The following is a 53731-nucleotide window of genomic DNA, read 5'->3' on the forward strand; positions in this document are numbered from 1 at the left end:
CCCGGCTCCTCGCCGTTGCTGGTCACGCCATGGCTGTGCGCGTACAGGCCGGTCAGGTAGGAGGCGCGGCTGGGCGCGCACACCGAAGTGGTGACGAAACTCTTGTCGAAGCGGATGCCCTCGTTGCCGATGCGGTCCATGTTCGGCGTCTTCAGGATCTTGTTGCCGTAGATGCCCAGCGCGTGCTGCGACTGGTCGTCGGTCATGATGAAGATGATGTTGGGCGCGCCCTCGCGCGCCTTGGCCGGCGCCTTGCCGGCCCCGGGTTTCGCCTGTGCGTGGACGCCGCCGACGCCCAGGCCCAGCGCCCCCGCGCCCAGCAGCTTGATGAGGTTGCGACGGCCGGTGTCGGTGGTCATGCCGGTGTCCTCCAGGTGGTGGCGTGCCGGGCACGGAACCGCCGCCCGGGCGACCACCCTAGCCGTTCGTGAAAACGTTTTCATTGCGCGCTGCAATAAGCCGCGCGTGGCGGGGCTGGGGGGTCACTCCAGCGCTTCGAGCAGCGCCGCGTTGAAGCGCTCCGGCGCCTCCACCTGCGGCGAGTGGCCGAGGTCGTCGAATTCCACCAGCCGCGAGTTGCGGATCAGTCGCGCCGCGCGCTTGCCGAGTTCGGGATAGTCGCCCAGGCGCTCGGCCAGTTCCGGTGAAGCGAGGTCGCGGCCGATCGCGGTGCGGTCGCGCTGGCCGATCATCAGCGTGGTCGGCACGCGGATGCGCGGGAATTCGTACACCACCGGCTGGTTGAAGATCATGTCCGAGGCCAGCGCCTGGTCCCAGGCGACCGCTTCCTTGCCGGGGCCGGCGTACATGCCGGCGAGCATCTGTACCCAGCGGTCGTACTCCGGCTTCCACTTGCCGCCGTAGTAGAACTTCCGCTGGTAGGCCTTGATGCCTTCAGGGCTGGTCTTCAACTCGCCCGCGTACCACGCGTCGACGTTGCGCCATGGCACGCCTTCGGCGCGCCAGTCCTCCAGGCCGATCGGGTTGACCAGCACCAGGTGCCCGGTGGCCAGCGGATACTGCAGCGCGTAGCGCGCGGCCAGCATGCCGCCCATCGAGTGGCCGGCCACCACCGCGCGCGTGATCCCCAGCGACCGCAGCAGCGCGTGCGTGTTGTCGGCCAGCTGTCCGAGCGAGAACTGGTAGCGCCGCGGCTTGCTCGACTTGCAGAACCCGATCTGGTCGACGGCAACCACGCGATAGCCCGCGCCGGCGAGCGCGGCGATCGTCGACTCCCAGGTCGCGGCGCAGAAATTCTTGCCGTGCAGCAGCAGCACCGTGCGCCCGTTGGGTTCGCCGGCGGGTGCGACGTCCATGTAGGCCATCGACAGCTTCTGCCGCTGCGAATCGAATTCGAAGCGCTTGACCGGGTGCGGGTAGGCGAAACCTTCGAGCTGCGGGCCGTAGAAGGGCGGCTCTTCGGCGATCGCGGGAGCGGCGACCAGCGCGATCGCGAGGGCAAGCAGGGCGTGGAACGTGCAGCGCATGGCGGAATCCGGTGACAGACCGCGCCAAGGATAGGAATGGCGGTGCCGTCGATTCGTGAACGGGGCCCTCGTGGATGCGGCTGAAGCCGGAGCTTTTGCTCCCTCCCCTGCGAAGGCAGGGGAGGGCTGGGGAGGGGTGCCTTCCGGGTCAGCGCGAACCGTGACCACCCCCTCCCAGCCTTCGCGGGGGAGGTGCCAGAAGACGCCCGCGTCATTCGAGATGCCCGGCCCCCGACGCCACGAATCCGGAGACCACGCCGCCAGGAACCGTCGGGGGATGTAACCCCGACCTACGTCAACACTCGATGACGTTCACCGCCAGGCCGCCGCGCGAGGTTTCCTTGTACTTGTCCTGCATGTCGCGGCCGGTGTCGCGCATGGTCTTGATGACCTTGTCCAGGCTGACCTTGTGCTTGCCGTCGCCGCGCAGAGCCATGCGCGAGGCATTGATCGCCTTCACCGCGCCCATCGCGTTGCGCTCGATGCAGGGGATCTGCACCAGCCCGCCGATCGGGTCGCAGGTGAGTCCCAGGTTGTGCTCCATGCCGATCTCGGCGGCGTTCTCGATCTGGCTCGGGTTGCCGCCCAGCGCCGCGGTCAATCCCGCCGCGGCCATCGAACAGGCCACGCCCACCTCGCCCTGGCAGCCGACCTCGGCACCGGAGATGCTGGCGTTTTCCTTGTAGAGGATGCCAACGGCCGATGCGGTCAGCAGGAAATCGAACACGCCCTGTTCGTTCGACCCGGGGATGAAGCGGTCGTAGTAGCGCAGCACCGCGGGCAGGATGCCGGCTGCGCCGTTGGTCGGCGCGGTCACCACGCGCCCGCCGGCGGCGTTCTCCTCGTTGACCGCCAGCGCGTAGAGGTTGACCCAGTCGAGCGTGGTCAGCGGGTCGCGCATCGCCGCTTCCGGCCGCGACGACAGCTCTTCGTACAGCGCCGGCGCGCGCCGCGAAACGTGCAGGCCGCCAGGCAGGGTGCCGGTCTGGCGGATGCCGCGCTGGATGCACGACTGCATCGCCTCCCAGATCTCGCGCAGCCCGGCTTTCACCTCGTCTTCGCTGCGCCAGGACTTTTCGTTCTCCAGCATCAGCTGCGCGATCGTCAGCCCGTTGTCGCGCGCCTGCGCCAGCAGCTCGTTGCCGCTGCTGAAGGGGTAGGGCACCGGCGTGGTGTCGGCGACGATGCGGTCCTCGGCCGCCTCGTCCTGGTTGACGACGAAGCCGCCGCCCACCGAGTAGTAATCGCGCGTGGCCACCACCGCGTCGTCGGCATCGAAGGCGGTGAAGCGCATGCCGTTGGTGTGGTAGGGCAGCTTCTGGCGCTTGTTCATCACCAGGTCGCGCTTCTCGTCGAAGGCGACGGCGTGCTTGCCGCCGAGCTGCACGCGCTTCTCGCCGCGGATGCGCTCGAGCGCGGCGGGGATGACATCGGGGTCGATCAGGTTGGGCCACTGGCCTTCCAGGCCCATCAGCACGGCCTTGTCGGTGCCGTGGCCGCGGCCGGTCAGGGCCAGCGAGCCGAACACCTCCGCGCGGATGCGGGCCACGTCCTGCAGCCGGCCGGATTCTTCCAGCCAGTGCTCGACGAAACGCGCCGCGGCGCGCATCGGGCCTACGGTATGCGAGGAGCTCGGACCGATGCCGATCTTGTAGAGGTCGAAGGTGCTGACGGCCATGGGGCTATTCTATGCCGCCGCCACGTTCCACGCCGCGCCCCCCGACATGAATGTGACTACGACCTTGCAGTTGTTCCAGCGCGACGATTGCCCGCTGTGCGACCAGGCCCTTGCCGTGCTGGCCGCGGCGCGCGCGCCGGAGTTCGACAGCGTCTGGATCGACGACGTGGATGAACTGGAAGCCGCGTACGGGATGCGGGTTCCGGTGCTGCGTGATACGGTCAGCGGCGCAGAGTTGGACTGGCCATTCGATGCGGACCGCGTCCGCGCCTGGTTGTCGCAGGCGCAATAGGGTCCGCCCTAGTCCCGGTCTTCAGGCCAGGGCGACGATACTGGTCCCGTTCGCGGCCGCGCATCGCCGCGCCAGGAACTCGACCAATGCGAAAACTCCTTCCCGCCATCCTATTGGGCATGATCCTCATGAACAGCAGCCACGCCGACGACGGCATCCACACCCCCGAAAAGGGCAGCCCCGAGCGCGAACAGCTCCTCGACGCGGCGCGCGCGCCGGTGCAGAAAAAGCTGGGGCGCGACGACGTGCGCTTCGAAGTCGAACAGCTCCGCGCCGGTGACGGCTGGGCGTTCGTGTACGTGCGCATGCTCAATGCCGACGGCAGCGTCATCGACTACGCCGGCACGCCGCTGGCGGACGCCGCGAAGCAGGGCTACGTCTCCCCCGACTACGTCGCCCTGCTGCAGAAGGCGGACGGCCAGTGGCAGCTGCGCGCGGACGCCATCGGCCCCACCGACATGGTGTGGCTGGCGTGGCCCGACAAGTACGGCGTCGCGCACGAGCTGTTCGAGGAGTAAGCGCGCGCGAAACACCCCGGCAATCCCGGGGAGGGCCGTAGGTCGGGGCTACGCCCCCGACGCCGCGCGTGCCCGCAAGTTGCCAAGGGGCTACGCCCCCGATGCCGCGAATCCGGATGTCACGCCAAAAGCCGTCGGGGATGTAACCCCGATCTGCGCCCCCACACACAAAAAAACGGACGGCCGCTGGTGCGACCGTCCGCAGGTGGCCCGGGGGGCCGGGCCGGCAGGCAGTGGCGATTGGGGTTCGCCGCTGCCTGTCATCACACGAAGGCTCAGGGCGGCGTCAGGTAGTAGGCGTTGCCGTACGGGTTGCCGTAGCTCACCTGCTGCGAGCCGTCGGGGTTGATGTTGTTCGACCCGATCAGCTGGATGTCGCCATTGTTGTTGCTGGCCACCAGCTCGACGTGGCCGCCGTAGTTGAGGATGCACACGTCGCCGGGCTTGGCCTGCGATGCGGGCACCACGGTCCAGCCCTCGGCCTGCAGCCTGCTGGACGTGCCGGCCACGGTGTTGTCGTGCCAGTTGATCAGGCCCGCCTCCTGCAGCACGGCGGTGACGAAGTTGGCGCAGTTGACGTCGTTGGGGACCCACGATTCCATCGGCAGCTCGCCGCTGCCCTTCAGGTCGCCGGCGTTGCGGCCGAGGAACTGCTCGGCGATGCCCACCACGTCGCCATTGCCGGCGCCCGATGTGCCCGAGGTCCCGGACGTGCCTGAAGTCCCGGAGGTGCCGGATGTCCCGGAAGTATCCGAAGTCCCCGGCGTGCCGCTGCTGCCAGGCAGGTTCAGCTGCTGGCCCGGATAGATCAGGTTCGGGTTGCTGACCTGCGGATTGGCCGCGATCAGTGAGTCGAGCGACATGTTGTTGGCCGCGGCGATGCCGGACATGGTGTCGCCGCTGCGCACGCTGTAGCTGCCGCCGCCGTTGCCGGACAGGTTGATCGACTGGCCCGGATAGATCAGGTTGGGGTTGCTGATCTGCGGGTTGGCCGCGATGAGCGCGTCGAGCGACATGTTGTTGGCCGCGGCGATGCCGGACAGGGTGTCGCCGGAGCGCACGGTGTAGCTGGCGCCGGTGCCGGGGCTGCTGCCGGTGTCGCCGCCATCGCCAGGATCGGAGGGGTCGCTGGGTTGGCTGGGGACGGTCGAGCCGCCCTCGTCGATGTCGCCGTCCACGCGTCCGCGCACCGCGTTGGAGGCCTCGCCCGCGGTGATGCGGCCGTCACCGTTGCTGTCCAGGCCGCTGTTCCACTTGTATTCGACGCTGCCGCTGGACCACAGGGTCGAGTTGGGATCGGACTTCGGCGAGCCGTACAGCACGGAGGTGTACACGCCTTCGAGCGTGGACAGGTCGCCGCTGCCCGAGGCGCGCTCATTGAAGTACTGCTCGACGTACTGCAGCTGCTCCACCGAGCTCATCTGCGCCAGCGCGGCGGTGCTCGTCCCCAGTCCTTCGGCCGTGCTCGGCATGAACTGGATCAGGCCGGTCGCGCCGCTGCCGGCGTTGTTGGCCTGCGCCGGCGAGAAGCTGCCGCCGGTCTCGAAGCTCATCACCGCCATCAGGTACTCGGGCTTGGTGCCGAGCCGGGCGGCCATGGCCTCGACCTCGTTGATGAATTCCGGGGTGACGTTGGGGTTGCCCTCCACGCCGGAAATCCGGTTGTAGTCGAACTCGCCGTTGGCCGCCGCCACGTCGGCCGCCGGGGACGTGGAGCCGCCGGCCGCCGCGGCCGGTGCGGCATTGCCGCCGCCGGGGATGTCGATGCGGTCGCCGGGGTAGATGAGGTTGGGATTGCTGATCTGCGGATTGGCCGCAAGCAGCGCGTCGACGGAAACGCCGTTCTGCCTGGCGATGGCCGCCAGCGTATCGCCGTGCTGCACGGCATGGCTGTTCTGCGGGGTATTGGCGGCAACGTTGCTGTTGGAATTGACGGCTGAGACGCTCATCGGGGCTCCTTGGCATTCGCGGGATTTAGAAGCCGAGCTCCCCCCGGGGCTCGAGTCGCCGACGATTTCAGCATCGGCCCGACGCACGGGCCATCCGGGGCGTGCCCTACCTAGGGTCGGTCCCGGGTTGAGGATGGGTGTGGGCGGGAAAGGGGCGGCGGGCGTCACGGAATGCGTGTCGACCACGGCGAGCCCTTCTCCCGCTGTGTCGGAGAAGGGCTGGGTTGGGGAGGGGTGCCTTTCGGATCAGTGCGAACCGTGGGCACCCCCTCCCAACCTCCCCCTGCCTTCGCAGGGGGACGGGCCAAAGCTCGCGGCCTGAAGCCGCTTTCCCGTCGCGCGGCCTACCCGGCCGGCTTCAGCACCACCCGCGTGCTCACCGCCACTTCGTCCGGGATCGTGTCGGTGTCGGCCCAGTCGCCGCCGCCGACGCCGAAGTCGAGGCGCTTGAGCGTCGCCTTGCCCGCCAGCACCGGCGCGGCGCCCGGGGTCCAGGTGAAGGTCAGCGTCACCGGCTTGCTCACGCCGCGCAGCTCCAGCGTGCCGTCGGCGGCATAGCGGTCGTCGCCGAGGCTGCGGAACTTCGTCGCGCTGTAGCGCGCCTGTGCGAACTTCGCCACGTTGAAGAAATCCGCGCTGCGCAGCGTGTCGTCGCGGTCGCCGTTGCCGGTGTCCGTGCCGGCCAGCGGGATGGTGACGTCGAGTTTCGAGTTGGACAGGTCGGCCGGGTCGAAGCTGAGCCTGGTCGAGAACCCCGGGAAGGTGCCGGTGAACACCTCGCCGTCGTATTTGGTCGCGAATGCCAGCGTGGAGCCGGCGGCCTGCACGTAGTCGGCAGCGAGGGCGGGGGCGGCGACCATCAGGGCGACGAGGCTGGCCGCGACGGCGGCGGGGGTGGTGAGCTTGCGGGACATGGGGGGCTCCTGCGTGTGGGGTCTGCTGGTTCGCGGGGCGTCGGGGGCGTAGCCCCGACCTGGGTCATTCCGGAGTGCGGCGGCGGCCGGGCAGCATCCGGGTCAGCGTGGCGTCGTTCTGGAACAGGTGGTGGTAGAACGCCGCCGCCGCATGCATCACCACCAGCGCCACCAGCACCCAGAACAGCAGCTCGTGCGCATCATGGGACAACTCGCTCAAGCCTTCGTTCGGCGCCGACAGCTTCGGCATCTCCGCCAGGCCGTACCAGCGGAACGGGCGCAGGCCGCTGGCCGAGTCATACAGCCAGCCCGACAGCGGCATCGCCAGCAGCAGCGCGTACAGCGCGAAGTGGGTCAACGAAGCAATCCGCGCCTGCCACGTCGGCGTGCCCGGCACCGGCTTCGGCGCGCCCGCGTACAGCCGCCAGGCGATGCGCACCAGCACCAGCACCAGCACCGTGATGCCGGTCGACTTGTGCATCGTGTACACCCAGAAATACTTCGGCGTCTTCGGCAGCTCGCCCATGGTCAGGCCCACGATGGCCAGCACCAGCACCAGCAGCACGATCAGCCAGTGCAGCAGCTGGCTTACCGGGCCCCAGCGGTCGGCGGTGTTCTTCCAGGTCATGGCGTCGGATCCTGCGTCGTTGCGGGAGTGTCTTCGGGAGTCGTTTCGTCGGTGGCCGGTGCAGCGGGGGCCGGCTTTTCGCGCGGAGCTTCTCCGGAAGGCGGATCGGAAGCCTCCGCTTCCTCCACGACATCCCCGCCGCGCACGCGCCGCGCCTCTGCCTCGATCCGCAGCGCGACCGCATCGCCGATCACCCCCGGCCAGGCATCGATGCCGAACGCCTCGCGGCTGATCGTCGTCGTCGCCGAAAACCCCACCGTGCGCGCGAACGGCGGCAGCGGATAGCGTTCGAGCTGGTTGAACACCACGTCCAGCTTCACCTCGCGCGACACCCCGCGCAGGGTCAGCGTGCCGAACACCGACGCATGCGTCCCATCGATGCCTTCCACCCGCGTCGACACGAACGTGGCCGCCGGATGGTCGTTGCCGTCGAGCAGGTTGCGTCCGAGCGCCGCGCGGTTCCACTTCGCATCGCCCAGGTCCAGCCGCAGCAGCGGCACGCTGACATCCACCCGCGCGACGCTCCAGTCGTCGGGATCGAACACCAGCGTCCCCGTGCTGCCCGACACCGTGCCGATCGCCTGCGAATAGCCCGCGTGCGAGAGTTCGAACATCACCCGCGTGTGCACCGGGTCGAGCGCATAGCGCGCAGCCTCCGCGAATGCCGCTCCCGGCCACGCCAGCGCCGCCAGCAGCAATGCTGCGCACGCACCCGCGCCGTGCGGCGAAGGCGTGGTCAGGCGGGCCGGAGTGGCGGTGGAAGGGCGCATGGGGCCGATTCTAGGGGCATTGCGCGTGACATTGCGTCCACTTGCCGCCGTGCGCGCCCTTGCACGTGCAACGCTGCGTTGCGAGGATTCCCGGGCGCCCGGGGAGGGCGCGTCGGGGAGGGAACCATGCTGCGCACATTGATCGTGCTGCTGCTCGCACTGCTGGGCGCCGCAACCACCGCCGGCGCAGCCGTGCCGGAAACACCGCGCCTGCGCATCATCGGCGCCGCGCAGGGGTTGCCGTCCACCGACTTCTTCGGCATCGCCCGCGACCGCGACGGCTACATCTGGATCGCCACCGGCGACGGCCTGGCGCGCTACGACGGCCTGGCCATGCGTGTGTGGCGGCACGAGCCGGACGACCCGCGCTCGCTGCCCGGCAACAACGTCCAGTTCGTCCACGTCGATGCGCGCGACCGGGTCTGGGTGGCCACCGAGAACGGCGGCCTGAGCATGCTCGACCGCGACCGCAGTGGCTTCCGCCACTACCGCAAGGCCGACCACCCGCAGATGGGCAGCGACGACGTGTTCGCGATCACCAGCCGTGGCGACGACATCTGGTTCGGCAACTACGCCGGTGGCCTGCACCACCTCGCGCCCGACGGCAGCATCACCCACTACGGGCACGACCCCGGCGATCCCGACAGCCTGCCCACCGATACCGTCATGTCGCTCGCGTTCGACGGTGCCGGCACCCTGTGGATCGGCGCGCGTACGGGTCTGGCGAAGTTCCAGGACGGGCGCGTCCAGCGCGTGCCGATGCCCATCGACGGCACTCCGCAGCTGTACTCCACCACGATGGTCGGCGACGACCTGTGGGTCGGCACCGCGCAGGGCGTGTACGTGCGCGCGCCCGACGGCCGCTGGTCGCAGCCCGAGTGGACGCCGATGTTCGAGCGCCCCAACGCACTGCTGCAGATCGCGCGCGACGACGATGGCGCCTATTGGCTGGGCAGCCAGCGCGGCCTGTGGCGCGTGCAGCCGGGGCAGATCCCCGTGCCGGTGCCGCTGGGCGGGCCCGGCATCGTCAAGCCGATGTCCGCCCTGCTGCGCACCGACGACGGTGCGCTGTGGGTGCCGGTCGTCGGCGCTGGCCTGGGCTACCTGCGCTCGGACTGGCGCGACGTCGCCCAGTTCTCGCGCAGCGGCGGCGTGCTCGAAGGCGACTTCTACCGCGCCCTCGCGCCGGCCAACGGTGGCGGCGTCTGGTTCGGCGCCTACAACGGCGTGATCGAACACATCGACGCTGCCGGCGAGATCGCCGCCTTCGACGACGACGTGCGCGACCGCCTGCGCGACGTGAGGATGTTCTCGCTCACCCAGGACACGCACGGCAACGTCTGGGTCGGCGGCGCGGCCGCGCGCCTGGTGCGCGTGTCGGCCGACGGCGCCATCGACGAGTGGAACCACCGCCGCGACGCCGACCAGGTCCTGCCCGGTTTCATCGACATCCTGCGGGTCGCGCCCGACGGCAGCCTGTGGCTGTCCAGCCAGGGCGGCGGCATCCAGCAGCGCGACCCCGTCAGCGGCGCCGCGCTGCAGACCTGGCCGGCCGGCGATGGCAGCGCCGTGGGCAACGGCGAAACCGAGGCGATGGCCTTCGACGCCGACGGCCAGCCGTGGATCGCCACCGCCGCCGGCCTGGCGCGCCTGGACGCGGCCAGCGGCAAGTTCGTTGCAGTGGCCGCCACCGCGGGCACGCGCGTGTTCGCGTTCGACTTCGACGGCCCCGACGCCCTGTGGCTGCAGCGCCTGTCGGGCCTGGAGCGCTACGAGCGCAGCGGCGGCCAGTGGCGGCGCACCGACGCGGCCGGCGCCGCCGACGGCCTGCCCTCGGTCGGCGCCGGCGGCCTGCGCGTGGACGGCCAGCACCGGGTGTGGATGTCCACCTCGCGCGGCCTGTTCCGCTGGACCCCGTCGTCGCGGCTGCTGCGCCGCTACGGCGTGCAGCAGGGCATCGGCAGCCAGGAATTCCTCGACCGCGCCATCGTCCTCACCGAGGAAGGCATGCTCGCCGCCGGCACCGCCGACGGCGGCATCGTGCTGGTCGACACCACCACCGTCGAGTCCGCGCCCGCCGTGCCAACACTGCGCCTGGACTCGTTCGCCGTGCGCCGCGACGGCCGCTGGCAAGACGTGCCGCTGCAGCCACGGATGACCCTGTCGCCCGACGAGCACGAGTTCATCGTGCGCGCGCGCCTGCTCGCCTACGACGACCCCGGCTCCAACCGCTACTGGTCGAAGCTCGAAGGCTTCGACACCGACTGGGTGCAGCAGGGCGCCGTCGGCGAGCGCAGCTTCACCGGCCTGCCCGCCGGCAGGTACACGCTGCGCCTGCGCGCCGCCGACGCCGCCGGCGGCGCCGCGCACGAGCAGGTGTTGCGGCTCGTCGTGCGGCCGCCGTGGTGGCGCACCGGCTGGGCGCTCACGGCGTTCGCGCTGGCCGCGCTGCTGCTGCTGTGGAAGGCTGCCACCGACTACCGTCGCCGCCTGCGCCGCCGCCACGCCTGGCAGATGACCGAACACCAGCGCGAAGTCGCCGAACAGGCCTCGCTGGCCAAGAGCCGCTTCCTCGCCACCCTCGGCCACGAAGTGCGCACCCCGATGACCGGCGTGCTGGGCATGAGCGAACTGCTGCTGGGCACCGACCTGGACGCCCGCCAGCGCGGCTATGCCGAATCGATCAGCAACGCCGGCAACCACCTGATGCGGCTGGTCAACGACGCCCTGGACCTTGCCCGCATCGAAGCCGGCAAGCTCGAACTCGACGCCCGCCCGTTCGACCTGCACGCCCTGGTGCGCGAAGTGGTGGCGCTGATGGAACCGGTCGCCCGCAAGCGCGGCCTGCGCTTCGAACAGTCGCTGGCCGCCGACACGCCGCGTTGGGTGCGCGGCGACGCCGTGCGCCTGCGGCAGATCCTGCTCAACCTGCTGGGCAACGCCATCAAGTTCACCGACCAGGGCGAAGTTTCGCTGCGCGTGGAACCGCACGGCGATGGCGTGCGCGCGGTGGTCGGCGACACCGGCCCCGGGCTCAACGACGAGCAGAAACAGCGCCTGTTCCGCCGTTTCGAACAGGCCGAAGGCGCCCGCACCGCCGCCCGCTACGGCGGCAGCGGCCTGGGCCTGGCGATCTGCCAGGAACTGGCCGACGCCATGGGCGGCCGCATCGAAGTCGATAGCGCGCCGGGGCAGGGCACCCGCTTCAGCGTCGCCCTGCCGCTGCCCGCCGCGCAGGCCCCCGCCGGCCGGCCCGCCCACGGCGTCACCGGCGGCCGTGCCGCCGGCCCGCTGCAGCTGCTGCTGGTCGAGGACGACCCCACCGTGGCCGAAGTGGTCACCGGCCTGCTGCGCGCCCAGGGCCACGCGGTCGTCCACGCCGCGCACGGCCTGGCCGCGCTGTCCGAAGCCGCCGCCCGCCGCTTCGACCTGGCCCTGCTCGACCTCGACCTGCCCGGCCTCGACGGCTTCGCGATCGCCCGCCAGCTGCGCGCCCGCGGCTTCACCGCCCCGTTGCTCGCCGTCACCGCCCGCGCCGACCCCGACGCCGAACCCCAGGCCACCGCCGCCGGCTTCGACGGCTTCCTGCGCAAGCCCGTCACCGGCGAAATCCTCGCCGACGCCATCGAAGCCCTCCTGCCCGACAAGCACACCCCGTAGGTCGGGGCTACGCCCCCGACGGCTCTTGATTTTGCCTTCTGCTGGACCTTCGCCCCCGCCGGAAAGCCGTCGGGGACGTAGCCCCGACCTGCGGCCGTCAGCAGCCCCCGGACTTTCCTGGGAATGCTCTGAACAACTCGCTTTTTGATCGTCATTCCCGCGAAAGCGGGAACCCAGCGTCTTTGATCTCAACTGCATAAGACACTGGGTCCCCGCTTTCGCGGGGATGACGACAGTTATTCAGAACTTTCCTAGGAAAACTTCTCCCCCGTCCCCGATTCCACACTTTCCGCGTCTACCATTCTGGAGCTAGCCAGCGGCTGCTCCCAGGAACCGCCACCCGCCACGCCGCGGGTCGCCAGACACACGCACGCCGAAGGCCAGGGACAGGGGCACCACATGACCGCATTCACAGACCGCTTCAGCCGGGCCGTCGACTACGCCCGCATCGCCCACGCCCGCCAGGTGCGCAAGGGCACGCACGTCCCGTACCTGAGCCACGTGCTCGGCGTCGCCGCGCTGGTGATCGAGTACGGCGGCAACGAAGACCAGGCCATCGCCGGCCTGCTCCACGACACCATCGAAGATTGCGGCACGGCCCACGAAGCCATGATCCGCGCCCTGTTCGACGAAGCCGTGGTCGACATCGTCATCGCCTGCACCGACGCCTCCGCCGAAGCCCGCGCCGCCCAGGCCGACCCCGCCACCGCCCGCGCCAACTGGTACGCCCGCAAGCGCGCCCACCTCGACAACGCCATCGACGCCGACGACACCGTCCTGCTCGTGCTGGCCTGCGAAAAGCTCCACAACGCCCGCGCCATCGTCCAGGACCTCGAAAACCCCACCGTTGGCCAGGCCGTGTTCGACCGCTTCAACGGCGGCCGCGACGGCACCCTGGGCTACTACCACTCGCTCGCCCACGTCTTCGCCACCCGCGACGTCGCCGTCGCCACCGCCTTCGACAACGCCGTCGGCCGCATGCACCAGCTGGCCGGCAACGCACCACGCCAGACGCTGCGCGCGCTGGACGACAGCCGCAGCGAGCAGGCCGTCGGCTGCGGCTGACGCCACCAACCACAGGGGAATGCAATGGGGACGGAAGACAAGAGCCACGACGGCGGCAACAAACAGGCCGCCTCGTCCAAGCCCGGCTGGCTGACCCGCCAGCTCGGCGGCTTCTACAGCTGGCGCGATGCCATGAAGAAGCACCCGCTCAAGGGCACCGGCCTGGCCGTCGCGATCTTCGTGCTCGGCGTGCTGGGCAACGAAGCGATCGGCCGGGTCATGGACAAGTTCCGCGACCCGGACCAGTTCCTCGTCCAGATGAAGGACGAGCAGCAGCAGAACTTCGACGCCCTCAAGGCCAGCCTGTCCGAACTCAAGGGCTCGCTCGACGCCGACGGCAACGCCGCCCTGCGCAACGTCGCCACCGCCGCCGAAGCCCTGCAAAACACCAACGCCCGTCTGATCGAGGAGTTCGCCCTCGCCAAGCGCGAGAACGACACCCTGCGCAAGGCCGTGCGCGACGCCACCGGCATGGAGGGCGGCTCGGATTTCATCGTCGGCGAGAACGGGTCCTGGCAGATCGACCCTGAAACCTCGCTGGGCCTGGCGGGCGTGAGCGCCAACTACGTCGGCATCAACCTCACCTCCCGCGACAGCGACACCTCGGTGCGCAAGAACCTCAATCCCGGCGAAGCGATCGCCTACACCAGTGCCAGCGGCGAGGCCTGCAAGATCGCGCTGCACACGATCAACAACGCACGGCCGGGGAGTGCTTCGTTTTCGAGGATCTGTCGCGAGGGGGCGTGAAGCTGTGGACTTTCGATGTATTGGTGGATGTTTGCAATCGACCCACAGGGGACAGTCAGTCGTAGCCGGCCATGGCGATCGCTGAGCGGGTGAGGCATAGATGCTTGAGAAGGCGCTTCACAACCTCTTCGGGGTGCCGCCTCAGCATGCGAAATTCCCATGTTATTGATTTTTATGGCCATGAAATTATGGTCACAACAATAATTGCACTATAAAAACGCAGTTCTTATGAACACCTACTCCGGGCGTTGGACGACAAGCTGACAGCAGGTGTGGCTTGATCTGGCGATTACTAGGACCGCTTACGGGGCCGTGTAAGGCGGATCCCGCCGCAGCTCGGTAGTGCGCCCGCTCCCTGCCGACAAGCGTTAACGACCCGAAGCGGACGATGCACCCAATTCATTTCGCGTGAGCCAGAGGGTGGAACAGTTTTTAGTCCTTCTGCTAACGGGCTTGTAGGTGGCTATGAAACCCGGGGCGACTCAGTTCGCCCTTCAATTTCATTCCCTAGGGCGTTTGCGAATTCAGGTTGTCGCCCGCGATTCAAGCTGCGCTTCATATCGTGCAAGCAGCTCTTGTAGGACATGAGCTGAAGCCGCTGCATTCATGAAGCGCCCTGTGGGCTTGAACCCCTTGTAGAGATGAAGTGGATTGCGGCTCATCGTGCCTTTGACCATCGAGCCGGCAAATGCCTGGGTTTCTTGCGCAACAAAGAGGGCTAGGAACTGCGTATGGTAAGTGTGGGCGCCAAGTGACAAGAAGTGGACCTCATCTGAATTCGTCAGTGAGGGGCTGAATGCGCTGAACAACGATGAATCGCGTCCACCGTGCGTACTATCGGAGAACAGTTTCTTCGCTTCCTTGTGTCGTTCGACAAGTTGCTTTGCGCGTGGCTCCTCGACGTCGCATGCAGCTGCGTATCGGAGCATCTGCTCGTAGACGCGTCCGTATCCGATGTGCTTGTTCCAGAATGCGTTCGTATCGGTCGTGTGAGCGAAGGCTTCGCAAGTGGTCGCGTCCAATGCGAGCGCCATGGCGATCTCGATGTTTTCAATGAAGGTACGGGCAAGTACGTTGGCCGCCATGTCCTGACCAAACGCAAGGAGTTCGCGGATGGATACAAGGTCTCGTTTCAACCTTGAAATGGTTACCGCGTATGCGGTCAGGTCGCTGCTGAGCGGAACCTCGTACAGATAGCGCTCAAACTGTATGAAGAATTGAATGCCTTCATCTAGCAGGACAAACCACGGTTGCAGATGTTCGTCGCGCTGCGCATTCAATCTTTGCCTTAGTGCATCCAACTCACGTGGCACGTCGACTCGGCCGCAATCTGCGGCCGGAAAGGCTGCGGCGTGCAGTAGCTCAGCGCGATTTATCAGGGTATGGAGTGTGGCTGCATCGATTCGGACAGGGTCATTCATGCGTTCAGTATCCGTGAGCGTAAGTCCGGTGTCAGCCGGTCGCACGGCCGTTATTGGCCGGAAGCCGTCATTCCGGTTTGCTGATCGTGGTGCCAATCGCCCGACGGAAGTACTGCTGCGTGCCGGCATCCGTGCAGAACACGTAGCAGCCTTTCATGCCCCGCGTCATCAACGTCCGGTAGGTATTCCGGATGATCCTGTCCAGGCGCCCGCGGGTTTGTTCCGGGGCCGACTTCATCAGTTTCTTGTAGCCGCGGATCGACCGGTCCTGCTTCGAGCGGTTTTCCGGCGACGTCACCAGTTGCCCGTCGCGGGCGAGCAGGTCCGGGCCGATGATGACGCCAACGTAATCCAGCTCCAGGCCCTGGCAGGTGTGGATGCAGCCGACCTCGTCGATTGAATCGGGGGCGATCAGCCAGAGGCTGCCGTCGCGGTCGAGGTTCCATTGTTTCCGGTAGCCATGCGCGTCGATGACGATGTCGTATGCGTCCGGATCCTTCCTGCTCTTCCAGTCCCAGCAATAACCTGCGACCACGCGCGCCTTGTTGCTGGCGCGGTTGCGTTCGGCAATCAGGGCGTGCAGTTGCGTGGGCGAGTCGACGACGCGGAAGTCGAATGCATCGGGGTCGAAGTCGGCGTTGGCGGTATCGCGGATGCCGAGCGTGCGATCCAGCCAGGCGAGATAGCCATCGGAGCCGTTGCATCGGAACTGCGAGGCCAGCTCCAGCCGGGTGACTTGTGCGCCGAGGTGGGCCGCCCAGCGCTCAAGTTCGGTCGAATGCCCGATGTCGTTGAGGGTGACCATCTGGTCGTCGTCGACGAACAGGATCGTGCACTTGGCGCTGTCGATGATTTCCTTGACCTGGTTCTCGCCGAGGTTGCCGTACAGGCCGGAAAGCCGGTTGAGCCGGTGCGCCTCGTCGACGACCAGTGCATCGAAGGTGTTGCGCGGCGTGTCGATGAACGCGCCCGAGCCGCTGAACAGGTTGGAGATTTCCACTTGCCGGAAGCGCTCGCCCATGAGTCTGGCCTTGTAGACACTGCGCGGCGCGGCGTTCTTGGACACGTACTTGGCCAGCAGCCCGAGCTGGGTGAGCGCGGCCAGCAGGTTGATCGCGACCACGGACTTGCCGGTGCCGGGGCCGCCCTGGACGATGACGACCTGCTTGGCATCCTCGCTGGCGGTGCGGGCGAGGGCGAGGGCGGTTTCGTGTACGACCTTCTGGTCGTCGATCAGCACGAACTCCCGGTTGCCGCGCAGCATCCTGCCGAGACTATCGGCCAGCATCTTCGAAGGTCGGATGCGGCCGTTCTCGATGCGGTAGAGAAGCTCGGCGTTGTCGCCGTGCCTGACGTGCTGCTTGATGAAGGCGCGCAGGCGCTCGCGCTCGGCGTCGCCGCGCAGGAACAGCGGCGCCCGGTCCATGTAGGGCGTGTAGTGCGGGTGGCTGATGACGCCGTCGTCCACGTAGTTGTGCAGGTAGGCGCAGGGGCGCAGGCCGACGTTGCCTTCATGGACGGCCTCGTTGAAGCCCTCCAGCAGGGCCGCGTACGACCACGCCTGGTAGCAGGGGTGCGCGCCCTCGCGTTCGCGCACGCCGCCGCGCTGGGCGATCACGATCCCGTCCTTGTCGGAAAGCTTGGACGAAGACCATTGCTTGAGCTCGACCACGATCAGGTGCGGGCGGTCGTCCGCGTCGCGCCCGGAGAGGATGAAATCGATCCGCTTGGATGTCTGCGGGATGCCGTACTCGATGCCGACGCCCATGTCGCCTGGCATCCCTTCGTCGCGCAGCACCTTGGCCATCTGCCCGAGCGATTCGCGCCAGGAGCGGATCTCGGCGTGCGGCGCGTACCTGCCGGTGCGTGCGAGGTAGGCGCTGGCGATGACATCCTCGATGTCGCGATTGTCGGTGTCCTGCAGGAATCCCGACCTGGTGCCCTGGTAGATGATCAAGGACAGCCCCCCTGTCGCCTCTATCGTTAAAGCTCGGTGTACTTGCGCATGCTGCCCCTGGCAAGCTCCACCGGATACTTCATCGCGTTGCGCTGCATCTTCCTCCTGGCGGCATCGAGCGGGTCGATGCCGAGCTTGTCGGCGATCTGCAGCAGGTACAGCAGGACATCGGCCAGTTCTTCGGCGACCTGTTCCCGCTTGTCGGGAGGCAGGTTGCGGCTTTGTTCTTCGCTGAGCCATTGGAAATGTTCCAACAGCTCCGCGGCCTCGACCGAAAGCGCCGCGGCGAGGTTCTTGGGAGAGTGGAACTGCTCCCATTCCCGCGCGGCGGCGAATTGCCGCAGGGCGGACTGCAGTGCTTCGATCTCCTGGCTCATGACGGCGACCTCGATGCTGGGGCCCATCCTAAACCAGGGCAGCGGTATGGCGGTTCGGCTGGTGTGCAGGGCGGGCTGCGCCGCGGGTGATATCCATCGAACTTCGCGACAGGAACTCCGCGCGCCATGCGTTGCGCGATCAACGCCAGCCACCGCCCGCCAGTTTCCGCCCAGCGACCGCCGCAGGTCGACGTGGCGCCGCGGAATCCCGACGAAGCCATCCGGCTCGCGAACGGGCTGATGCCGCCTTCCAACCGATCCACCCCGCGCGCGATGGCGGAAGTGCCGCGCGCCAACGCGGAACCCTTGCACGCGAACGAAAAAGTGCCGGCTTCCGGCCGGCCAGCCTTGCGCGCAAGGCTTTGACCCTTGCGCGCAAGGGTCCGGGGCTTGCGGATCGCAAGGTTCTTGGCCTGCGCGCGGGCTCGGAAGCTTGCGCGCAAGGCTTTCAGGTCGGAGCGCGGGGCTCCGACCGTTGCGCGCAAGGGTCTGGGGCTTGCGGATGGGCGCGCCGCGGGCTTGCGCGCAAGGTCGGGCGGCGGCGTTCGGGGTGATCTGGTCGGCGGCCGGGGGTTTTTGGCTTGCGCGCAAGGGTTCGGGCTTGCGCGCAAGGCTTCGACCCTTGCGCGCAAAGGTCCGGGCCTTGCGGGCAAGGGGTTGGAGGCGGGGGTGCGGGGTGCGGGCGCGGGGCGTCGGGGGCGTAGCCCCGACCTACGGCGGTCGGTGGTTGGCGGGCAGTGGTTGGCCGGCGGTGGGTGATGGGCGGGGTCAGGGAATTCCGACGCGGTGTGGGGAGTTTTCCTACACGGGGACGGGGGGTTCGCTGATGTTTCGGGCGGGCGGTTTGCGGTCAACTGTCTGCATCGGCCAGGCAGGCCGGTTCCCAACCATCAAGCAGGTCCGACACGGACAAAGGAATGCACATGAGTCAGAACCGCATCGATATCGAACTCTCCACCGAGACCCTGACCAGCGTCGACGGTGCGTTGACCACGCTGGAGCAGGCCCTGCTCATGCTGATCGGCCTCACCCCGGAGGAGCGCAAGGGCACCAGCCGCATGGGCGACAAGTCGGAGGCGTTCTGCCGGCAGGCGGTGGTCGCCTTCAGCGAGAACCCCGACGTGCTGCCGCGCAACTTCGACCTGGACGCCTACCGGCGCGACCTGGCCACGCTCGACAACCTGCGGCCCCGGCTATCCCGGATGAGGCGGCTGCTCGAGCGCATGGAGGACACCGACACCGCGCTGGGCAGCGACCTGATGGCGAACTCGCTGGAGGGCTACGCGGTGCTCAAGGTGTCCGGCAAGGGCGCCGGCCTGGACAGCCTGCGGGAGATGCTGTCGGCCCGCTTCTCGCGCAGTCCGCGCCCCGCCGCGGCCCCGCCTGCGCCGGCCCCGCAACCCCCTGCTGCATGATCGCGTCGTTCCTCCCCTGACAGCGCGATCCATGCACGGAAGACCCCGCATCGCGGGGTCTTTTTTTGTGGCCGGGCCTCGGTCGGTGGATTGCCGGCGATGATCACTTGTCGGTCGGGCAGTGCGCCGTGTACCAGTCGCCGAGCACGCTGACGTCGCGCTGGTAGGGCGCGGACTCGACCATGGCTTTGATGGCCTCGGGGCTTTGGCCCTTCACCTTGTCCAGTTGCTCGACGATCCTCAAGGATGCATCGCGCAGCGTGGGTTGGCCTGCGTCGTCCAGCGGCAGCATTTCGGCGCTGTCGCGCATGCCCTGCAGCATTTCGGCGGTGTCCGGCGTGACCTTGGCGACACTGGTGGGAGCGATGCCCGCACCGATTGCCGCCGCGTGCACGGTCATGCAGTCCCCGGCCTGCTTGAGGCCCTCGGTCCAACTGGTGAGCTTGTCCTCGCTGTCGTCCATGAAGCCGCAGGAGGCGAGTGGCAGGAGCAGGACGAGTCCGGTGAGGTGGCGTTTGCGCATGGGTCTTCCCTGAGTCGAGGTGGTGCCTAGTCTCGGGGATGCGCGGGTGCGGCTCAACCGCGAGGCGTGGCGGCGTGATTGCGCCATGGGATGGGTCCGGGTGTGAAGACGCTGGGTTGACCAGCCCTGCGGCTGTCAAGAAAGTTCTGAATAACTGTCGTCATCCCCGCGAAAGCGGGGACCCAGTGTCTTATGCGGTTGAGATCAAAGACGCTGGGTTCCCGCTTTCGCGGGAATGACGATCAAAAAGCGAGTTGTTCAGAGCATTCTTGAGAAGCGCTTCCGCTTTCGCGGGAATGACGGTCAAGAGCGAGTTGCACGGAGTATTCCCAGCGGGGTCGGGCATCGTCGACAGCCTGCCGCGGCCGGACTGGATCGCAGGGGAAACCGGGGGATTGTCGATTTCCGCGCGGGTGGTTCGTCGCGTGGATACAACCCCCGAAAAAGGAACCGGCAATGACCCGCATGATCTTCGTCAACCTCCCCGTCGCCGACCTCCCGGCCTCGATGGCCTTCTATGAGGCGCTGGGCTTCACCAACAATCCGCACTTCACCGACGACACTGCCGCGTGCATGGTCTGGAGCGATGCGATCCACGTGATGCTGCTCACGCACGACAAGTGGCGCACGTTCACCAGCCGGCCGATCCCGCCTTCGACTTCCAGCGAGGTGCTGCTGGCGATCTCGCTGGACAGCCGCGAGGCGGTCGATGCCATGAACGACAAGGCGGCCGCGCACGGCGGGACCGCGGACATCAATCCGAAGCAGGACCTGGGCTTCATGTACAACCGCAACCTGGCCGATCCCGATGGCCATGTGTGGGAAGCAATGTGGATGGATCCGGCGGCCATCCCGGCGGAGTAAGGTTGCGGCGGGGCCATCGACCGGGTGGCGCATTTTCCATTGCACGGGGAGCGGTTCGATGGGACGCAACATCCTGAAGTACGGCGTGATCGCGGGGCTGGTGGTGGCCGCGGGCATGTGGGGCACCTTGCTGGCGTTCGGCAACGACATGCCGCACGGCTGGTCCGGCATGGCGTTGGGCTACCTGAGCATGCTGGTGGCATTCAGTGCGGTGGTCATCGGGATCAGGCGCTACCGCGACGTGGACCGCGGCGGGGTGATCGGCTTCTGGCCGGCGTTCGGCCTGGGCCTGGGGATTTCGCTGGTCGCGGCGATCTTCTACGTGCTGGCCTGGGAGCTGGCACAGGCGACGGTGGTCGGTGACTTCGCCGGCCGCTACGCCGCGACGGCGATCGAGCAGGCGAAGGCAGGCGGGGCAGGCGCGGCCGAGCTGGCGAAGCTGACGGCGCAGATGGAGGCGTTCAAGCTGCAGTACGCCAATCCGCTGTTCCGGCTGCCGATGACGTTCGCCGAGATCTTCCCGGTGGGCGTGCTGGTGTCGCTGGTGTCGGCGGCGGTGCTGCGCAACCGGCGGGCGTTGCCGGCGCGGGGTTGAGGCGGGCGGGCAGGGCGCCGCGTCTGTCGCGGCGCCCCGGCCTGGATCAGTTCAACAGCTGGAACCCGACCACCGCGGTCAGGATCGCGGCGAGGATGGCGTAGTTGCCGTTGTCGTCGCGATGGCCGTACTGGTGGCGGCCGTAGTAGCCGTCGTCGTAGCCGCGCTGGAAGCCCTGGCGGAAGTAGTAGTTGTACTGGCCCTGCGGGATGTAATAGCCGTTGTAGCCGTAGTTGGCGTCCTGGTATGCATAGCTGTCGCGGTAGTCGTTGCGCCAGTTGTCCTGGCGGTCGGCGCGGCCGGCGTACAGGCCTTCCCGGTAGCCGTAGTTGATGGCCTGGCGGATCAGGTCGGCGCCGTAGCGGTTGGTCCGCTGCCAGCTGCCCTGGTAGGAATAGCGGTAGCGGTAGGGCGTATAGTAGTACGGGTCGTTGTAGTAGTTGTACGAGCGCGTGCTCCAGCGCACCTGCTGCTGGCGCAGGCGGTCGTAGTACTGCTGCTGGTAGCGGTACTTGGCCATGCGGCGCTGCTGCTGCAGCCGGTGGGCGCGCTGCTCGGCGCGGCGCTGCCAGTCGCGGCGCTCGTGGCGGTAGCGTTCGGCGCGCTGGCGCTCTTCGTGGATGCGGCGCTTCTGCTGCTCCTGGCTCAGGCGCCTCTGGTCCTCGATGCGCTGGCGGGCGCGGCGCTCGTCGTCGCGGCGGTCGTCGACGCGGTTGCGTTGCAGGTCGCCGCCGACCACGCGCCGGGCGCGGTGTTCGTCGTCGCGGCGGTCGTCGACGCGGTTGCGTTGCAGGTCGCCGCCGACCACGCGCCGGGCGCGGTGTTCGTTGTCGCGGCGGTCGTCGGCGCGGTTGCGCTGCAGGTTGCCGCCGACCACGCGCGGGGCCTGGCGTTCGCGGGCCTGCTTCGCGCGCGCCTGGCGTTCGCGCGCATCGCGCACGCGGTCGGCCTGTTCGCGGCGCTGCGCCTGTTCGCGGCGCTCGGCGAATCCGCGGTTCGTGCGCTGGTCGTTGCGGCGCGCCTGCTCCCGGCGCGCCTCGTCTTGCCGGGCCTTCTGGCGGGCGCGCTGTTCGCCGGCGCGGCGATCGGCCTGTTCGCGCCGGGCTTCGGCCTGCCGGCGCTGGTCGCTGGCGCGACGCTGCGCTGCCTGCCTGCGCTCGGCCTGCTGGCGTTGCTGGCTCGCGCGGCGTTGCGATTGCTCCGCGTGCTGGCGCTGCTCACCGGCGCGGCGCTGGGCCGGCTGGCGGGTGGCCTGCCGGTCGTTGCCGCGGCGCTGGGCTTGCTGGCGCCGGTTGTCGCTGGCGCGGGCCTTGTCGTGTTTCTTGTCCTTGTCGGCGTGTTCGCTGCGCTGGTTGTCGCGCGCGGCGGCAGGCGCCACCACGCCCATGCTCAGGACAGCGGCGAGCGCAAGCGCGCCCAGGAGTCGTTGGGGGAGGGGGAGTTTCATGTCGAGTACCTGCTTGCCAGCGCCAACTACCGGTTGGCCCGGCCCCTACCGTTACGCATGCGTGATGAACTGGCTCTGAGAGTGTCCGGCGACATTCAGCGCCCGGCAGGTGTAAGCGTTTGCAGGTGGCGGTTATCCGCAAGCACGCGGTGAACAGGCCGCGCGCGACGGCCTTCGCTCAGGACATCGGATTGGCCTGCGCCTCCGGGTCGCCCGGCAGCGGGATGAACTCGTCGGAGTCGGCGTCGGGCAGCTTCATGCGTCCGGCGCGCCAGTCGGCCTTGGCCTGTTCGATGCGCTCCTTGCGCGAGGAGACGAAGTTCCAGTCGATGAAGCGCGGGCCGACCGGTTCGCCGCCCAGGGCGATGAGCACGGCGTCTTCCACGGCACGGATGGCCGGTGCGGTTCCGGGGTTGAAAACCGCCATCTGTCCGGCCTGCAGCGCCTGCCCGCCAGCCTCCACCTGGCCGGACGCCACGTACACCGCACGCTCGGCGACGCCGGTCGGCATCTCCACGCGCGCGCCGGCCGGGACGGTCCAGTGGATGTAGAACAGCGGCGAGTACACCGGCACCTCCGAGCGCAGGCCGAAGGCTTCGCCTGCGATCAGCTGGCCTGCGACGCCGCCGTCGCCGAAGTGCGGCAGGCCGTCCGCCGGGACGTGGGCGAAGGACGGTTCGCATTCTTCGAATTCCTCCGGCAGCGCGACCCAGACCTGGATGCCGTCCTGGTGCCCGCCCTCGCGGCGTGCGCGCTCGAAGCGTTCGGAATGGGTGATGCCGCGGCCGGCGGTCATCCAGTTGACCTCGCCCGGCCGGACCGCCTGCACCGAGCCGACGCTGTCGCGATGCATGATCTCGCCGTCGAACAGGTAGGTCAGCGTCGACAGGCCGATGTGCGGGTGCGGGCGCACGTCCACGTCCCGGGACACCCCGGCGGGAAAGTCCACCGGCCCCATGTGGTCGAAGAATGCGAAAGGCCCGACCATGCGCCGCTTGCGGAACGGAAGCACGCGACCCACGTCGAAACCGCCGAGGCTGTGGCGGCGCGCATCGATGACCTGCTCGATCATTGTCGACTCCGGGAGTGAAGGTGCGTGCCCATCATAGGCGGCGGTTCACGGCCATGCCTGCAACAGACCGTGGCGCAGGACATCGTCGCTCGCCCGGCAAGCGCCTGCAGCTCCGGTTCAGCCATTTGACGCGGCCGTTCAGCGGACGCACCTAGGATCGGCGCGAATCCACGCCTGCTGGAGGAGAGTGCGATGTCCGACAATCCCAAGACCCCGCTGGACCACGTCAACGACACGCTGAACCAGCTCAAGGAGATGCGCCACTACTCCGGAAACAACGTGGAGACGCTGACGGCGGCGTGGCTGCTGTTCGACGGCGAGCTGTCGAAGCTGGAGCAGACCGCGAAGATCGACGACCTGATGACGCGCCAGGGCGAATTGCACGATGCGCTGGAAAGCGTGATCGCCGATTTCGAGGAGCTGGCAACCAAGCTGCAGCCGCCGCCGGGGGAATAACCCGCCTCGTGGCTCCCGTAGGAGCGCACCTGGGCGCGACCGCCGCCGGATGGGAAGAGCCGGAGTAGGTCGGGGTTACTTCCCCGACGGCTTTTGGGTCTTCGGTCGGAGTTTGGGTTCGCGGGTGTCGGGGGCGTAGCCCCGACTACGGGACATTCCCGTGCGACCGCTTTGGTTCGCGGCGGCTGAGGGGAAACCCATCCCCACCCAACCCTCCCCTTGAAGGGGAGGGCTTCAAGCGCAGGTCAGGGTTACGTCCCCGACGGCTTTTGATCTTCGGGGTTGGGATTCGCGGGATGTCGAGGGCGTAGCCCCGACCTACGGGGCATTCCCGTGCGGCGGCTTTGGTTTGCGGCGGCTGAGGGGAAACCCATCCCCACCCAACCCTCCCCTTGAAGGGGAGGGCTTCAAGCGCAGGTCGGGGTTACATCCCCGACGGCTTTTGATCTTCGGGTTCGGGTTCGCGGGTGTCGGGGGCGTAGCCCCGACCTACGGGGCATTCCCGTGTGGCGGCTTTGGTTCGCGGCGGCTGAGGGGAAACCCATCCCCACCCAACCCTCCCCTTGAAGGGGAGGGCTTCAAGCGTAGGTCGGGGTTACGTCCCCGACGGCTTTTGATCTTCGGGGTTGGGGTGCGCGGGGTGTCGGGGGCGTAGCCCCGACCTACGGGGTTCGCGGGTCGGGGCGGGTGCGGGTCAGCGGGCGCTGTGGGTGTGGACTTCGTCGACGAGAACGGCGACGTGATCGGGGTTCATGTCGGGGGACATGCCGTGGCCGAGGTTGAAGACGTGGCCTTCGCGCGAGCCGTTGTTGCCGTCGCGGTAGCTGTCGAGCGCACGGCGCACCTCGTTGCGGATCGCGTCGGGCGAGCCGTACAGCGTGGCCGGGTCGAGGTTGCCCTGCAGCGCCACCTTGCCCTGCGTGCGGCGCGCGGCTTCGCCCAGTTCGACCAGCCAGTCGACGCCGAGGCCGTCGGTGCCGGACTCGGCCAGCGCTTCCAGGTGCGTGGCGTTGCCCTTGCCGAACAGGATCAGCGGCGTGCGTTCGCCGCCTTCGCCGCGCTGCAGTTCGCGTGCGATGCGGGTCAGGTACGGCAGCGAGAACTCGCGGTACATCGCCGGCGACAGCACGCCGCCCCAGGTGTCGAACACCTGCAGCGCCTGCGCGCCGGCCGCGCGCTGCGCGGAGAGGTAGGCGATCACCGCATCCGTGTTCACCGACAGCAGCGCGTGCAGCGCCTTCGGGTCGTTGAGTGCCAGCGCCTTGATCCGCGCGAAGTCCTTGCTGCCGCCGCCTTCGACCATGTAGCAGGCCAGCGTCCACGGGCTGCCGGAGAAGCCGATCAGTGGTACCTTGCCGTCGAGTTCGCGGCGGATCACGCGCACCGCGTCCATCACGTAGCGCAGCTCTGTTTCCATGTCCGGCACGGCGAGCTTGGCGATCGCCGCGGCGTCGCGCACCGGGTCGCGGAACTTCGGGCCTTCGCCCTCGACGAAGTGCAGGCCCAGGCCCATTGCGTCGGGGATGGTGAGGATGTCGGAAAACAGGATCGCCGCGTCCAGGTCGAAGCGCGCCAGCGGCTGCAGCGTTACTTCGCAGGCGATCTCCGGGTTCTTGGCCATCGCCAGGAAGCTGCCGGCCTTGGCGCGCACGGCGCGGTACTCGGGCAGGTAGCGGCCGGCCTGGCGCATCAGCCAGACGGGCGTGCGGTCGACGGGTTCGCGGCGCAGGGCGCGGAGGAAGCGGTCGTTGGCGGGGGTGTTGGGCATCATCGTTTCTATGGAAGTTGTGGATGGTTGACCCCCTCCCCTGCGAAGGCAGGGGGTGAGGAGGGCCGTTTGCGAACCATCGGTTCGCGGCCTGACGAACGCCATCGAGCTGTGCTCGATGGCCGGGCGGGTTGGGGAGGGGTGGCGTGGGCGCCAACGAGACCTTCCGGAAGTTTCGTCTGCGCCCACGCCACCCCCTCCCAGCCTCCCCCTGCCTTCGCAGGGGAGGGGTTTATTTCGGCGCGTCCGTGCCCTGCGTGAACATCAGCTGGAAGCCGCGCTTGAGCTGTTGGTCGCGCGCGTGTTCCAGCGCAGCGAGTGCGCTGGGGTGGTCGGGGAATTGTTCGCGGCGCACCGTGCTGCGGCCGCCCATCTGCCCGGTTTCGCGCACCAGCGCCCAGCCGCCGAACAGGTCGGGCTGCAGCATCAGCTGCACGAAGCGCGGCGCGTCGTGGCCGTCGGGGCGTTGTTGCAGGAACAGGCGCATGGGGCGGGCATTGTACGGCGCGGGGAAGGTTGCCGGGCCGCTCCGCGGGACCGTGACTTTGTGGGAGCGGCTTTAGCTGCAAGCTTCGGCTTGGCCCCTCCCCCTGCGAAGGCAGGGGGAGGCTGGGAGGGGGTGGTCACGGTTCAAGCTGATCCAGAAGGTACCCCTCCCCAACCCTCCCCTGCCTTCGCAGGGGAGGGAGCAAAATCTCGCGGCTGAAAGCCGCTCCCACAAGGGCACCGGCAGGGGTGCGATGCGGTGGAATCAACCGCTGCGCAGCACTCCCAACACCGCATCCTCCGGCACATCCGCCACCACGCGCGCACGGCCCAGGCCGTCCCAGAGCACGAAGCGCAAGCCGCTGGCCTGGGCCTTCTTGTCCAGGCGCATGTGCGCGAGCAGGGTGTCGGGGTCCAGGCCTGCGGGCAACTGCGTCGGCAGGTCGAAGCGCTGCAGCAGCGCGCGCAGGATCATCGTGTCCGTGTCTGTCGCCATGCCCAGCGCGGTGGACAGCCGTGCGGCGAGGACCATGCCGATGGCCACGGCCTCGCCGTGGTTGAGCGTGCCGTATTCCTGCGCGGTCTCGATGGCATGGCCGAAGGTGTGGCCGAAGTTGAGCAGGGCGCGTTCGCCGTGTTCGAACGGGTCGCGCTCCACGATCGCCGCCTTGTGCGCGCAGCTGCGCGCGATGGCTTCGGACAGCGCGTCGGCGTCGCCGTCGAGCAGCGCGTCCGAATGCGCGGCCAGCCAGTCGAGGAAGGGGGCGTCGACGATTGCGCCGTACTTGATCACCTCCGCGAACCCGGCGCGCAGCTCGCGCGCGGGCAGGGTGGCCAACGCGGCGGTGTCGGCAATCACCGCGACCGGCGGGTGGAAGGCGCCGACCAGGTTCTTGCCCTGCGGCAGGTCGACCGCGGTCTTGCCGCCGACCGAGGAATCGACCATCGCCAGCAGCGTGGTCGGCAGCTGCACGCAGTCGATGCCGCGCATCCAGCAGGCCGCGGCGAAGCCGGCCAGGTCGCCGACCACGCCGCCGCCGAGCGCGTACACGCATCCGTCGCGGGTGGCGCCGAGCGCGGCCAGTGCGTCGATGGCGTTGCCGAAGCGTGCGAGGGTTTTCTCCTGCTCGCCGGCCGGCATGGCGTGGCTGGCGATGCGGATGTCCGGGCGCGCGGCGCGCAGGGCGTCGACCGTGCGCTGCAGGTACAGCGGCGCGACGTTGTTATCGCTGACCACCAGCGCATGGCGGCCGCGCAGCGACTGCGCGAGCAGGGCGCCGTCGCGCAGCAGGTCGGCGCCGATGTCGATGCGGTAGGGCCGGGCGCCGCCGACCTGGACGTTGCGCAGGCTCATGGGTGCGCGGCGCCGGCGGTTGCGGCCATTTGCCATTGCGCATCGAGCAGGTGCCCGAGCTTTGCCGCGGTGTCGGCGGCGCCCATCGCCGCGGTGTCGAAGCGCAGGTCGGCGATGTCGTCGTACAGCGGGTCGCGGACCTCGGCGAGCCGGCGCAGCACGTTCTCGCGATCGTCGCCGGCCAGCAGCGGCCGGCTGCGGTCGCGCGCCAGCCGCGCCAGTTGCTGCTCGACGTCCACGTGCAGGTGCACGACGAAGCCGCGTTCGCGCAGCAGCTGGCGCGTGCGCGCGTCCAGCACCGCGCCGCCGCCGGTGGCGATCACCGCGCCCTCGCCGGCCAGCAGCCCGGCCAGGACGACCTGTTCGCGCGCGCGGAAATCGGCTTCGCCGGCGCATTCGAAGATGGTGGCGATGCTGGCGCCGGCCTGCGCCTCGATCTCGCGGTCGGCATCAAAGAACGCCAGCCCGAAGCGTTCGGCCAGGCGCCTGCCGATCGACGACTTGCCCGAGCCCATCGGGCCGACGAGAACGAGGTTGGGTGCCGGATTCATGGCCGGATGCTAGCACCGCATGCCGCGGCCTTAACGTGCCCGGGCCTAGCCTGCGCGTTCCGGCGGCGATGCCGCCACGACAGGAGAAGTGAAATGGCAGTCGCCAAGGTCATCGAAGTCAACGCCTCGTCCGAGAAGAGCGTCGAGGACGCCGTGCGCCACGGCCTGAAGAAGACCTCCGAGACGGTGAAGGGCATCAAGGGCGTGTGGGTGAACGAGATCAAGGCCGTGACCAACGACACCGGCGACATCACCGAGTGGCGGGTGAACCTGCGGATCACCTTCGTGGTGTCGTAAGGCACGAAGGCCGCATTGTCATTTCGAATGCAGCGGGTGAATCCCGGGTGCTTGCCTGCCGGGGGTCCTCGCTGCGCCCGGAATGACCGCTTTACCCGGAATGACAGCCCGCGCCCGGGATGACGGCCGGGTGTCGCGGGTACGGCGAATCAGCTGCCGGCTTCGGCGACGACGTTGGCGTCTGCGCCGGCAGCTGCGCCGGCACCGGCGCCGGCCGCCGTGCCGCCGTCGAGCAGGCGCTGCAGCTGTTCCATCTCCGCGGGCGCCTCGGTGCCCAGCACCTGCAGCGCCTGCAATGCTTCGCGCAGCAGCGGGCGGCCGGCGTCGGCGTCCCCTGACAGCATCAGGATCCGGCCGCGCAGCGCGCGCAGGCGGTGTTCCCAGCCGGGCGTCGAATCGCCGGCGGTGAGCGCGGCCACGTCCAGGCCGTCCACCATTTCCAGTGCTTCCGGGTAGCCGGCCTGTTCGACGAGGGCTTTCGCCAGCCCGAAGCGGAAACTGTGCGCGGCGACGTTGCCCGCGCCGTAGCGCTCGCGCAGTTCGCGTTCGGCCTGCCGCAGGTAGTCGAGGCCGGCTTCGCGGTCGCCGCAGTCGTATTCGATGAAGCCCAGGTTGCCGGTTTCCACCAGGGTGGCCTGCCGCTGCGCGCCGTAGCGCGCGGCCATGCGCGAGCGCACCGTGCGCGCGATCGGCAGCGCGCTGGCGCAGTCGCCCGCGGCGTCGTGGATGCTGGCGACGATGGACAGCTGGACGAGCGTTGAATAGTCGTCCGCGCCGAGCACGCGCTCGGACGTGGTGGCCGCGGCCTGCGCCAGCGGCAGCGCCTCGCGGTAGCGGCCCAGGCCGCGCAGCGCGCGGGCGAGCATGATGCGGTGCCCGGCGACGGTCGATTCGCCCACGTGCGCCGCGTCGAGCAGCGGGTCGGACAGGATCGCCTGCAGCCGCGTGATCGCTTCCTCGGTGCGTCCCAGCCGGAGCATGCCGTCGGCGATCGCGCCGCGCACCAGCGCGGCCATGTTGGCATCGTCCGGGCGCAGCTTGCGCTGCAGCGGTTCGGCGCGCAGGTGGTCTTCGAGTGCAGGTTCGACCTGCAGCTGCTGGAAGTGGAACTGGCCGCGGGCAATGGCCGCGTACAGCGCCACTTCGTTCTCGCCGTGCAGCCGGTTGCCGGCGAGCCGGTCGGTTGCTTCCAGCTCGCGCCCGGCCTCGGCGAAGCTTTCGGCGGTGCCGCCGTAGGCCAGCGTGCGCACCAGGCTGTAGCGTGTCTTGAGCGTTGGGTCGGCGGCGTCGCCGAAGGCCTGTGCGTACTCGCGCGCGGCCTGGCGCAGGTGGTCGGCGCCACGCTCGCGGTCGCCGAGCGTGCGCCAGGCGTCGCCGAGCGCGGCGTGGATGCTGCCGCGCGTGGCCGGGTCGTCGCCGAAGCGTTCGGCCAGCGGGCCGGCGGCGTGTTCGAGCATTTCGCGCACGGTGGGATCGCGTTCGAAGCCGGCGCCGCCGGGGCTGAGCGCGCCGATCAGGTCGTCGCTGAGGAAGCGCACCACGGCTTCCGCACGCGCCGCCTGCATCGTCGCGTCGTGGCGCTGCTGTTCGCTGCGGTACCAGAACAGCGTGCTGGCGAGCAGGCCGACGCCGAGCACGCCGATGGTCGCCAGCATCCACGGCCGGCGCGTGCGGGCGCGTTCGAGCGCGTGCTGCGCGTGCTGCGACTCGCGTTCGGTTTCGGCGGCGCGCGTGGCCTCGTCACGACGGCGCGGCAATGTCGACAGGCGCTCGACCAGCGCGGCCACGCTGCCCAGCCGCCGCACCGGATCACCGTCGGTGGCGCGGGTGATGTCGTCGACCAGCAGCGGGTCGGCGATGTCGCGCTCCCAGCCCGGCGCCATCGGCCGGCGCAGGTCGCCGACCAGCAGCTGGTAGAGCAGGATGCCCAGCGCGTAGAGGTCGCTGCGCACGGTGGGTGGCTGCCCGGCGATGAGTTCCGGGGCGAGGTACAGCGGCGTGCCGGAGCTGTCGCCGCCGGGCGTGGTCACGGTCAGGCCCAGGCCGGTGATGCCCAGTTCGGCCAGGCGCTCGGGCTGCAGCAGGCGGCTGTTGCCGAAGTCGGTCAGGCAGGCCTGCCAGCCGCCGTCGCGGCGCGCGCGCACCAGCACGTTGCCCGGCTTGATGTCCTTGTGCAGCACGCCCACGCCGTGCGCGGCGTCCACCGCGGCCGCGATCTGCAGGAAGAAGGCCAGGCGCGCGTCGCGGTCCCAGCCGGCCAGGGCATCGTGTTCGGCCGCCCACTCCGGCAGCGATTGCCCGCCGTACTCGCATTCGAGGAAGAACGGCTCGGATTCGAAGTTCCAGTCGATCACGCGCGCGATGTCGTCGCGCTCGCCGAGCGTGTCGCGCAGCACGCGCATCAGCGTGGCCTCGCGCTTGATCGCCGACAGCCGCTCGCCGTCGAGGCTGAACTTGAACACCCGCGCCTGCCGGCTGCGCGGCTGCCGCGCCAGCCAGACTTCGCTGCCGAGGGTGCGGTCGAGCGGGCGTTCGAGCAGGAAGTGCTCGCGGCCCGGCACCGGCTGCCCGGCCTCGAACGTCAGCGTGCCGCCCAGGCGCTGGCCCAGGGCGACGCGCTCCACCGGGCCGTCGAGCCGGTAGCCGAGCCGCGGCACGGTGGCGATGCGGTTCTCGCCGGACGCGTGCAGCGCGCGGCGCAGCTTGCCCACGGCGGTGGCCAGCACGTGGTCCACCGTGATCCGCCCGGCCCAGACCTGGTCGAACAGTTCTTCCTTGGTCACCACTTCGCCGACGTGGCGCAACAGCAGCGCCAGTACCTGCAGCGGACGGTGCTCGATCTCGACCGGCAGGCCGGCCACCCGCAGTTCGTGGCGGGCCTCGTCGAATTCGACCGCGCCGAACCGCCAGCGGTACAGGCGCGCGTCGCTCGGATCGCGGGTTCCGGTGGCCATCGCCGGATCATACGCGCGGCCCGGGCGCGCGAATCGCCGCGGCGCGCCGTCCAGGCCGCTGCGCGCGTTCCTTGAAGGTTCCTTGAACCTGGCGCGAGGACACGTGCCGTCGTGCGGGACCACGCTGCGGTCATCGGCACGGACCGGGGAGCGACGATGGCGGGCGAAGGCGGGCAGGCGAAGGCGGGGTGGGCCGGGGTGGCGGCCATCGCGGTACTGGCACTGGCGGGTTGCGGCGATGGCGGTGTCGCGGGGTCGGAAGATGCCCGTGCGGCGGATGCGGCGGGCCCGGACAAGGCGGTAGCGAAGGCCGGAGAAGACGCGGCCACGCTGCGCTGCCCGCCGAAGGTACGCGACGACCTCGCCGGCCCCGACGTGCTCGGCGTCCGGCTGGGCATGACCCACGCCGAAGCGCTCGGCACGGTGCGCTGCGCGCTGGGCGAGGATGCGCCGGTGAAGAGCGAGGTGCGCTGGTTCGACCGCCTGGACACCAACGGCATCGAACTCGGCCCGCAGGCTTTCACCGTGCAGCAGGGCGAGAGCAAGCCCTGTGACTACCAGCGCAACTGGCAGGGCTGCGGTTTCGGCAACCGCGAATGGACGCACGTGGATGAAGTGGTCACCGTCGCCACGCCCGGCGCGCCCGGCCACGAAACCGCGATGGTGGTGTGGCGTTCGCAGAACTTCCGCGAGGGCGGGATGCCGGCGCTGCAGTCGGTGGTCGACGCACTGGTGGCCAAATATGGCGAGCCGCAGCACGTCGAACAATCGGACAAGCGCTGGAGCAACACCTCCGGCTGGCATGAACTGCGCTGGATGCGCGACCGCCGTGGCGCGCCGCTGGCCGATCCGAACCCGCTGTACCGGCAATGCTGGACCGGGGCGCAGCCCGTGCGCAGGACCAAGGGCGGCGACGGCGGCACCCAGGTCAGCTGGTCGGACGGCTGCGGCCTCACCATCCGCGCCAAGGCCTTCCTCAGCGGCCAGAATCCCGGCCTGGTGGTGGACCTCAACGTTGCGATGGTGCAGCAGGGCGATCTGTACGACCACGCCGAGGCCACGCAGGCCGAGCTGCAGCAGTTGGGCAAGGTGCGGCGCGAGGCGGAAGTCGAACGCGCAGGAGAGGCCGCCGATGTCCGTCTTTGATCGCCACGCATCCAATCGCCACGCATCCAATCGCCACGAATCGATGCGTTCCGGGTTGCTGGCGGCGATGCTGTGCGCGCTGGCCGCGTGCGGCTCGGATGCCGGCTCGGAGACGCGGCAGGCAGTCGCCGGAACCGCCGCGCCTTCGAGCGCCGCGGGCACGACAGCCGCCGCGTCCGCCCGCAACGACCGCGACGGGGCGTATTCCGAGGCCAGGCCAGGCGATGCCGGTGTCACCGGAACGCAACTGCTCAGCCATCCCGACGACCTGCAGGTGGTGATGCTCGGCTACCGCCTGCGCGGCCTGGCGCCGCCGCTGGCGCAGTGGGCGGAAGGGCAGCAGGCGGTGCGGCGCGCCAACGAGTTCGAGCGCGCCACCGTGCTGCAGGGCGAACGCGAACGGCTGCAGTCGATCTACGACGGCACCGCCGATGTCGGCCGGCTGCGCCTGAACGTCAACTCGCAGTTCAGCGAATACGACGGCAGCCGCGGCGGTTACTACCTCACCGCGTTCTCGCCCGGCAGCGTGTTCACGTTTTCCGCGCAGCCGGTGCCGGGCGCAAGGGAACAGGTGCGCGTGCAGGTCGACAACGAGGAAGAGCTGAACTTCTGGCCGCTCGACGCCGTCGCCGCGCAGGACGTGCTGCGCGAGGCCGGCGGCACGCGCTCGGTGACTTTGGACAGCAGCTTCCGCATCACCGGCGTGAGCCAGCGCAGCGACGGCACGACGATCACCGTGCGCCTGCAGCGCTACGCGATCGTCGCCGATCGCTACCGGAACCCGGTGGTGCTGGGCGAACGCATGTTCGACGAAGAGGGGAGCAGGCGATGAACGGCAAGATCATGGTTCCGGCGCTGCTGGGGCTTGTGCTGACACTCCTGCTGGCCGCCTGCGGCGGCGGGTTGAGCGGCACGTTCGAGGACGAGATGGGCATGAGCGCCTACACCTTCCACGGCGGCGGCCGGGTGGTGCAGTCCAGCCCGCTGGTGGGCGTGGAAAGGGAGATGAAGTACGAGATGGACGGCGACGAGGTGCGGGTGATGCTGTCCGAGGACAAGGACGCAACCCTGGTGCTCACGCGGGTCGACGAGGACACCCTGTCCGGGCCATTGGGCATCCGCTACCGGCGAAAGCGCTGAATTACCTGGGACCAGACGGGCCTTCGGGCCGCACGAGGGGAAACGACATGCGTGAACTGCTGCACTTCGACTCGATGGTGACGCCGAAGATCATCACCTTCATCTACTGGTTGCTGCTGGCGGTCGCGGCGATCACCGGGCTGGTGATGCTGTTCAAGGGCTTCGGGGTGATGAGGTACTCGGGCTTCGCCGGCTTCGGCATGATCGTCGCGGCGCCCGTGTTCTGCGTGGCCTGCATGTTGCTGGCGCGCATCTACTGCGAGTTGATGATCGTGATTTTCAAGATCAACGAAGCGCTGCAGGAGATCCGCGCCAGGTAACGCCGTCGGTGCGACCTACAGCGGGTCGTGGTGCGCGTCCAGGCGCACGGTGCGGTCGGCGATGCGCGGCAGCGTGCGCATCGCCTGGCGGCTGGTGCGTTCGAAGAACTGTACGAAGCGTTCGACCTGGTCGCGCGTCATCGCCTTGCGACCGGGGTGCCCGGCCTGCAGCGATTGTTCCTGCTGCCAGCGCCAGTCCGGCACGATGTCGAAGCCCGGGCCCTGCAGGAACAGCAGGCGGTCGATGCGCTGCCACAGCGGCGGGTAGTCGCGCGCCAGGGCGGCGTTGCACCAGCGGCGCCAGCGGCCATCGGCGTCTTCGTCGCGTTCGAGCGCGTTGATCGGTTCGGCGAGCGCGGCGTCCGGCTCTGGCGGGGTGCCGAGGAACCAGCCTTCGAACAGCACCAGATCGACGGGACCGGCGCGGGGCCAGTCGGCTTCGGGCAGGCGGCGGTCGGCGAGCTTGTCGAAGCGCGGCAGCGTGACCGTTTCGCCGGTGCGCAGGGCGTCGAGGGTGCGGCAGGCCAGCGCCACGTCGTGGGTGCCGGGCGGCCCGCGGGTGGCCAGCAGCGGATGCACTTCGCGCGCCAGGCGGGCGCGCTGGCCGTGGTCGAGGTAGGCGTCGTCCACCGACAGCACCGCCACCGCGTGGCCGCGTTCAACCGCAAGCGCCGCCATCTGCGCGGCGAGGGTGGACTTGCCGCTGCCCTGCAGGCCGGTGATGCCGTAAACGCGGGCGCGGTGGGCCAGCGCGTCGTCGAGGCAGCGGGCGACGAACGCGGCCGGAAAGCCTGCCTTGGCGGTGGCGTGCGTACCGGTGGACATCGGGCCACAATAGCCCAATGAATCCTCCAGACCCGCTGCTCGTCGAAGCCCTGGCAACGTTCGACACGCTGTTCGACGAAGCCCTGGCCGCCGGCGAGCCCGACCGCACCGCGATGGTCGTGGCCACCGTCTCGCACACGTCCCGCCCCTCGGCGCGCACGGTGCTGCTCAAGGCGCACGACGAGCAAGGCTTCGTTTTCTACACCCACCTCGACGGGCGCAAGGGCCGCGAACTGCAGGCCAACAACCGCGCCGCGCTGGTGTTCCACTGGCCGCGCGTGCGCAGCGGCGTGCAGGTGCGCGTCGAGGGCATGGCCGAGCAGGTGCCCGATGCGGAAGCCGACGCCTACTTCGCCACCCGTCCGCGCGGCAGCCAGGTCGGCGCGTGGGTGTCGAAGCAGTCGGAGACGCTGGAATCGCGCGAGGCCTTCGAGCAGGCGCTGGCCGCGGCCGAAGCCGAGTTCGAAGGCCGCGACGTGCCGCGCCCGCCACGCTGGACCGGCCTGCGCGTGCGTCCGCGCGCGATCGAGTTCTGGTACGCAGGCGATTCGCGCCTGCACGAGCGCTGGCTGTACGAGGGCGAGCTCGTGGCGGGGACGTGGACGAAGCGGATGCTGTATCCGTGAAAAGCCGGGATTGGGGATTCGGGATTCGGGATTCGAAAGAGCGGAGCGGTTTTTCCGAATCCCGAATCCCGAATCCCCAATCCCGGCGGTCCATTGGCCCGCAACGCATCGTCTGCCTCACCGAGGAGCCCACCGAGGTGCTGTACGCGCTCGGCGAGCAGGACCGGATCGTGGGCATCAGCGGCTTCACCGTGCGTCCGCCGCGGGCGCGGAAGGAAAAGCCGAAGGTCAGCGCGTTCACCAGCGCGAAGATCGACGAGATCCTGAAACTCGAGCCGGACTTCGTGGTCGGCTTCTCCGACATCCAGGCCGACATCGCCGCCGAGCTGGTGCGCCGCGGCGTGGAAGTGTGGATCAGCAACCACCGCAGCGTCGCGGGGATCGTCGACTACGTGCGCCGGCTCGGCGCGCTGGTGGGCGCGGCCGAAGCCGCCAACGCGTATGCCGACGAACTGCAGCGCGGGCTCGACGACATCGCCGCGGAAGCCGCGCGCCTGCCGCGCCGGCCGCGGGTGTACTTCGAGGAGTGGGACGAGCCGCCGATCACGGGCATCCGCTGGGTTGCCGAACTGGTGCGCATCGCCGGCGGCGACGACGTGTTCCCCGAGCTTGCGGGCGAGTCGCTGGCGAAGCAGCGGATCCTGGCCGATCCGCTGCAAGTGGCGCGACGCGCACCGGACATCATCCTTGGCTCGTGGTGCGGCAAGAAGTTCCGCCCGGAGAAGGTGGCCGCGCGACCGGGCTGGGACGCGATCCCCGCCGTGCGCGACGGGCAGCTGCACGAGATCAAGTCCCCGATCATCCTCCAGCCCGGCCCCGCGGCGCTGACCGACGGCGTGCGCGAGATCGCCAGGATCATCCGAGCCTGGTCGTAGGTCGGGGCTAAGCCCCCGACGGCTCTTGATCTTGATCGACCCATGAACCGGACGTTCGCGGGGCGTCGGGGGCGTAGCCCCGACCTGCGGCGGTTTGCGGGGTGGGCGCGTAGTGCGGAGGCGGCTCCCGGCTTGCGCAGGCATCTGCCATGATGCGGCCCACCAACCATCGGGGGACACGGCCATGAACCAGGCGGCAATGCAGGACTTCGGCAAGCTGGTGCTGCGTATCGCGCTCGGCGCGCTGATCCTGCTGCATGGCATCTCGAAGCTGAAGACCGGGCTCGGCCCGATCGAGGGCATGGTCGTCTCCTACGGCCTGCCCGGATTCTTCGCCTACGGCGCGCTGGTCGGCGAGGTGCTGGCGCCGCTGATGCTGCTGTTCGGCTTCTACGCGCGGATCGGCGCGGTCATCGTGGCGATCAACATGTTGTTCGCGTTTGGGCTGGCGCACATGGGCCAGCTGGGGCAGCTCAACGACCAGGGCGGCTGGGCGCTGGAGTTGCAGGGCATGTTCCTGTTCACCGCGATCGCGATCGCGCTGATCGGGCCGGGGCGGTACGCGATCAACCAGCGCTGAGCGTAGGTCGGGGCTACGCCCCCGACGCCCCGCGAACCGTCCACGCCCAAGTCCCACGCGTCAGCGCGGGAAGAAGTCGCGGTTGAAGCGCAGTTCCATCGCCGAGCCGCCTTCGGGCACCACTTGCACATCGAAGTGCAGCGTGTCCGGCGCGATCACGCGGGCGCTGCCGACGTAGTCGATGAATTCGCCGCTGCGCACTTCGCGCATCTCCAGCTGCTGGCGCTTGCCGAGCAGGTCGGAGGCCACGGCGGTGACGCGCGCGGGCAGGGCGGTTTCGCTGCCGCCGTTGTCGCGGCGTACGCCGACCAGCAGCATCACGGCGCCGTCGTCGCGTTCGATGCCGTACTGGCGCGCGACGGCCTCGCCGAGGCTCGCGGTGGGGATTGCATTGGCGCGCACGAGGACGTCGCCGACCTGCATGACGGCTTCCTGTTGCGCTTGCGCCTGTCCCTGGCTGCCGGCGGGGCCGGGCGCGCCGCTGCCGCAGCCGGCGAGCGCCAGGGCGAGCAGCATCGCGGCAAAGACGTGGGGCGCGCGGTCAGTCATTGGCCGCGGACAGTTGGCGGCCGCGCTCGGCGGCGTTGCCGATGGCCCGATCAACCAGTTCGCGCAGGCCGCCGGTTTCGAAGGTTTCGACCGCGGCGTGGGTGGTGCCGCCGGGCGAGGTGACGCGGCGGCGCAACTCGGCCGGGGCCTCGCCCGACTCCGTGAGCATGCGTGCCGCGCCCAGGATGGTCTGCAGCACCAGCTTGCGCGCCGCGTCGTCGGGCAGGCCCTGGCGGATGGCCGCGTCCTCCATCGCCTCGGCCAGCAGGAACACGTAGGCCGGGCCGCTGCCGGACGTGGCGGTGACCGCGTCCATCTTCGCCTCGTCCTCGATCCAGACCGTCTCGCCGGCGCTCGACAGCAGCGCCTGCGCCTGTTCGCGGCCGGCCGCGTCGACCGCGGGCGTGGCGAACAGGCCGGTGACGCCGGCGCCGAGCATGGCCGGGGTGTTGGGCATGCAGCGCACGATGGCCGGCGCGTCCGCGCCTTCGCCGCCGCCGAGCCAGCGCGCGATCTGCGCCGAGGTGATGCCGGCGGCGATCGACACCAGCACCGGCCGCTGTGCCCGCGCCAGCGGCGCCAGCGCCTCGCACACCTGGCGCAGAACCTGCGGCTTGACCGCCAGCACCCAGATCCCGGCGCCGTCCACGGCCTGCGCGCCGTCGGCGAAGGTGGCGACGCCGAAGTCGGCTTCCAGCGCCTGCCGCGCCGCGTCGGCCGGTTCGGCGACGCGGATCGAATCGCCGTCCACGCCGCGCGCGACCAGCCCGCCGATCAGGCTGCGGGCCATGTTGCCGCCGCCGATGAAGGCGGTGGAGCCGGGATTGGGGGTTGGGGATTGGGGATTGGGGGAAGCGGTCATCGGCAATCGGATACGGTGCGGGTGAACGGGGGATGGTAGGACATCGCCAGGACTGGCGCGGTTTTCGAGCGCCGCCAACATGGACGGAATCCGCTCTGCGAATCCCCAGTCCCCAGTCCCCAGCCCCTAATCCCTCCGTCCAAACAGCGCCGTCCCCACCCGCACCATCGTCGCGCCCTCGGCCACCGCCAGCTCGATGTCCTCGCTCATGCCCATCGACAGCGTGTCGACTTGCGGATGCTGCGTGGCCAGTGCGTCGAACAGCGCCTTCATGCGGATGAATGCCTCGCGCCGGCGTTCGAGGTCGGGGTGCGGTGCCGGGATCGCCATCAGCCCGCGCAGCAACAGCCGCGGTTGCGCGGCAATCGCGACGGCCAGCGCGGGCACCTGCCCCGGCGTGCAGCCGTGCTTGCCGGCTTCGTCGTCGATGTTCACCTGCACCAGCACGTTCAGCGGCGGCAGGCCGTCGGGCCGGTGGCGGGCAAGCGCCGCGACGAGCTTGTCGCGGTCCACCGTCTGCACCCAGTCGAACGCGGCCGCCGCCTCGCGGGCCTTGTTCGACTGCAGGTGGCCGATCAGGTGCCATTCCAGCGTTTTTCCTGGTGTCAGCGCCTGCTGTTTCGCCAGCGCTTCCTGGACGTAGTTCTCGCCGAATGCCGGGCCCGGCGCGACGGCGGTCACAGTCGTCCCGGATGCGGCGGCGGCGCGCAGGGCGGAGGCCATTTCCGCGACGGCCGTCGCAGGATGCGTCTTGGAGACCGCGAGCAGGCGCGGCACGGGGCGCCCCGCGTCGCGCGCTGCGGCGGCGAGGCGTTCGAGGACGGCGTTCAGGGCTTGCGCGTACATGCGGTTCCGGCGGGGGCGGGCTGGATTTCTGGCGCGGATCCGGGGCTATACTGCCGCGCAGGGGTTGTTCATTCCAGTCGCAGCGCCAGGGGAGCATGCATGGATATCGCCGAACTGTTGGCGTTCTCGGTCAAGAACAAGGCATCGGACCTGCATCTGTCGGCAGGCCTGCCGCCGATGATCCGCGTCGATGGCGACGTGCGCCGCATCAACATCCCGGCGCTGGACCACAAGCAGGTGCACGCGCTGGTGTACGACATCATGTCGGACAAGCAGCGCCGCGACTACGAGGAGTTCCTCGAGGTCGACTTCTCGTTCGAGATCGCCGGGCTGGCGCGCTTCCGCGTCAACGCGTTCAACCAGAACCGCGGCGCCGGCGCGGTGTTCCGCACGATTCCGTCCGAGGTGCTCACGCTCGAGGACCTGGCCACGCCGCGGATCTTCAAGGAGCTGATCGACCAGCCGCAGGGCCTGATCCTGGTCACCGGCCCGACCGGTTCGGGCAAGTCGACCACGCTTGCGGCGATGGTCGACCACGTCAACAAGAACGAATACGGGCACATCCTCACCATCGAGGACCCGATCGAATTCGTGCACACCGCGCAGAAGTGCCTGATCAACCAGCGCGAGGTGCACCGCGACACGCACGGCTTCAACGAGGCGCTGCGCTCGGCGCTGCGCGAGGACCCGGACTACATCCTGGTCGGCGAGCTGCGCGACCTGGAAACCATCCGCCTGGCGCTGACCGCCGCGGAAACCGGCCACCTGGTGTTCGGCACCCTGCATACCTCGAGCGCGGCCAAGACCATCGACCGCATCATCGACGTGTTCCCCGCCGGCGAGAAGCCGATGGTGCGCTCGATGCTGTCCGAAAGCTTGCGCGCAGTGATCTCGCAGGCGCTGCTGAAGAAGGTCGGCGGCGGCCGCACCGCGGCGTGGGAAATCATGGTCGGCATCCCCGCCATCCGCAACCTGATCCGCGAGGACAAGGTCGCGCAGATGTATTCGTCGATCCAGACCGGCCAGCAGCACGGCATGATGACCCTCGACCAGCACCTGCAGGACCTGGTCAAGCGCGGCCTGGTCACGCGCGCGCAGGCGAAGGATTATGCGAAGGACAAGCGGTTGTTCGAATAAACAGGGACTGGGATCTGGGGGCTGGGGACTGCACGCAGATCTTGTTTCCCAGGCCAGTCCCTAGTCCCCAGCCCCCGGCCCCTAACTCCGCAGGAGTTGCTCCATGAGCAGCATCGACTTCACCAGCTTCCTCAAACTGATGGCGCACCAGAAGGCGTCGGACCTGTTCATCACGGCCGGCATGCCGCCGTCGATCAAGGTGCACGGCAAGATCTCGCCGATCACCCAGAACCCGCTCACGCCGCAGCAGGCGCGCGACCTGGTGCTCAACGTGATGTCGCCGCCGCAGCGCGAGGAGTTCGAGCGCACCCACGAGTGCAACTTCGCCATCGGCGTGTCCGGCGTCGGCCGCTTCCGCGTGTCGTGCTTCTACCAGCGCAACCAGGTGGGCATGGTGCTGCGCCGGATCGAGACCAAGATCCCGTCGATCGAGGAGCTCAACCTGCCGCCGATCATCAAGACGCTGGCGATGACCAAGCGCGGCATCATCATCTTCGTCGGCGCGACGGGCACCGGTAAATCGACCTCGCTGGCGTCGATGATCGGCTACCGCAACGAGAACTCGACCGGCCACATCATCACCATCGAGGACCCGATCGAGTTCGTGCACAAGCACGCGGGTTGCATCATCACCCAGCGCGAGGTCGGCATCGACACCGACAGCTGGGAGAACGCGCTCAAGAACACCCTGCGCCAGGCGCCGGACGTGATCATGATCGGCGAGGTGCGCACCCGCGAAGGCATGGACCACGCCATCGCCTTCGCCGAAACCGGCCACCTGGTGCTGTGCACCCTGCACGCCAACAACGCCAACCAGGCGATGGACCGGATCATCAACTTCTTCCCCGAGGACCGTCGCGGCCAGCTGCTGATGGACCTGTCGTTGAACCTCAAGGGCGTGGTCGCCCAGCAGCTGATCCCGACGCCCGACGGCAAGGGCCGCCGGGTGGCGATGGAGATCCTGCTCGGCACGCCGCTGGTGCAGGACTACATCCGCGACGGCGAGGTCCACAAGCTCAAGGAAGTGATGAAGGAATCCACCAACCTGGGCATGAAGACCTTCGACCAGAGCCTGTTCGAGCTCTACCAGGCCGGCGAGATTTCCTACGAGGATGCGCTGCGCTACGCCGACTCGGCCAACGAAGTGCGCCTGCGCATCAAGCTCGCCCAGGGCGGCGACGCGCGCACCCTGTCGCAGGGGCTGGACGGGGTCGAAGTGGCCGAGGCGAACTGAGGCGACCGCGCCTGAAACAGTGTGTTACGACCGGATGACGGGAAAGGGCGCTGCGGCGCCCTTTCCTTTTCGTCTTCTTTACCCGATCCATAGGACAATGAAGCATTCGATTTCTACCGACAGGAGATTGACGTGGCCCATACCCTCCCCGAACTGCCCTACGCCTACGACGCGCTCGAGCCGCACATCGACGCGCAGACGATGGAGATCCACCACTCCAAGCACCACCAGGCCTACATCAACAACCTCGACAAGGCGATCGAGGGCACCGAGTACGCCGACAAGGCGGCCGAGGACCTGATCCGCGACCTCGACGCGCTGCCCGAGAAGATCCGCGGCGCGGTGCGCAACAACGGCGGCGGCCACGCCAACCACTCCCTGTTCTGGACCGTGATGTCGCCCAAGGGCGGCGGCGAGCCGGTCGGCGACGTCGCCAAGCACATCGACAGCGACCTGGGCGGCTTCGACAAGTTCAAGGAAGCCTTCACCCAGGCCGCGCTGACCCGTTTCGGCAGCGGCTGGGCGTGGCTGGGCGTCGACAAGTCCGGCAAGCTCTCGGTCGAGAGCAGCGCCAACCAGGACAGCCCGCTCATGAAGGGCATCGGCTCGGGCAACACCCCGATCCTTGGCCTGGACGTGTGGGAGCACGCCTACTACCTGAAGTACCAGAACCGCCGCCCGGACTACATCGGCGCGTTCTACAACGTGGTCGACTGGAACGAGGTCGAGCGCCGGTACCAGGAGGCGGTCAAGGGTTGATCCCGGTCGCGCGCGGGCTTGCCGCGCATCGTTGTTCGAGAAAGCCCGGCAGCGCCGGGCTTTTTCATGGCCGTCGCCGGCGTTGCCGTTGCTTGATGAACTCGGCCGCGCAGCGGGCGAAACGCCCTTGGTCCCTGTAGGGCGGGTCTTGACCCACCTGCTGCCGTGCCCCGCCTGCGGCCGTGCGTGCGGGATGGCGGGTCAAGACCCGCCCTACGCGGTGGCGGACTTGCGTGCCGCGGCGATGCGCTTGAGCGTCGGGCAGTCCGGCCGGTGCGCGCCCGGCAGGTAGCCCAGGCTCATCAGGAATTCGCCGGTGATCTCGCCGCCGGTGAACTTGAACGTGCGCTTGAACAGCTTCACCCACGAGGCCTTGTCGCGCCGCCGGCCGCCTTCGACGGCGTGGGCATCGAGCCACTGCGCGAAGCCGCCGTGCGAGTCGCGCAGGCCGCGGATCACGCCGGCGTTGTGGATCGCCGCGTCCACCTTCAGGCGGTTGCGGATGATCCCGGCGTCGGCCAGCAGGCGGGTGCGGTCGGGTTCGCCGTAGTCGGCGACCTTGTCGACATCGAAGCCGTCATAGGCACGGCGGAAGCCGTCGCGCTTGCGCAGGATCGTTTCCCAGCTCAGGCCGGCCTGGTTGATCTCCAGCAGCAGGCGCTCGAACAGGACGTTTTCGTCGCGCTGCGGGAAGCCGTATTCGTGGTCGTGGTAGGGCCCGTGCAGCGGGTGCCCGGGCGCGAAGTCGCAGTAGCTGGTGGCCATGGCGCCAGCTTAGCGAATGCGCGCGGCTGCGGCCGGCCCGGGGTTGCGCCCGGATTCGCCGCTGCGCGACCATGCAGGCATTCCCCGGATACGACAGGCTCATCATGGAAATCGCCGACCGGCGCGTCGCCACCATCCATTTCACGCTGCTCGGCCAGGACGGCGGGGAAGTCACCAGCACCCACGGCCACGATCCGCTGGTCTACCTGCACGGCACCGGCGGCATCGTGCGCGGGCTCGAGGAGGCGCTGAACGGGAAGAAGGCCGGCGACAGGTTCGAGGTCGAGGTCGCGCCCGAGCAGGGCTTCGGCAAGCGCTACGACGAGCTGGTGCAGAGCTTGCCGCGCAGCATGCTCGATTCCGCCACCGAGCCGCAGGTCGGGGCGAGGTTGAAGGCGCAGACCGCGCGCGGCCCGCTCGACGTGGTGGTGACCGCGGTCGACGCGGACACGGTCACGGTCGACGGCAACCATCCGCTGGCCGGACGGCCGTTCCGGGCCCGTGTCGAGGTCGTCGACGTGCGCCTGGCCACGCCCGAGGAGCTGCAGTTCGGGATCGGCTGAGGCGCGGCCCGCGCGTCATGCCGGCCCGGTAGAATGGCCCCATGCCCGCAACCCCCACATCGCTGGCCAACCAGCTGCTGGTCGCGCTGCCCTCGCTCGCGGACCCCAACTTCGCGCGCTCGGTGGCCTTGATCTGCCAGTACGACGAGGACGGCGCGATGGGCGTGGTGGTGAACCGGCCGTCGGAGTTCACCCTCGGCGACGTGTTCGAACAGATGGGCATCGAAACCGACGACGCCGCGCTGGCCGCGCAGCCGGTGCTCGCCGGCGGCCCGGTGCATGCCGAGCGCGGCTTCGTCCTGCATGACGGCGAGAAGGAGTGGGACTCCAGCCTGGTGATTGGCGAGGGGCTGTACGTCACCACGTCGCGCGACGTGCTCGAGGCGATGGCGCGCGGGGAGGGGCCGGCGCGTTCGGCAGTCGCCCTGGGTTGCGCCGGCTGGGGCGCGGGGCAGCTGGAGTACGAACTGACCGAGAACAGCTGGCTGACCGTGCCCGCCGATGCCGAACTGCTCTTCGCCACGCCGCTGGAATCGCGCTGGCAGGCGGCCGCCGGGCGCATCGGCGTCGACATGACGCGGATGGCCGACTACAGCGGCCACGCATGAGCACCGCGCAGATCAAGCCTGACGGCACCGTGCTCGGCTTCGACGTCGGCGCGCGCCGCATCGGGGTCGCGGTGGGCAGCGCGTTCGGCCACGGCGCGCGCGCGCTGGCGGTGATCGACGTCCACGGCGACCACGTCGACTGGCAGGCGATCGACCGCCTGCACGCCGAATGGCGGCCGGACGGGCTGGTGGTCGGCGATCCGATGACGCTCGACGGCGGTGACCAGCCGGTCCGCCAGCGTGCCCATGCGTTCGCGCGCGAACTGCAGGCGCGTTACGGGCTGCCGGTGGTGCTGATGGACGAGCGTTCGAGTTCGGTCGAAGCGGCGCAGCGGTTCGCGCTCGACCGGGCCGAAGGCCGGCGCCGGCGCCGCGACGCCGCGGCGCTGGACGCGGTGGCGGCGGCGGTGATCGTCGAACGCTGGTTCGCCGCGCCCGGCGACGCCACGGTCTTGTAGGAGCGCGCTCGGGCGCGACAGGGCTTTACCAGCAAAGCCTGTCGCGCCCGAGTGCGCTCCTGCAAGCGATGGATGATCGACACGGTTTTCTTGCACCTGGGCCATACATGACATCGCAACTCGACGCCAACGGCCGCCTGCGGCACCTGCTCGCGCTCGACGGCCTTCCACGCGACACCCTGGTCGCGCTGCTCGATCGCGCGCAGGCCTTCGTCGACGGCGAAACCGGCCGTCCGCTCGCCGGCACCGCGGTGTGCACGCTGTTCTTCGAGCCGTCCACGCGCACGCGGCTGAGCTTCCAGCGCGCCGCGCAGCGGCTCGGCGCGGACATCCTGAACTTCGACGCCTCGACCTCGTCCACCACCAAGGGCGAGACCGCGCTGGACACGCTGAAGAACATCGAGGCGATGGGCGTGCGCGGGTTCGTGGTGCGGCATTCGGCCGATGGCGCGGTGGCGGAGCTGGCCGCGGCGGCGGGGCAGGGCACCGCGCTGCTCAACGCCGGCGACGGGCGCAGCGCGCATCCGACCCAGGGACTGCTCGACATGCTGACGCTGCGCCAGGCCAGGGGCGCGGATTTCTCGCGGCTCAAGGTGCTGGTCGTCGGCGACATCCGCCATTCGCGCGTCGCCCGCTCCGACGTGCAGGCGCTGCGCACGCTGGGCGCAGGCGAGATCCGCGCCTGCGGCCCACGCTCGCTGCTGCCCGACGACGCCACGCTGGACGGTTGCGTGGTGACACACGATTTCGACGCCGCGCTCGAAGGCGTCGACGCGGTGATGATGCTGCGCCTGCAGCGCGAGCGCATGGCCGAAGGCCTGGTGTCGTCGCTCGACGACTACCACCGCGACTATGGCCTGACCGTCGAGCGCCTGCGACGCGCCGCGCCCGATGCGGTGGTGATGCATCCCGGGCCGATGAACCGCGGCGTGGAGATCGACAGCGACGTGGCCGACGGCCCGCAGTCGCTGGTGCTGCGCCAGGTCGCCAACGGCGTGGTGGTGCGGATGGCGGTGCTGGAGGCGTTGCTGGCGTAAGCGCCACCGCAGGCCGTAGGTCGGGGCTACGCCCCCGACGCCGCGCAGGCCGGGAGTCTCGGCGAGAAGCCGTCGGGGATGTAACCCCGACCTACGGCCTTTGGAAATCAATCGTAGGTCGGGGCTACGCCCCCTACGCTTCGCGCAACCCGGAATCGCGCCTGCCTCTGACCGCCATGCGTGGGCCTACCGGCGTTGCTGCGCGAACAGCCAGCGCCACAGCTCCGGCGTCCGTGCGTAGGCAGGATCCCAGGCGTTGTGGTTCGCGTCGGGGAACTCGGTGTAGCGGGCGTCGCGCGCATCTGCGTGGCGGAAGGCCGCGATCAGGCGGCGGTCATCGTCCGGTGGCACCACGTCGTCCTTCGCGCCGTGGAAAATCCACACCGGAACGTCGCGCAGCGTTTGCGCGATGGTGGCGTAGGGATCGGGATCGCCAGTTACCTGCGTGACGTACAGCGCGCGCTCGTCGCTGATCTGCCGCACGGCGCCGCAAACCGGCACCAGCGCGGCGAAGCGTTCCGGCTGCGCCAGCGCCAGTTCCCAGGTGCCGTACCCGCCCATCGACATGCCGGTGAGGTAGGTACGATCGCGGTCGCCGTTGAACTCGGCGGTTGCCGCGTCCAGCGCCGCGAAGGCGACGCCTGCGTTCGCGCCCTGCCATTCGCCGTTTTCCGGCACCTGCGGAAACACGACGATCGCCGGGAAGCTGCCTGCGTTGGCGCGCACGTAGGGGCCGAGGCCGGCGAGCGTGGGCTTGACCCCGTCGTCGCCGCGCTCGCCGGAGCCATGCAGGAACAGGATGACCGGCGGCGTCGCGCCGGCGGTGGGCGAGGGCACGAATACCTGGTAGCGATGCGTCTGGCCGTCGACGACGACCTCGCGCTGCACGAATCCGGGCTCGCGCTGCGCTATGTCCCCGCTCGGAAGCGATGCGCAGGCGGAAAGCCCGATCGCGGCCACGGTGGACAGCAGTGTTGTTCGTCGCATTGCCATGCTCCATGGAAGTGCCTGCGCACGAAGCCTGGCGCTTCAGCGCAGGAGGATCAGCGTCGCAAGGCCGAGGAAGCTCAGGAAGCCCATCACGTCGGTGATCGTGGTCAGGATCACGCCGCCGGCCAGCGCCGGGTCGAAGCCCATGCGCTTGAGCGCGAGCGGCACCAGTACGCCGCCGAGCGCAGCCGAGGACAGGTTGATGGTCAGGGCCGAGGCGATCACCAGTGACAGCGGGACATCGCGGTACCAGACCCATACGATCAGGCCGAGCCCGGTGCCCAGCGTGAGCCCGTTCATCAGCGCCACACGCACTTCCTTCCACAGCAGCGTGCGTGCGTTGGAACTGCCGATCTGGCCCAGGGCAAGGCCGCGCACCATCAGCGTCAGCACCTGGGTGCCGGCGTTGCCGCCCATGCCGGCGACGATCGGCATCAGCACCGCCAGCGCGACGATCTGCTGGATCGTGCCCTCGAAGCGGCCGACCACGCTGGCGGCGAGGAACGCGGTGCACAGGTTCACGCCCAGCCAGATGACGCGGCGCCGGAACGCGCGCGGCACCGGGCTGAACATGTCCTCGTCCTCGTCCAGGCCGGCGGCGCTCAGCGCCTGGTGCTCGGCCTGGTCGCGGATGATGTCGACCACGTCGTCGATGGTGATGCGGCCGAGCAGGATGTTGCCGTCGTCGACCACCGGCGCGCTGATCCAGTCATGGTCGGAGAACTGGCGCGCGACCTCGTCGGCCGGCTCCTGCACGTCGATCGCCGGCTGTTCGTCGTCGATCAGCTGGTTGATCGGCGTGTTGGCCTCGTGGGTCAGCAGCACCTGCAGCGCGATCCGGCCCAGGTACTGGTGGCGGCGGCTGACGACGTAGAGATGGTCGGTGTGCTCGGGCAGCTCGCCGCGCAGGCGCAGGTAGCGCAGCACCACGTCGACGGTGGTGTCGGCGCGCACCGTCACCACGTCGGGGTTCATCAGGCGGCCGGCGGTGTCCTCCTGGTAGGACAGGACCTGCTCGAGGCGCTCGCGGTTCTCGCGGTCCATCGACTTGAGGACTTCGTCGATGACCGTGTCGGGCAGGTCCTCGACCAGGTCGGCCAGGTCATCGATGTCGAGGTCTTCGACCGCGGCGACGATCTCGTCCGGATCCATGTCCGCGAGCAGGCTTTCGCGCACCTCGTCGCCGACGTGGACCAGCACCTCGCCGTCGTCCTCGGCATCCACCAGCCCCCACACCACCTGGCGCTTGGCCGGCGGCAGCGATTCGAGCAGGTTGCCGATCTCGGCCGGGGCGAGGGTGTTGACCAGCCGCCGCACGGGGCCGAGGCGACCGCTGTCGAGTGCGTCCGAAAGCAGACGCAGCTGGCGCGCGGTCTTGTCGTGGCGGACGGCTTCGGCCATGCAGTACTTCCGTGGCGGCGTCGCGACACAGCGCGCGACAGGGATCAGGCGTTCATGCGCGCATTATCGCCCGCGGCGGCAGGTCTGCCCACCCTGTGGGAACGGCGTAGGTCGGGGCTACGTCCCCGACGGCTTTTCCATGCATTGATGATCGGACGGCAGAAGCCGTCGGGGACGTAGCCCCGACCTACGGCGTGTTGGCGTGCAGCCACTTCTCGATGCCGGCGCGGTCACGTGCGCGCAGCAGGGCTGGGGCGCGTGCGCGCAAGGTGCCGAGGTCGCAGGCGCGGATCGCGTGGCGCAGTTCGAGCAGGGTGCCCGGATGCAGGCTGAACTCTTCCAGCCCCAGGGCCAGCAGCAGCGGCGCGAAGCGGGCGTCGCCGGCCATCTCGCCGCACACGGCCAGCGGTTTGGCGCGGCGGCGGGCGATGCGGATCACGTTCTCGAGCATCCGCAGCACGGCCGGGTGCAGCGGCGTGTACAACTCGCCGAGGGCTTCGTTGTTGCGGTCGGCGGCGAGCAGGTACTGGATCAGGTCGTTGGTGCCGACCGAGAGGAAGTCGACCGCGTCGATGAAGCCGGGCAGCGCGATCGCCGCCGCCGGCACCTCGATCATCGCCCCGAGCGGGATGTGCTCGGCGATCTCGTGGCCTTCGCTGGCCAGGTCGCGGCGCACGCGCTTGAGCAGGGCCGCGACCGCGGTGATTTCATCGCGGCTGGCGACCATCGGCACCAGCACGCGGATCGGGCCGTACCCGGATGCGCGCACGATCGCCCGCATCTGGGTCTCGAAGATGCCCGCGCGCGCCAGCGACAGGCGCACGCCGCGCAGGCCGAGCGCGGGGTTGGGCTCGTCGCTCAGCGCCAATCCCGTGCGATCGGCCTTGTCGGCGCCGATGTCCAGGGTGCGGATCGTCACCGTGCGCCCGGTCATGCCGAGGGCGACGTCGCGGTAGGCGCGGAACTGTAATTCCTCGTCGGGCAGGGTTTCGCCCATGAACAGGAATTCGGTGCGGTACAGGCCGATGCCGGCGGCGCCCAGCGCGTGCGCTTCGGCGACGTCCTCGCGTGATTCGGCGTTGGCGAAGATGCGGATGTCGACGCCGTCCAGGGTGCGCGATGGTTCGCGACGCAGCCGGTGCAATTGCTTGCGCTCGCGCTTCTCGTCGCGCACGCGGGCGCGGTACCCGCGCAGGTCGGCCGCGTTGGGCTCGATGACCACGGCGCCACCGCTGCCGTCGACCGCCAGCACGTCGCCGTCGTTGACCAGCTGCAGCGCCTGCGCCGCGCCCACCACCAGCGGCAGGTGCAGGCTGCGCGCCAGGATCGCGCTGTGCGAGAGCGCGCTGCCGCCGGTGGTGACGATGGCGACCACGCCCTGCGACTGCAGCTGGGCCAGCTCGGACGGGGCCACGTTGTCGGTGACCAGGACTTCGCCGGCCACGCCGTGCACGTCGGCGTCGCGCTTGTGCAGGGCCGCGTGCAGGCGGCCGATGACGTGGTCGATGTCGTCGATCCGGTTGCGGAAGTAGGCGTCGTCCATGCCGGCGAACACTGCCGCCAGCCGGTCGCGTTGCAGCCGCAGGGCGTAGTTGGCGCCGTACAGCCCCTTGCGGATCAGGTCCTCGATGCCGTGCAGCAGCTCGGGATCGTCGAGCAGCAGCGAGTGCATGTCGATGAACTCGCCGACCTCGTGCGCAAGCGCGCCGTGCAGGCGGTCGCGCAGCGCCAGCATTTCGGCACGCACGACGTCGACCGCTGCGTGCAGGCGCGCCAGTTCGGCATCGACGGCGGCTGCGTCGATGCGGTCCTCCGCCACGTCCAGCACGTGCGGCAGGCGGAGGCGCGCCCGTCCCAGCGCGTTGCCCCGGGAGGCGCCGTGGCCGGACAGGACGTGCCGCATCTAGCCGGCCATCCCGGGCGGGTGCCGGAATCGCGGAGTTTCCGCCGCCGGTCGCGCGTTGTTGGTCGTCGCCATGGTGCCGCCGTGCCTCCTGCCTGCGCCTGGTCCGGGAGCCGGACCGGCGCGGTTTCGATGATCCATCCGTGCCGCCCGTGGGCGGCCGCCTAGCTTTCCTCGTCGAAGCGCCGTTCGAACAGCGCGACGAGCGCATCGACCGCCGCCGCCTCGTCCTCGCCTTCGACCCGCAGCATCACCGGCGTGCCGTGCCCGGCGGCCAGCAGCATCACCCCCATGATGCTCTTGGCGTTGACCTCGCGACCCTTGGCGGTGAGCGTGGCGTTGCAGCGGTACGGTGCCAGCGTCTGCACCAGCTTGGCGGTGGCGCGGGCATGCAGGCCGAGCTTGTTGGCGATGAGCAGTTCGCGTTCGATCATGGCGGGGTCTCCGCTGCCACGGCCTGCTGGCGCGGCAGCGCGGGGGAAGAGGGGCGTCGGCGGCGCGGGGTCGGGGGCGCCCACGTCGACGATGGCGGGTGCATCGGCTCAGGCATCGTCGATCACCACGCCGTTGCGCGCGCCGGCGGTCGCCACCGCGGGCAGTTCGTCGAGCGTGAGCTCGGGGTAGTTGAGCACCCGAAGCAACATTGGCAGGTTCAGCGCCGAGACGCGCCGGACCGGCGTGCCCAGGTGGGCAAGCTTCCCGGCCAGGTTGCTGGGCGTGGCGCCGTACAGGTCGGTCAACACCAGCGCGCCGTTGCCCGAATCCACCTTGCGCAGCGCGGCGCTGGCCTGCGGGAGCAGGGCGTCGGGGTCACCGTCGAACGGCACCTCGAACGCCTCGACCTTCAGCGGCAGGTTGCGCAGCAGCGACGACGCGACGGCGACCAGCGCGCTGCCGATGCCGGGATGGGTGACGAGGAGGATGCCGACGGCCATGCGGTCAAACTTAGCAGACCGGGGTGAGGGGCCGGAAGCGCGGACGGGCTTGCCTGCCGCGCCGGCGCAGGCGCCGCCGGGATCCCGGCGGCGCGCGGCCTTCAGTGTTCGTGGACCTCGATCCCGTCCAGCAGCAGGTCGACCCCGGCCTTCATCGCCTCCTGCGACTGCTTGCCTTCCTGCACGTAATGCGCGGTGTACAGCACGCCGGGGCCGCTCGCCGCGGGCGCGTCGACGACGGCGGTGATCCGGGTCCTGTCTTCCGCGTCGCGCGCGATGGCGTTGTAGGGATGGCGGCGACCGAGCACGCGATCCCAATCGTTGCGATCCTCGTCACCCATCGAGGCGGCGGGCTCCTGTTCGCGCACGACCATGATGTAGTTGGGATCGTTTGCCCTCGCCGACATCCACAGCTCTCCCACGTCCCACGTCACCTTGCCGCCGTCGCGGAAGAACGCGAAGCCCAGCGTCAGCACGCTGTCGGGCTCGATCGGCTGCAGCCCGGGCGTGGTTGCCACGTCCAGGCGCGGGGAGGCGTAGCGGAAGCGCTTGCCGTATTCGAAATCGATGTCGATGTCCGCCAGCGCGGCGGGGTGCAGCTTGCCGTGCCCCAGGTAGTCGCGCCACTGCGCCAGCGTGCCGTCGTAGTTGACGTAGATGAAGTCCGCCAGGGCCTTGGCGTTGATGAGTTGGTCGTACGCCTGCACCGAAGTGCCGAAGCGCACCAGCCCGACATAGCCGTTCGGCACCGGCAGCGCGAGCACCACCAGCCGCGAGTTGGCGTAGGCCAGCGGCCACTCCCAGACCTGCCAGCGGCGGCCCCATGCGTCGGTGTGGGCCGTGTCCAGGACCGGCTTGCCCAGCGAGGTCACCATGACGTTGTCGCTGCCCACGGGGCGCTTGATGAATCCCGATTTCAGCAGCAGGTCCATCGCCACCGCGGGGTCCGAGTAAAGCGCGTCGGCGGGAATGTCGTCGGGCCTGCGCAGGTGGAACAGCATGCTCCTGCCGAAGGCGCCGGAGGACAGGTAGCCGTTGGCGGACAGGCGCAGCGTGCCGTTCTCGTTGCCGGCGAGCACCCAGGCGCCGTTGCTGTTGCGTGCGATCACCTTGGGGAAGTCGCCCATGTCGGCGATCTCGTGCAGCAGCCGGGTCGAGCCCTCGCCGTTGGGAAACAGCCGCTCGCGCTGCTGCTCCAGCAAGGCCGCCAGCTGGCTGTCGAAATAGGCGCCGGAGCGCTGCATGACCGTGTCGAAGAACGCATCCAGCGGCAGCGGCAGCGCGAACCGCTCCTTGAGCGTGCCGCTGAGCGTGCTGTCGAAGACGTCGAACTGGTAGCCCGTGCGCACGTCGATGTCGGCCACGCCCTCGGGCGCGTCCATCAGCAGGCCGATGGGCAGGGCGTAGTTGAGGTTCTCGTTGGGCGACTTGGCCATCACCACGCCGATCACCTTGCCGTCCTGGTCCAGCAGCGGGCCGCCGCTGTTGCCGGGGGAGGCCGCCGCGGAAAAGCGCACCCAGTTCCAGCGACCGTCCTGCTGCTCCGGCGTGTCGGAGGTATAGAGCCCGTCGCGCAGCACCACGCCGGTGCCGTAGGCATTGCCGACCGAGTACACGGTCTGGCCCGCGGTTGCGCCGGTGTTGATTTCCAGCACGCCGGAACCGGGCTGCTCGGCCAGGGTGAAGACCACGAAATCCTGCTGCATCGAGAACTTGACGACCTTGTCGATGGCATAGACCTCGCCGCCGTTGTCGCGCAGCGCTGGAGGTCCCCAGAGGCTGTTGGCGCCGGCCATCAGGACGTGGGCCGCGGTGACGTAGCGTCCGTCCCCGATCGAGAAGGCGGTGCCGATCGAGTAGTACTTGTCGTTGCGCTGCTGGAAGGGCAGCAGGTCGAGCGGCAGCGGTTTCTCGTAGGTCAGCGGGTCGTCCACGGGCTTGGCGGCGACGACTTCGAACGTGGCCGCCTGGATCGCGGGCAGGCGCTCGGGCGCGAGGCTCGCGGCGGGCGAGGCGCCGGCGAACGCCATGCCGGCGATGAGGACCAGATGCGCAAACCAAGCCCGTCCGGCGAGCGCGCCGGAAATGCCCTGAGTCATGGATTTCCCCCTGTCGATGGATGCCGCGCCGCCCCGGACGGAGCGATGCGTGCCGCGGGCATGGTCGCACGAACCGGCCGATGGGGGCAGCCGTGGCCGTTCGGCCTCATCGAGGTGCCGCGGGTTCGGGTCAGTCGAGCTCGCGGTGGTAGGTGGCCACGTCCGGCCAGCCCTGGTCGCGCGCGTGCGCGGCGAAGGCCTCGGCCAGGTAGACCGAGCGGTGGCGGCCGCCGGTGCAGCCGAAGGCCACGGTGACGTAGCTGCGCGTATCGGTTTTCAGGCGCGGCAGCCAGTGGTCGAGGAAGCCGCTGACCTGGGCCACGTAGTCGCGGACGTCCGGCTGCGCATCGAGGTATTCGGCCACGTCGCGGTCGCGCCCGGACAGCGGCCGCAGCCTCGGGTCCCAGTGCGGGTTGGGCAGCACGCGCGCGTCGAACACGAAGTCCGCGTCGGCCGGCACGCCGCGGCGGTAGGCGAACGATTCGAACAGCAGCGACAGCGAGGTGTCCAAGTCCAGGTTGAGGTCGGTGGTGACCCGGCGGCGAAGCTGGTGGACGTTGAGGTCGCTGGTGTCGATGGTCACGTCTGCCAGCGCGCGCAGCGGCTTGAGCACCTGGCGCTCGAGCGCGATCGCGTCGGCCAGCGCCAGGCCCAGGTGGCTGAGCGGGTGCCGGCGGCGGGTGTCGGCGTAGCGCTTGAGCAGGACCGCGTCGCTGGTGTCGAAGAACACCAGCTTGGGGTCCAGCCCCATCGCGCCGACTTCCGACAGCCATTCGGGCAGGCTGGCCAGGTCGCCGTGGCGGTTGCGCACGTCGATGCCGACCGCCA

55 protein-coding genes (2 of these 55 only partly in view) are annotated in these 53731 nt (G+C 69.3%); 25 read left to right on the plus strand and 30 right to left on the minus strand.

Annotated elements, in window-relative coordinates:
- The 3 genes from ACFONC_RS12085 to ACFONC_RS12095 form a co-directional block, all read right to left on the minus strand.
- Positions 1-359, minus strand: partial view of a sulfatase family protein gene (locus ACFONC_RS12085; protein ID WP_386744377.1) — the 5' end (the start) only. It extends 1192 nt beyond the left edge of the window; only the first 359 of its 1551 coding nucleotides appear in the window; its start codon is at positions 357-359; the stop codon falls past the left edge of the window.
- Positions 360-482: 123 nt separating this feature from the next.
- Positions 483-1487: an alpha/beta fold hydrolase gene (locus ACFONC_RS12090; protein ID WP_386744379.1), complete on the minus strand. Its 1005-nt coding sequence runs from the start codon at positions 1485-1487 to the stop codon at positions 483-485.
- 295 nt (positions 1488-1782) lie between these two features.
- On the minus strand, positions 1783-3165 hold the full coding sequence (locus tag ACFONC_RS12095; RefSeq protein WP_386744380.1) for an L-serine ammonia-lyase: 1383 nt from the start codon (positions 3163-3165) through the stop codon (positions 1783-1785).
- Between the two features lie 46 nt (positions 3166-3211).
- Between ACFONC_RS12095 and ACFONC_RS12100 the strand changes: the two genes are divergently transcribed.
- Positions 3212-3457: a glutaredoxin family protein gene (locus tag ACFONC_RS12100; RefSeq protein ID WP_386744665.1), complete on the plus strand. Its 246-nt coding sequence runs from the start codon at positions 3212-3214 to the stop codon at positions 3455-3457.
- Between the two features lie 128 nt (positions 3458-3585).
- Positions 3586-3975, plus strand: coding sequence for a hypothetical protein (locus ACFONC_RS12105; protein ID WP_386744382.1), 390 nt, complete (start codon positions 3586-3588; stop codon positions 3973-3975).
- A 275-nt stretch (positions 3976-4250) separates the two neighbouring features.
- Here the strand turns inward: ACFONC_RS12105 and ACFONC_RS12110 are convergent, their stop codons facing one another.
- The 4 genes from ACFONC_RS12110 to ACFONC_RS12125 all read right to left on the minus strand — a co-directional run bounded on the left by ACFONC_RS12110 (position 4251) and on the right by ACFONC_RS12125 (position 8236).
- Positions 4251-5924, minus strand: a complete 1674-nt coding sequence (locus tag ACFONC_RS12110; RefSeq protein ID WP_386744383.1) for a LysM peptidoglycan-binding domain-containing protein — start codon at positions 5922-5924, stop codon at positions 4251-4253.
- Positions 5925-6268: 344 nt separating this feature from the next.
- Entirely contained in the window at positions 6269-6838 is a 570-nt protein-coding gene (locus ACFONC_RS12115; protein WP_386744385.1) for a YceI family protein, read from the minus strand.
- 64 nt (positions 6839-6902) lie between these two features.
- Positions 6903-7466, minus strand: a complete 564-nt coding sequence (locus ACFONC_RS12120) for a cytochrome b (RefSeq protein WP_386744386.1) — start codon at positions 7464-7466, stop codon at positions 6903-6905.
- Positions 7463-8236 carry a YceI family protein gene (locus tag ACFONC_RS12125; RefSeq protein ID WP_386744388.1) on the minus strand — a complete coding sequence of 258 codons (774 nt, stop codon included), beginning with the start codon at positions 8234-8236 and terminating at the stop codon, positions 7463-7465. Before ACFONC_RS12125 ends, ACFONC_RS12120 begins: the two co-directional genes overlap by 4 nt.
- Positions 8237-8362: 126 nt before the next feature.
- Here ACFONC_RS12125 and ACFONC_RS12130 point away from each other — a divergent pair, with 126 nt between their 5' ends.
- The 3 genes from ACFONC_RS12130 to ACFONC_RS12140 all read left to right on the plus strand — a co-directional run bounded on the left by ACFONC_RS12130 (position 8363) and on the right by ACFONC_RS12140 (position 13708).
- A complete protein-coding gene (locus ACFONC_RS12130) occupies positions 8363-11896 on the plus strand; it encodes a hybrid sensor histidine kinase/response regulator (protein ID WP_386744389.1) in 3534 nt (1177 codons plus the stop codon).
- Positions 11897-12295: 399 nt separating this feature from the next.
- Positions 12296-12961: an HD domain-containing protein gene (locus tag ACFONC_RS12135; protein WP_386744391.1), complete on the plus strand. Its 666-nt coding sequence runs from the start codon at positions 12296-12298 to the stop codon at positions 12959-12961.
- Positions 12962-12985: 24 nt separating this feature from the next.
- A complete protein-coding gene (locus tag ACFONC_RS12140; protein ID WP_386744393.1) occupies positions 12986-13708 on the plus strand; it encodes a hypothetical protein in 723 nt (240 codons plus the stop codon).
- Between the two features lie 524 nt (positions 13709-14232).
- On the opposite strand, the gene ACFONC_RS12145 is transcribed toward ACFONC_RS12140, so the two are convergent.
- The 3 genes from ACFONC_RS12145 to ACFONC_RS12155 all read right to left on the minus strand — a co-directional run bounded on the left by ACFONC_RS12145 (position 14233) and on the right by ACFONC_RS12155 (position 17463).
- Positions 14233-15129 carry a hypothetical protein gene (locus ACFONC_RS12145; RefSeq protein WP_386744394.1) on the minus strand — a complete coding sequence of 299 codons (897 nt, stop codon included), beginning with the start codon at positions 15127-15129 and terminating at the stop codon, positions 14233-14235.
- Positions 15130-15196: 67 nt separating this feature from the next.
- On the minus strand, positions 15197-17086 hold the full coding sequence (locus ACFONC_RS12150) for a DNA/RNA helicase domain-containing protein (protein ID WP_386744396.1): 1890 nt from the start codon (positions 17084-17086) through the stop codon (positions 15197-15199).
- A gap of 26 nt (positions 17087-17112) precedes the next feature.
- A complete protein-coding gene (locus tag ACFONC_RS12155) occupies positions 17113-17463 on the minus strand; it encodes a nucleotide pyrophosphohydrolase (RefSeq protein ID WP_386744398.1) in 351 nt (116 codons plus the stop codon).
- Between the two features lie 126 nt (positions 17464-17589).
- On the opposite strand from ACFONC_RS12155, the gene ACFONC_RS12160 reads away from it, so the two are divergent.
- Positions 17590-17829, plus strand: coding sequence for a hypothetical protein (locus tag ACFONC_RS12160; RefSeq protein WP_386744400.1), 240 nt, complete (start codon positions 17590-17592; stop codon positions 17827-17829).
- A 557-nt stretch (positions 17830-18386) separates the two neighbouring features.
- The gene (locus ACFONC_RS12165) at positions 18387-18878 is read left to right on the plus strand and encodes a hypothetical protein (protein ID WP_386744401.1); all 492 of its coding nucleotides are present in this window, start codon (positions 18387-18389) and stop codon (positions 18876-18878) included.
- 103 nt (positions 18879-18981) lie between these two features.
- On the opposite strand, the gene ACFONC_RS12170 is transcribed toward ACFONC_RS12165, so the two are convergent.
- On the minus strand, positions 18982-19401 hold the full coding sequence (locus ACFONC_RS12170) for a hypothetical protein (RefSeq protein ID WP_386744403.1): 420 nt from the start codon (positions 19399-19401) through the stop codon (positions 18982-18984).
- A 456-nt stretch (positions 19402-19857) separates the two neighbouring features.
- Here ACFONC_RS12170 and ACFONC_RS12175 point away from each other — a divergent pair, with 456 nt between their 5' ends.
- On the plus strand, positions 19858-20265 hold the full coding sequence (locus ACFONC_RS12175; protein ID WP_386744404.1) for a VOC family protein: 408 nt from the start codon (positions 19858-19860) through the stop codon (positions 20263-20265).
- Between the two features lie 58 nt (positions 20266-20323).
- Positions 20324-20860, plus strand: coding sequence for a DUF4199 domain-containing protein (locus tag ACFONC_RS12180; RefSeq protein ID WP_386744405.1), 537 nt, complete (start codon positions 20324-20326; stop codon positions 20858-20860).
- Positions 20861-20906: 46 nt separating this feature from the next.
- On the opposite strand, the gene ACFONC_RS12185 is transcribed toward ACFONC_RS12180, so the two are convergent.
- Both ACFONC_RS12185 and ACFONC_RS12190 read right to left on the minus strand, forming a co-directional pair.
- Complete coding sequence (locus tag ACFONC_RS12185) at positions 20907-22307, minus strand: hypothetical protein (RefSeq protein WP_386744407.1); 1401 nt, start codon at positions 22305-22307, stop codon at positions 20907-20909.
- A gap of 178 nt (positions 22308-22485) precedes the next feature.
- The gene (locus tag ACFONC_RS12190) at positions 22486-23379 is read right to left on the minus strand and encodes a pirin family protein (protein ID WP_386744409.1); all 894 of its coding nucleotides are present in this window, start codon (positions 23377-23379) and stop codon (positions 22486-22488) included.
- 192 nt (positions 23380-23571) lie between these two features.
- On the opposite strand from ACFONC_RS12190, the gene ACFONC_RS12195 reads away from it, so the two are divergent.
- Positions 23572-23835 carry a hypothetical protein gene (locus ACFONC_RS12195; RefSeq protein WP_386744410.1) on the plus strand — a complete coding sequence of 88 codons (264 nt, stop codon included), beginning with the start codon at positions 23572-23574 and terminating at the stop codon, positions 23833-23835.
- A gap of 694 nt (positions 23836-24529) precedes the next feature.
- Here the strand turns inward: ACFONC_RS12195 and hemE are convergent.
- The 4 genes from hemE to ACFONC_RS12215 form a co-directional block, all read right to left on the minus strand.
- On the minus strand, positions 24530-25603 hold the full coding sequence (gene hemE / locus ACFONC_RS12200; RefSeq protein ID WP_386744412.1) for a uroporphyrinogen decarboxylase: 1074 nt from the start codon (positions 25601-25603) through the stop codon (positions 24530-24532).
- Positions 25604-25835: 232 nt separating this feature from the next.
- Positions 25836-26090: a hypothetical protein gene (locus tag ACFONC_RS12205; RefSeq protein WP_386744413.1), complete on the minus strand. Its 255-nt coding sequence runs from the start codon at positions 26088-26090 to the stop codon at positions 25836-25838.
- Positions 26091-26354: 264 nt separating this feature from the next.
- Positions 26355-27479, minus strand: a complete 1125-nt coding sequence (gene aroB, locus ACFONC_RS12210) for a 3-dehydroquinate synthase (protein WP_386744415.1) — start codon at positions 27477-27479, stop codon at positions 26355-26357.
- A complete protein-coding gene (locus ACFONC_RS12215; protein WP_386744416.1) occupies positions 27440-27994 on the minus strand; it encodes a shikimate kinase in 555 nt (184 codons plus the stop codon). The genes aroB and ACFONC_RS12215 overlap by 40 nt, the downstream gene beginning before the upstream one ends.
- A 93-nt stretch (positions 27995-28087) precedes the next feature.
- Here ACFONC_RS12215 and ACFONC_RS12220 point away from each other — a divergent pair, with 93 nt between their 5' ends.
- Positions 28088-28291 (plus strand): dodecin family protein, encoded by a 204-nt coding sequence (locus ACFONC_RS12220; protein WP_344760712.1) that lies wholly within the window; start codon positions 28088-28090, stop codon positions 28289-28291.
- 149 nt (positions 28292-28440) lie between these two features.
- Here the strand turns inward: ACFONC_RS12220 and ACFONC_RS12225 are convergent, their stop codons facing one another.
- Complete coding sequence (locus ACFONC_RS12225) at positions 28441-31245, minus strand: protein kinase domain-containing protein (protein WP_386744419.1); 2805 nt, start codon at positions 31243-31245, stop codon at positions 28441-28443.
- Positions 31246-31401: 156 nt separating this feature from the next.
- Here ACFONC_RS12225 and ACFONC_RS12230 point away from each other — a divergent pair, with 156 nt between their 5' ends.
- The 4 genes from ACFONC_RS12230 to ACFONC_RS12245 are packed head-to-tail and all read left to right on the plus strand — an operon-like array spanning position 31402 to position 33851.
- Positions 31402-32391, plus strand: coding sequence for a hypothetical protein (locus ACFONC_RS12230; RefSeq protein ID WP_386744421.1), 990 nt, complete (start codon positions 31402-31404; stop codon positions 32389-32391).
- Positions 32378-33223, plus strand: coding sequence for a hypothetical protein (locus ACFONC_RS12235; RefSeq protein WP_386744423.1), 846 nt, complete (start codon positions 32378-32380; stop codon positions 33221-33223). The genes ACFONC_RS12230 and ACFONC_RS12235 overlap by 14 nt, the downstream gene beginning before the upstream one ends.
- Positions 33220-33531: a hypothetical protein gene (locus ACFONC_RS12240; protein ID WP_386744425.1), complete on the plus strand. Its 312-nt coding sequence runs from the start codon at positions 33220-33222 to the stop codon at positions 33529-33531. Before ACFONC_RS12235 ends, ACFONC_RS12240 begins: the two co-directional genes overlap by 4 nt.
- Before the next feature lie 47 nt (positions 33532-33578).
- Positions 33579-33851 (plus strand): DUF4282 domain-containing protein, encoded by a 273-nt coding sequence (locus ACFONC_RS12245; protein WP_386744427.1) that lies wholly within the window; start codon positions 33579-33581, stop codon positions 33849-33851.
- 15 nt (positions 33852-33866) lie between these two features.
- Here ACFONC_RS12245 and ACFONC_RS12250 read toward each other — a convergent pair whose 3' ends face one another.
- The gene (locus ACFONC_RS12250) at positions 33867-34676 is read right to left on the minus strand and encodes a kinase (protein WP_386744429.1); all 810 of its coding nucleotides are present in this window, start codon (positions 34674-34676) and stop codon (positions 33867-33869) included.
- 17 nt (positions 34677-34693) lie between these two features.
- Here ACFONC_RS12250 and pdxH point away from each other — a divergent pair, with 17 nt between their 5' ends.
- The 3 genes from pdxH to ACFONC_RS12265 all read left to right on the plus strand — a co-directional run bounded on the left by pdxH (position 34694) and on the right by ACFONC_RS12265 (position 36757).
- Positions 34694-35302, plus strand: coding sequence for a pyridoxamine 5'-phosphate oxidase (gene pdxH / locus ACFONC_RS12255; protein WP_386744431.1), 609 nt, complete (start codon positions 34694-34696; stop codon positions 35300-35302).
- A 92-nt stretch (positions 35303-35394) separates the two neighbouring features.
- Positions 35395-36177 carry a cobalamin-binding protein gene (locus ACFONC_RS12260; RefSeq protein WP_386744667.1) on the plus strand — a complete coding sequence of 261 codons (783 nt, stop codon included), beginning with the start codon at positions 35395-35397 and terminating at the stop codon, positions 36175-36177.
- A 184-nt stretch (positions 36178-36361) separates the two neighbouring features.
- Complete coding sequence (locus tag ACFONC_RS12265) at positions 36362-36757, plus strand: DoxX family protein (RefSeq protein ID WP_386744433.1); 396 nt, start codon at positions 36362-36364, stop codon at positions 36755-36757.
- Between the two features lie 60 nt (positions 36758-36817).
- On the opposite strand, the gene ACFONC_RS12270 is transcribed toward ACFONC_RS12265, so the two are convergent.
- The 3 genes from ACFONC_RS12270 to ACFONC_RS12280 form a co-directional block, all read right to left on the minus strand.
- A complete protein-coding gene (locus tag ACFONC_RS12270; protein WP_386744435.1) occupies positions 36818-37306 on the minus strand; it encodes a DUF4426 domain-containing protein in 489 nt (162 codons plus the stop codon).
- Positions 37299-38180, minus strand: a complete 882-nt coding sequence (proC, locus tag ACFONC_RS12275) for a pyrroline-5-carboxylate reductase (protein WP_386744669.1) — start codon at positions 38178-38180, stop codon at positions 37299-37301. Before proC ends, ACFONC_RS12270 begins: the two co-directional genes overlap by 8 nt.
- A gap of 114 nt (positions 38181-38294) precedes the next feature.
- On the minus strand, positions 38295-39014 hold the full coding sequence (locus tag ACFONC_RS12280) for a YggS family pyridoxal phosphate-dependent enzyme (RefSeq protein ID WP_386744437.1): 720 nt from the start codon (positions 39012-39014) through the stop codon (positions 38295-38297).
- A gap of 99 nt (positions 39015-39113) precedes the next feature.
- On the opposite strand from ACFONC_RS12280, the gene ACFONC_RS12285 reads away from it, so the two are divergent.
- From ACFONC_RS12285 to ACFONC_RS12295, 3 genes are all read left to right on the plus strand, one after another.
- Positions 39114-40151: a type IV pilus twitching motility protein PilT gene (locus tag ACFONC_RS12285; RefSeq protein WP_386744439.1), complete on the plus strand. Its 1038-nt coding sequence runs from the start codon at positions 39114-39116 to the stop codon at positions 40149-40151.
- 103 nt (positions 40152-40254) lie between these two features.
- The gene (locus ACFONC_RS12290) at positions 40255-41385 is read left to right on the plus strand and encodes a PilT/PilU family type 4a pilus ATPase (RefSeq protein WP_386744440.1); all 1131 of its coding nucleotides are present in this window, start codon (positions 40255-40257) and stop codon (positions 41383-41385) included.
- A 132-nt stretch (positions 41386-41517) separates the two neighbouring features.
- Complete coding sequence (locus ACFONC_RS12295) at positions 41518-42144, plus strand: superoxide dismutase (protein ID WP_386744441.1); 627 nt, start codon at positions 41518-41520, stop codon at positions 42142-42144.
- A 213-nt stretch (positions 42145-42357) separates the two neighbouring features.
- On the opposite strand, the gene ACFONC_RS12300 is transcribed toward ACFONC_RS12295, so the two are convergent.
- Positions 42358-42909, minus strand: a complete 552-nt coding sequence (locus ACFONC_RS12300; RefSeq protein ID WP_386744443.1) for a DNA-3-methyladenine glycosylase I — start codon at positions 42907-42909, stop codon at positions 42358-42360.
- Between the two features lie 104 nt (positions 42910-43013).
- Between ACFONC_RS12300 and ACFONC_RS12305 the strand changes: the two genes are divergently transcribed.
- The 4 genes from ACFONC_RS12305 (at position 43014) to ACFONC_RS12320 (ending at position 45575) form a co-directional block, all read left to right on the plus strand.
- Positions 43014-43472 (plus strand): FKBP-type peptidyl-prolyl cis-trans isomerase, encoded by a 459-nt coding sequence (locus ACFONC_RS12305; RefSeq protein ID WP_386744445.1) that lies wholly within the window; start codon positions 43014-43016, stop codon positions 43470-43472.
- Between the two features lie 41 nt (positions 43473-43513).
- Positions 43514-44080 carry a YqgE/AlgH family protein gene (locus ACFONC_RS12310; RefSeq protein ID WP_386744446.1) on the plus strand — a complete coding sequence of 189 codons (567 nt, stop codon included), beginning with the start codon at positions 43514-43516 and terminating at the stop codon, positions 44078-44080.
- Positions 44077-44538, plus strand: coding sequence for a Holliday junction resolvase RuvX (ruvX, locus tag ACFONC_RS12315; RefSeq protein WP_386744448.1), 462 nt, complete (start codon positions 44077-44079; stop codon positions 44536-44538). The genes ACFONC_RS12310 and ruvX overlap by 4 nt, the downstream gene beginning before the upstream one ends.
- A gap of 107 nt (positions 44539-44645) precedes the next feature.
- Entirely contained in the window at positions 44646-45575 is a 930-nt protein-coding gene (locus ACFONC_RS12320; protein ID WP_386744450.1) for an aspartate carbamoyltransferase catalytic subunit, read from the plus strand.
- 186 nt (positions 45576-45761) lie between these two features.
- Here the strand turns inward: ACFONC_RS12320 and ACFONC_RS12325 are convergent, their stop codons facing one another.
- The 7 genes from ACFONC_RS12325 to rapZ all read right to left on the minus strand — a co-directional run.
- Positions 45762-46568: a carboxylesterase family protein gene (locus ACFONC_RS12325; RefSeq protein ID WP_386744451.1), complete on the minus strand. Its 807-nt coding sequence runs from the start codon at positions 46566-46568 to the stop codon at positions 45762-45764.
- Positions 46569-46604: 36 nt separating this feature from the next.
- Positions 46605-47966 carry a magnesium transporter gene (mgtE, locus tag ACFONC_RS12330; protein WP_386744453.1) on the minus strand — a complete coding sequence of 454 codons (1362 nt, stop codon included), beginning with the start codon at positions 47964-47966 and terminating at the stop codon, positions 46605-46607.
- Between the two features lie 187 nt (positions 47967-48153).
- On the minus strand, positions 48154-49869 hold the full coding sequence (gene ptsP / locus ACFONC_RS12335) for a phosphoenolpyruvate--protein phosphotransferase (protein ID WP_386744455.1): 1716 nt from the start codon (positions 49867-49869) through the stop codon (positions 48154-48156).
- Positions 49870-50033: 164 nt separating this feature from the next.
- Positions 50034-50303, minus strand: a complete 270-nt coding sequence (locus ACFONC_RS12340; protein WP_386744457.1) for an HPr family phosphocarrier protein — start codon at positions 50301-50303, stop codon at positions 50034-50036.
- A gap of 108 nt (positions 50304-50411) precedes the next feature.
- A complete protein-coding gene (locus tag ACFONC_RS12345; RefSeq protein WP_386744459.1) occupies positions 50412-50804 on the minus strand; it encodes a PTS sugar transporter subunit IIA in 393 nt (130 codons plus the stop codon).
- A gap of 101 nt (positions 50805-50905) precedes the next feature.
- Entirely contained in the window at positions 50906-52903 is a 1998-nt protein-coding gene (locus ACFONC_RS12350; protein ID WP_386744460.1) for a S1 family peptidase, read from the minus strand.
- A 130-nt stretch (positions 52904-53033) separates the two neighbouring features.
- On the minus strand, positions 53034-53731 hold the 3' portion of the coding sequence (gene rapZ / locus ACFONC_RS12355; protein WP_386744462.1) for an RNase adapter RapZ. 190 nt of this gene lie beyond the right edge of the window; 698 of the gene's 888 nt are visible here — the last part of the coding sequence; its start codon lies off the right edge, out of view; the stop codon is at positions 53034-53036.

Origin of the sequence: Luteimonas soli (assembly GCF_042648865.1) — a bacterium.
Classification (GTDB): Bacteria; Pseudomonadota; Gammaproteobacteria; order Xanthomonadales; family Xanthomonadaceae; genus Luteimonas; species Luteimonas soli.

Excerpts from the sequence above, each read along its gene's own strand:
- ACFONC_RS12170 (WP_386744403.1), bottom strand. The coding sequence starts at position 19,401 with ATGCGCAAACGCCACCTCACCGGACTCGTCCTGCTCCTGCCACTCGCC.
- ACFONC_RS12135 (WP_386744391.1), top strand. The coding sequence starts at position 12,296 with ATGACCGCATTCACAGACCGCTTCAGCCGGGCCGTCGACTACGCCCGC.
- ACFONC_RS12225 (WP_386744419.1), bottom strand. The coding sequence starts at position 31,245 with ATGGCCACCGGAACCCGCGATCCGAGCGACGCGCGCCTGTACCGCTGG.
- ACFONC_RS12265 (WP_386744433.1), top strand. The coding sequence starts at position 36,362 with ATGAACCAGGCGGCAATGCAGGACTTCGGCAAGCTGGTGCTGCGTATC.
- ACFONC_RS12175 (WP_386744404.1), top strand. The coding sequence starts at position 19,858 with ATGACCCGCATGATCTTCGTCAACCTCCCCGTCGCCGACCTCCCGGCC.
- ACFONC_RS12090 (WP_386744379.1), bottom strand. The coding sequence starts at position 1,487 with ATGCGCTGCACGTTCCACGCCCTGCTTGCCCTCGCGATCGCGCTGGTC.
- ACFONC_RS12285 (WP_386744439.1), top strand. The coding sequence starts at position 39,114 with ATGGATATCGCCGAACTGTTGGCGTTCTCGGTCAAGAACAAGGCATCG.
- ACFONC_RS12125 (WP_386744388.1), bottom strand. The coding sequence starts at position 8,236 with ATGCGCCCTTCCACCGCCACTCCGGCCCGCCTGACCACGCCTTCGCCG.
- ACFONC_RS12280 (WP_386744437.1), bottom strand. The coding sequence starts at position 39,014 with ATGTACGCGCAAGCCCTGAACGCCGTCCTCGAACGCCTCGCCGCCGCA.
- ACFONC_RS12235 (WP_386744423.1), top strand. The coding sequence starts at position 32,378 with ATGTCCGTCTTTGATCGCCACGCATCCAATCGCCACGCATCCAATCGC.
- ACFONC_RS12290 (WP_386744440.1), top strand. The coding sequence starts at position 40,255 with ATGAGCAGCATCGACTTCACCAGCTTCCTCAAACTGATGGCGCACCAG.
- ACFONC_RS12325 (WP_386744451.1), bottom strand. The coding sequence starts at position 46,568 with ATGGCAATGCGACGAACAACACTGCTGTCCACCGTGGCCGCGATCGGG.
- ACFONC_RS12195 (WP_386744410.1), top strand. The coding sequence starts at position 23,572 with ATGTCCGACAATCCCAAGACCCCGCTGGACCACGTCAACGACACGCTG.
- ACFONC_RS12095 (WP_386744380.1), bottom strand. The coding sequence starts at position 3,165 with ATGGCCGTCAGCACCTTCGACCTCTACAAGATCGGCATCGGTCCGAGC.
- ACFONC_RS12270 (WP_386744435.1), bottom strand. The coding sequence starts at position 37,306 with ATGACTGACCGCGCGCCCCACGTCTTTGCCGCGATGCTGCTCGCCCTG.
- mgtE (WP_386744453.1), bottom strand. The coding sequence starts at position 47,966 with ATGGCCGAAGCCGTCCGCCACGACAAGACCGCGCGCCAGCTGCGTCTG.
- ACFONC_RS12250 (WP_386744429.1), bottom strand. The coding sequence starts at position 34,676 with ATGTCCACCGGTACGCACGCCACCGCCAAGGCAGGCTTTCCGGCCGCG.
- ACFONC_RS12130 (WP_386744389.1), top strand. The coding sequence starts at position 8,363 with ATGCTGCGCACATTGATCGTGCTGCTGCTCGCACTGCTGGGCGCCGCA.
- ACFONC_RS12115 (WP_386744385.1), bottom strand. The coding sequence starts at position 6,838 with ATGTCCCGCAAGCTCACCACCCCCGCCGCCGTCGCGGCCAGCCTCGTC.
- ACFONC_RS12245 (WP_386744427.1), top strand. The coding sequence starts at position 33,579 with ATGCGTGAACTGCTGCACTTCGACTCGATGGTGACGCCGAAGATCATC.
- ACFONC_RS12340 (WP_386744457.1), bottom strand. The coding sequence starts at position 50,303 with ATGATCGAACGCGAACTGCTCATCGCCAACAAGCTCGGCCTGCATGCC.
- ACFONC_RS12350 (WP_386744460.1), bottom strand. The coding sequence starts at position 52,903 with ATGACTCAGGGCATTTCCGGCGCGCTCGCCGGACGGGCTTGGTTTGCG.
- ACFONC_RS12100 (WP_386744665.1), top strand. The coding sequence starts at position 3,212 with ATGAATGTGACTACGACCTTGCAGTTGTTCCAGCGCGACGATTGCCCG.
- ACFONC_RS12300 (WP_386744443.1), bottom strand. The coding sequence starts at position 42,909 with ATGGCCACCAGCTACTGCGACTTCGCGCCCGGGCACCCGCTGCACGGG.
- ACFONC_RS12305 (WP_386744445.1), top strand. The coding sequence starts at position 43,014 with ATGGAAATCGCCGACCGGCGCGTCGCCACCATCCATTTCACGCTGCTC.
- ACFONC_RS12240 (WP_386744425.1), top strand. The coding sequence starts at position 33,220 with ATGAACGGCAAGATCATGGTTCCGGCGCTGCTGGGGCTTGTGCTGACA.
- ACFONC_RS12215 (WP_386744416.1), bottom strand. The coding sequence starts at position 27,994 with ATGAATCCGGCACCCAACCTCGTTCTCGTCGGCCCGATGGGCTCGGGC.
- ACFONC_RS12105 (WP_386744382.1), top strand. The coding sequence starts at position 3,586 with ATGAACAGCAGCCACGCCGACGACGGCATCCACACCCCCGAAAAGGGC.
- ACFONC_RS12160 (WP_386744400.1), top strand. The coding sequence starts at position 17,590 with ATGCGTTGCGCGATCAACGCCAGCCACCGCCCGCCAGTTTCCGCCCAG.
- ACFONC_RS12320 (WP_386744450.1), top strand. The coding sequence starts at position 44,646 with ATGACATCGCAACTCGACGCCAACGGCCGCCTGCGGCACCTGCTCGCG.
- ACFONC_RS12310 (WP_386744446.1), top strand. The coding sequence starts at position 43,514 with ATGCCCGCAACCCCCACATCGCTGGCCAACCAGCTGCTGGTCGCGCTG.
- ACFONC_RS12155 (WP_386744398.1), bottom strand. The coding sequence starts at position 17,463 with ATGAGCCAGGAGATCGAAGCACTGCAGTCCGCCCTGCGGCAATTCGCC.
- pdxH (WP_386744431.1), top strand. The coding sequence starts at position 34,694 with ATGAATCCTCCAGACCCGCTGCTCGTCGAAGCCCTGGCAACGTTCGAC.
- ACFONC_RS12190 (WP_386744409.1), bottom strand. The coding sequence starts at position 23,379 with ATGATCGAGCAGGTCATCGATGCGCGCCGCCACAGCCTCGGCGGTTTC.
- hemE (WP_386744412.1), bottom strand. The coding sequence starts at position 25,603 with ATGCCCAACACCCCCGCCAACGACCGCTTCCTCCGCGCCCTGCGCCGC.
- ACFONC_RS12140 (WP_386744393.1), top strand. The coding sequence starts at position 12,986 with ATGGGGACGGAAGACAAGAGCCACGACGGCGGCAACAAACAGGCCGCC.
- ACFONC_RS12120 (WP_386744386.1), bottom strand. The coding sequence starts at position 7,466 with ATGACCTGGAAGAACACCGCCGACCGCTGGGGCCCGGTAAGCCAGCTG.
- ACFONC_RS12145 (WP_386744394.1), bottom strand. The coding sequence starts at position 15,129 with ATGAATGACCCTGTCCGAATCGATGCAGCCACACTCCATACCCTGATA.
- ACFONC_RS12345 (WP_386744459.1), bottom strand. The coding sequence starts at position 50,804 with ATGGCCGTCGGCATCCTCCTCGTCACCCATCCCGGCATCGGCAGCGCG.
- ACFONC_RS12185 (WP_386744407.1), bottom strand. The coding sequence starts at position 22,307 with ATGAAACTCCCCCTCCCCCAACGACTCCTGGGCGCGCTTGCGCTCGCC.
- ACFONC_RS12180 (WP_386744405.1), top strand. The coding sequence starts at position 20,324 with ATGGGACGCAACATCCTGAAGTACGGCGTGATCGCGGGGCTGGTGGTG.
- ACFONC_RS12205 (WP_386744413.1), bottom strand. The coding sequence starts at position 26,090 with ATGCGCCTGTTCCTGCAACAACGCCCCGACGGCCACGACGCGCCGCGC.
- ptsP (WP_386744455.1), bottom strand. The coding sequence starts at position 49,869 with ATGCGGCACGTCCTGTCCGGCCACGGCGCCTCCCGGGGCAACGCGCTG.
- ACFONC_RS12110 (WP_386744383.1), bottom strand. The coding sequence starts at position 5,924 with ATGAGCGTCTCAGCCGTCAATTCCAACAGCAACGTTGCCGCCAATACC.
- ACFONC_RS12165 (WP_386744401.1), top strand. The coding sequence starts at position 18,387 with ATGAGTCAGAACCGCATCGATATCGAACTCTCCACCGAGACCCTGACC.
- ACFONC_RS12220 (WP_344760712.1), top strand. The coding sequence starts at position 28,088 with ATGGCAGTCGCCAAGGTCATCGAAGTCAACGCCTCGTCCGAGAAGAGC.
- ACFONC_RS12230 (WP_386744421.1), top strand. The coding sequence starts at position 31,402 with ATGGCGGGCGAAGGCGGGCAGGCGAAGGCGGGGTGGGCCGGGGTGGCG.
- aroB (WP_386744415.1), bottom strand. The coding sequence starts at position 27,479 with ATGGCAAATGGCCGCAACCGCCGGCGCCGCGCACCCATGAGCCTGCGC.
- ruvX (WP_386744448.1), top strand. The coding sequence starts at position 44,077 with ATGAGCACCGCGCAGATCAAGCCTGACGGCACCGTGCTCGGCTTCGAC.